Genomic DNA, 57671 nt, shown 5'->3' on the forward strand with positions numbered 1-57671 from the left:
CGGGGTCTCCGCCGGTGTCTCCGTCTGCGACACGGCCTCCGGCTGCGCCACCGGGGCGGCGGCCGGGGCCTCCTCGGCGCCCTTCGGGGCACCGGCGGGCGCGGACGCGCGGCGGGTGGCCCGTCGGCGCGGACGGGCGGGAGCGGCCTCCTCGGCGGGGGCGGGGGCCTCGGCAGCGGGCTGCTGCGGGGTCTCGGCCTCTGCGGCGGACGCGGCGGCGGCCGGGACCACGGTCTCGGCTGCCTCGGCGGACGACGGCGCACCGGTGGGCGCGGACGTCCGGCGCGCCACCCGGCGGCGCGGACGCGCGGGAGCGGCCTCCTCGGCCGGCGCGGTCTCGGCGGCAGCGGCCTGCGTCACCGGGGCCTCGGCGGTCACGGCGGGCTCGGTGGCACCGGCGGTCGGCGCCGACACGCTGCGCGTGGCCCGGCGCCGGGTGCGGCGCGGCGCGGCCTCCTCACCGACGACGACCTCGCCGGCCTCGGGGACGGCGGCGGTCTTCTCCGGCTCGGCCGGTAGGACCGTCTCGGCGGCCTCGGCGGACGCCGGCGAGCCGGTGGGCGCGGACGCGCGGCGGGTGGCCCGGCGACGCGGACGCGCGGGAGCGGCCTCCTCGGCAGGGGCGGCGGCCTCGGCGGCGACCGCTTCGGTCTCCTCCGCCTCGGCGGCCTCACCGGTCACGGTGGCCCCGCTGACGTCCTCGGTCACCTCGGTGACCTCGTCGGCCTCCGCGGGCGGTGTGGCCGGCACGGTGACCTCCACGGGCGCCTCCGCGACCGCGGCGGGCGGACCCGCCGGCCGGGAGGCGGCACGGCGACGCCTGCGCGGCGGCAGGGTGTCGCTCGGAGTGTTCAGTTCGGAACCCTCGGTGGGTTCGGTCGGTTCGAGCATGCGGGCGTTTCTCCCGTCAGGCTCCCGGGCGCCGCACCTGGTCCGGCACCGGTCCCTGGGGACCGTCCGCCGTTGACGTCCGCGGCCCGCGCGATGCGCGATGGCCGCCGTCCGGGGCGCGGGCGCCGCACGGGAGCACTCTGTGTCCTGTCTCGCCGGTTCCGTACGCCTTGTCGGTACGGCCTGGCGAAAGTCTTCTGGTCGGTGCGCTGCCCGACCCAGGTGGCTCCCGAGTACGAGGGCGGCGCTACGACGTCCGTCCCTACGCGGGACCTTCCGGCGCCGTCGCGGCGGCGGCCGGCTGGGCCGTCAGGGCCCCGGCAGCCTCGCGGTCGGGCGCGAGCGGGTCGGTCACCGTGCCGGTCTCTTCATCGAACAGCCCCTGCGCCAGCCTGGTCACCGCTGCGGGGACCGGCGGCGCCAGGTCGGCCACGGCGCGGAGACCGGACAGGACGTCGTCGGGTCGTACGGCAGGCGTCACGTGCCGAACAACCAGCCGCAGTATCGCACAGGGCTGGTCGGTCGGCCTATCACCCGTCGCACCGTGCGCCTCCAGGCTCTCCACGGCCGGGCGGGCGTCGAAGGTGCGGACGCCGTTCTTGGTCAGCCGCTGCACCTCGACGGCCTCCGCCTTGGTGAAGGCCTCGACCGCTCGCCCGGCGTCGGCCGGGTCGACGCCGTCCAGCCGCAGCTCCCACACGGAGGCCGTCAGCCGGTCGGCGAGGCCCGAGGTCCGCGCCTCGACCGCGTCGACGACGTCGAGCCCGGCGGGCAGCGACTCGTCGAGGAGAACGCGCAGGGTCTCGGGATCGCGCGCTTCGGTGAGCGCGATCTCCAGGTACTCCGCCTCGCTGCCCGTGCCGGTGGGTGCGGCATTGGCGTACGACACCTTCGGGTGCGGCGTGAACCCGGCCGAGTACGCCATGGGCACCTCGGCGCGGCGCAGCGCACGCTCGAAGGCGCGCTGGAAGTCTCGGTGGCTGGTGAACCTCAGGCGGCCGCGCTTGGTGTAGCGCAGTCGGATGCGCTGCACCGCGGGTGCGGGCGGCGGGCCTTCGGGCTGTCGCTTGCCCAGTGTCCTAGTCCTTCGTGAGAGCGGTCGTACTCCTACCAAGAGTACGTGTGTCGCGGGCGGTGGGTTCCCGCCGGTCCACCGCTGCCGGCCGCCGCGGCTCGCCGAACAGCATCCGGCGGACGTCCGCACGGGCCTGCCGCACGGTCTCCCGGGCCGTGGCCAGCGCCTCCCGCGACACCCGGCCCACCGCGCGCAGGCCCTCGGCGAGGGGCCGCAGGACGGCGTCCCGCACGACGTGCCCGACCGGGGTGAGGACGGTCCGGTACACCCAGCGCACCGGCTCCACGAAGATCCACCGGAAGAGGGTCCCCAGCGCGCGCCCGACGGCCAGGGAGATCCGCCCGGCGACCCGCCACGCGTGTCCGAGCGCCTCCCCCACCTCGCGCGCGACGACCGCGAGGAACCGGCCGGCCGGGGCGAGCACCCACCGCCACAGCGCGAGCGCCGGCAGCACGAACAGGACGCGGCCGGTCCAGTACAGGGCCAGCCCCGCACCGGTGACGACCAGTCCCAGCAGCCACCCGGCTCCCCGCGCGCACCAGGCGACGGCCCGGCCGACAGGGGCCAGGACCCAGGTGTACAGCCACCGCGCGGGTACGACGAGCAGGTACCGCAGCAGCCAGGCGACGGCCGTGTACACCCCGGCGCCGAGGGCGGCCAGTAGCGCGCCGGTCCCCTTCAGCAGCCAGGCCAGCGCGTGCCCGGCCGGGGTGAGCACGCGCGCGTACACCCACGCGAGCCCGGCTCCGGCCCCGCGCGCGAGCCAGGCGAGGGCGTGTCCGAGTGGCGTGAGGAGGCACCGGTGGCACCACAGGGCCGGCACCACCAGCAGAACGGTGCCGAGCCAGGCGAGGGCCCTGCCGACGGGCGTCAGGACGTACCGCCACAGGCCCACGAAGGGCCACACGAACACGGCCCGGCCGGCCCACGCCAGGGCCCGCCCGAGCGGCCTGAGCACGCTGTCCCGCAGCAGCCGCCCGACGGCGACGAGCGCGTCCCACACCATCCGCACCGGCACGACCAGCACCAGGACGACGATCCGCACCGGAAGGCGGACGGCGACGACGAGGCACCCTTCGGGCCGGCGGGACGGGGGCGGTGGCTTCTGCGGGTCCATACAGGGGTAGACGCGCGGGCCGCGCGTTCGGATGCGGTCACGTCACGCGGACCCGGCCCCGCTCACCAGGTCCGGGCGCCTCCTGGCCCCGGCCCCCGGACCGCAGCTCGAACCAGACGGTCTTGCCGGTGGCGGTCCGCGTGCTGCCCCACGCGTCCGCGAGCATGTCGATCAATTCCGTGCCGCGGCCTCCCTCGGCGTCCGGTGCGGCGGCGACGCGTACCGGGCCGGCCGACGTGGTGTCCTCGACCTCGCACAGCAGCCGGCCCTCGCGCAGCCGGAGGTTGAGCCTGAGCGAACCCCGGCTGTACCGCAGGGCGTTGGTGACCAGCTCGCTGACCAGCAGTTCCGCGACGTCGGCGAGGGCACCCACGGACCAGTCGGCCAGTTGCGCCGTCACCAGCCGCCGGGCCCGGCGCGCCGAGGTCGCATGCGCGATGTCGTCACCGAATGGACAGACCTGCTCGCCTCCCTCTTCCGCGGCCTCGGCATGGACGAGGACCAGGCCCGGACACACGCCACCCTCCTCACCGACGCCTCCCTCGGACTCCTGATCGGCCCCCTCGCGGACGGACACTGGGACCGGGCGGACACGGCCTTCCACGCCCTCCTCGACACGCTGGAACCCCGGTGGTCGGCAGGGGAAGGCCGATGAAGCCCGCGGCCGGCAGTGACCCAGCGCCCCGCCGGCCACGCGGTGCGCAGCGGCACCCGGGCCGCGTCCGCCGTCGTCGCGGGGCTGCCGCCGGCGTGAGCGAGCCGGATGGCGGATGACCGGCCGCCAGGAGCCGTGGCGCGCCCGGGAGTCCCACCTGGTGACGGCCGCGCCGGTCGTCGGCGCGTTCACCGCCGCGAACAGCCGGGCCCTCTGGACGGTGCCGAACCGGTGCCGGGCGGCGTGGCCCCGTACGGCCCCCTGGCCCTGCGTGCGGCGCTGCCACCCCAGGAGAGCAACCCGCCCCGCTCAACGGCCGGTTGGGACGTCGCACTCCATTCCCGACCGCACCGGCTCACTGGGCGGGTGCGCTGTGGATCGCGCTCGGCCCACGCCGCCGCGGCCCCCGGAAGCGCCTTCCGATCCGGGGCCCGGCGGGTGGCTCACCCGCTCGGATGCGCTCGGCGAGCACCGGGTCGCGGGGGTGTGCATGGTGAGTTCATGAACACAACACCTCACTTCAAGAAGGCCGTTTCCCGGATGCCGCGAGTCTTCGCGGTGAGCGCCGCCGTGGGCATCGTCTGTGCGGCGGGGGTGGCGACTGCCACGTCCGCCGTGGCCGCGACGCCCGCCGCGCACGTCGTCACGAAGGCCGCTCCGGCCCTCGGCCACGGCGGCGGCGGTGGCGGCGGCGACGAGTTCCAGTGCGGCAACGGCCTCCTGCCCATCCTCAACTTCTGCAACTGACGGACGGGCGCCGGTAGTTACTGCTCGTCGACCGCACAACTTCACAACCGCACATGTCAACTCCACCCGGCGCAGGGCGGACAGGAACAGGGACAGGACCCTCTTCCCGACCGCCCTGCCGTCGTTTCAGTGCGAGTGACCGCTCGACGCCGGCGTCGGACCCGCGTTCTTGACGGTCAGCGGCAGCAGCTTCTTGCCGGTCGGGCCGATTCGGATAATAGGTGCCCATCTACAACCACACACTCCAATGCACACAAAATCGCTACCGTGCTGGTCATGGGCAAGCGAGCGAGGACACACGCGGCAGCTGACCGCGCCCAGTACGCAGTTGAGACCAAGTGGACGGAGGCGGACTTAGCGATCTTGACGGAGCTGAAGAAGGCGGAGGCCCGCTTACCCGATGACGCCCCGCAGGCCCTGTTGTCCGTGCGACTCTCCGTTCTCACCGACGACACGACGTCACCTGTTCGTCAGGAACTCGATCTCCGCAGGCTGGCCCTGGAGCGCGGTTGCCGAGTGGTAGGGGTGGCGAGCGATCTCAACGTGTCAGCCACGAAGGTCCCGCCGTGGAAGCGCAAGGAGCTCGGGGACTGGCTCAACAACCGGGCACCTGAGTTCGACGAAATCCTTTTCTGGAAGCTGGACCGCTTCGTCCGACGGCTCACCGACCTCAGCACCATGATCGACTGGTGTCTGAGATGCGGGAAGAACCTCGTCTCCAAAAACGACTCGATCGACCTGACCACGACGGCAGGGAAAATCATGGTGACGATCATCGGTGGTGTCGCAGAGATCGAGGCCGCCAACTCGAGCACGCGCGTTGCCAGCCTCTGGGATTACACGAAGACTCAGAGTGAGTGGCTTGTGGGCAAGCCTGCGTATGGATACGAGACGGCGGAAGACGAAGACGGCCGGGTCGTACTCGCCATCACTCCGGCTGCATACCTAGCGCTGCACTGGTGCCGGAGAGCCGCCATACGGGTCAAGCCGGCGTCAGCGCGTCGCATGGTCAAAGTTCTCGTACGAGCCGGTCTCTGCGGGCCAGGGCTTACGGCCTCAACACTGCTCCGACGCCTCAGGAACCCAGCCCTCATGGGCTACCGGGTAGAAGAGGACAGAAACGGAGGCGTACGCCGCTCAAAGATCGTTCTCGGCAGCGATGGTCAGCCCATCCGTGTGGCCGAACCGATCTTCACCGAGGAGGAGTACAGCAGCCTTCAGACGGTCCTGGACCACAGAGCGAAGGACCAGCCCACACGGCATCCCGGCGGTGCGACGAAGTTCCTCGGCGTACTGATCTGCCATGACTGCCGCTCGAACATGACCGTGCAGAAGAACCAGGTCAATGGACGGTCGTACGCGTACTTGCGGTGCGGTAAGTGCAAAGCCGGAGGACACGGCGCCCCCAACCCTGACGAGATCTACGGCGAGCTCGTGGACGACGTCCTGAGGGTCCTGGGTGACGAGCCTGTCATGACACGCGAATACCGACAGGGCGCCAAGGTCCGCCAGGAGCTACAGCGGCTGGAGCAGTCGATCAGCTACTACATGACTGGCTTGGAGCCCGGAGGTCGGTTCACGAAGACCCGCTTTACCAAAGAGCAGGCTGAGGCAACGCTGGATGGCCTCATCAAGCAACTGGAGGCCATCGACCCGGAGTCCGCGAAGGACCGATGGGTAGCCGTGCACAACGGCAAGACCTTCCGTAAGCACTGGGAAGAAGGCGGTATGGAGGCCATGGCCGCCGATCTGCTCAGGGTAGGCATCAAGTGCGTGATCAAGCGGACCAGAGTGAAGGGGATTCGTGCCCCTCACATCCACATGAAGATCATGATTCCCAAAGACGTACGAGACCGGCTGATCATGCAAGAGGATGAATTTGCCGTGGCCTTCTGACGGCCACACGGGCTGAGCCGCCCCCATGCAACCGGGTGGGCGGCTCAGCGTCACGAAGCCCATGACGGGGGGTCGAACGCCCGTGCCCTGACATCACCGTCGACGGACACGATTTCGCTTTGGATCAACGGTACGGGTCTGTCGTCGAAGTTCTGGGAAAGCGGCGCACGCTGACGCTGTTGCGAGTCACGTCCACGCGGAGCAGTTATCAGCACCACTCCCACTCTCTTGCACCGTCGCCGGAGCCAACCGCCGCGCCTCCGCAAGGTCCTCTGCGATGCCGGCAGCAGTACGAGTACTCAGCTTCATGTAGGAGCCCCGTGGCGTCAGTCAACCTCGACGCCGTACTCCTGGACAAGCTGCTCCAGCCCCCCGGTGTACCCCTTCCCCCCAAGCACGAAGTCCCAGTCGCCACTGGGCCTGCGCCGGAAGGAACCGAGCACCAGTGCAGTCTCGCCGGAACGGCCATCGGAGACTTCGAGCCGACCAAGCTCAGTCATTGCCGGGTCCAGCAACCGGATACACGCATCGGTGAATCCAGACAGGTCGGCCCCCGGGTTCGCCTCCGGATCCACGGCCGCCACGAGCACGAACCGATCAGCTGCTTCCGGGAGCGCGTCGAAGGAAACGTGGAGTGCTGCCTTGTCCGGCGCCGCAGCCGGCACTGCGCGTACCGAGCCGTCTGGGGTCTGCGGGTTGTTGAAGAAGACGAAATGGTCTTCGCTCAGGACTCGGTTGCCACGGCAGACGAGAGCGCATACGTCCAGTGCCACACTGCCTGACCACGTCATGCCCAACACGTTGTGGTTGTCGGACGCTGTTGCAGGACTGGACGGCGACGGCTGCGCTGGAGTCGGTCGCCCACCCTCCCCCAGGCGCCCACGAAGCCCGTGCCGGTGCAGTAGGTCAACGAGTTCACCGCCCGAGATGAGCTCCAGAGGCTTACCCCGAGCGAATGCGTGTGAGCCGGGGCCGAAGCCCGCCGTGGTCACCAGCACTCCCTTGTTGGCGCCGACGTCCTGGACCGTTCCGTACAGGTCACGCACCGCGGTGGGCGGCACTGTGCTGCGGTAGCGCTTCACCTGTACGACGATCTTGCCGCCTCGGATGGGCGTCGGGTCCAGCGCGTCGACGTCCACACCGCCGTCGTTCGAGCGCTGGGTCGTCACGGCCTGCATCCCCATAGCGCGGAACAGGTCGGCAACGAGTGACTCGAATGCGATCGGATCCATGTCATACAGATCCGGCTCATCATCACCGCCGTGGGTGACGACATGATTCCCGACGTCCTGAGGCCTTCGTCCCGGACGTACGGAGGCGAGCTGATCAGGGCGGGACGCGAGCTGGCCCCTCAACGCGCCGGTCAGACAGCTGACCGCGTCCACCTGTTCCAGGTGCAGACCGGTGAACGCAGCCCGCTGGGCCATGACGGTCGCAAGGAAGATGTGCGTTCGCCTGCCCGTCGCCGGATTGTGGGCGTCCACGAAGCCGTTCAAGGCCACCGAGTCGAGGATGCCGTACTCGTCCGCGGCGAAAAGCTGATGCAGGACCAGCAGCAGGCTCTGCGCCAGTACCTCTCGGTACAGTCCACGGCGCTGGGTCACAGGACGCGCGGATTCCTTGTCCTCGTCCTGGGCGGGCACGTACCTCACGGATTTCGCCTCGGGGACCACCTCGTACCCGGGCAGCTCCCAGTCCAGGACCAGCTGCCGCGCTGCTGAGTCGAAGGCTGCCGCAGCCTGCCGAGGAAACCTTTCGGGCCAGGCAGTCGACGAGTAGAGAGCGGCGGAGAAGTACTCAACGACGGAGTCAGGGTCTCCTCGCCTGACACCCTCGGTCACCTCGGCGATACCGGCATTGTGCCGACGCACCTCCGCCCGCTGGGCCTCGGTCCTCTGCTCGTAATCTCGCTGGAGGGCCGCCAACTGTTGCTGTCGCTGTGCTTCGGCAGCTTGCGCGGCGTGCCAGTCCCGTTCAAAGCGAGCCTGCGCCTCCGCCTGAGCTTGGGCTCGCCGGCTTGCGGTCCAACCTCCCTGCGCTTGGTACCGGCTTGGGTCCGGCATGCGCACAGGCCAGGCGAGCTGTCCGGGGTCGAACGGCGGTATCTCTTCCGCGCGTATCAGGGACGACGCCCTGAACGCAGGCGCCTGACAACCCGCGGCCAGCAGCCCCTGCAAGGAACCGACCTGGGCATCCAGCTCCTCCGTGCGCCGTCTCGCCTCTGCCTGTCGGTACTGCCGGTATTCCTGCGTAGCACGCCGTTGATAGGCCCGCTCCTGCCGTGCCTCTTCCCGGCGCCGTCTGGCCTCGGCTTCCACTTGACGCTGGTGTTGACGCTGCATTTCCGCCCAGGCACCGACAAAACCAGCAGAGCGACGAGTCATGCGCTACAAGCCCTCCCCAGGATGTCGGCAGAGCCGACCAAGCTCTGGTTGCCCCCGCAACCAGTAGTAACCAAACGACTTTAGCCAGCAATCGCCAGTACGGACATCAACTTGCCAAAGGCAACTTGCACCGGCTGTTTCGGCAGGTCATGACGCGACTGCGCCCCCTCCGAAGCGGAGGGGGCGCTCATGCTCAGCAGACAGCCTGTGCACGACCGCAGAGGCTTAGACCCACTCCACTTCAGAGTGAATGCCCGACGACCTCCCAGGACCCGGCAGAGGCGTGCGCGAGCGCTCCGTCGGCGCCTGCCGACGACTCGAAGCCTGGTTTCCGAGAGCAGCCAACGCCACAGCCACCTTCTCCTCGCTCACACCCGCCAACGCCTCAATCACCCGATCGAGTGCCTCGCTCACCTCAGTGCGAGTGGCCGCTCGAAGCCGGCGTCGGACCCGCGTTCTTGACGGTCAGCGGCAGCAGCTTCTTGCCGGTCGGGCCGATTTGTATGGCCGTGTCCATCTGCGGGCAGACCCCGCAGTCGAAGCAGGGCGTCCAGCGGCAGTCCTCGACCTCCGTCTCGTCGAGGGCGTCCTGCCAGTCCTCCCAGAGCCAGTCCTTGTCCAGGCCGGAGTCGAGGTGGTCCCAGGGCAGGACCTCCTCGTAGGCGCGCTCGCGGGTGGTGTACCAGTCGACGTCCACGCCGTAGGGGGCGAGGGCCTTCTCGGCGCAGCGCATCCAGCGGTCGTAGGAGAAGTGCTCGCGCCAGCCGTCGAAGCGGCCGCCGTCGTCGTACACCGCGCGGATGACCGCGCCGATGCGGCGGTCGCCGCGGGAGAGCAGGCCCTCCACGATGCCGGGCTTGCCGTCGTGGTAGCGGAAGCCGATGGAGCGGCCGTACTTCTTGTCGCCGCGGATCTTGTCGCGGAGCTTCGCGAGGCGCTCGTCCGTCTCCTCGGCGGAGAGCTGCGGGGCCCACTGGAAGGGGGTGTGGGGCTTCGGGACGAAGCCGCCGATCGACACCGTGCACCGGATGTCGTTCGAGCCGGAGACCTCGCGGCCCTTCTGGATGACGCGGGTCGCCATGTCGGCGATCTGGAGGACGTCGTCGTCGGTCTCCGTCGGCAGGCCGCACATGAAGTACAGCTTCACCTGGCGCCAGCCGTTGCCGTAGGCCGTGGCGACCGTGCGGATCAGGTCCTCCTCCGAGACCATCTTGTTGATGACCTTGCGGATGCGCTCGGAGCCGCCCTCCGGGGCGAAGGTCAGACCCGAGCGGCGGCCGTTGCGGGTCAGCTCGTTCGCCAGGTCGATGTTGAAGGCGTCGACGCGGGTGGAGGGCAGGGACAGGCCGATCTTGTCGTCCTCGTAGCGGTCGGCGAGGCCCTTGGCGATGTCGCCGATCTCCGAGTGGTCCGCGCTCGACAGCGACAGCAGGCCGACCTCCTCGAAGCCGGTCGCCTTCAGGCCCTTGTCGACCATCTCGCCGATGCCCGTGATGGAGCGCTCGCGCACCGGGCGGGTGATCATGCCCGCCTGGCAGAAGCGGCAGCCACGGGTGCAGCCGCGGAAGATCTCCACCGACATGCGCTCGTGGACCGTCTCGGCGAGGGGGACGAGGGGCTGCTTGGGGTAAGGCCACTCGTCCAGGTCCATGACCGTGTGCTTGGACACGCGCCACGGGACGCCCGACCTGTTCGGCACCACGCGGGCGATACGGCCGTCGGGCAGGTACTCGACGTCGTAGAACGCCGGTACGTAGACCCCGCCGGTCTTCGCGAGGCGGAAGAGGACCTCCTCGCGGCCACCGGGGCGGCCCTCGGCCTTCCATTCGCGGACGATCCGGGTCATGTCCAGCACGGCCTGCTCGCCGTCGCCGATGACCGCCGCGTCGATGAAGTCGGCGATCGGCTCCGGGTTGAAGGCCGCGTGGCCGCCGGCCAGGACGATCGGGTCGTCGACCGTGCGGTGCCTGGACTCCAGCGGGATGCCGGCCAGGTCCAGCGCGGTGAGCATGTTGGTGTAGCCCAGCTCCGTGGAGAAGCTGATGCCGAACACGTCGAAGGCCTTCACCGGGCGGTGGCTGTCCACCGTGAACTGCGGGACGCCGTGCTCCCGCATCAGCTCCTCCAGGTCCGGCCACACGCTGTAGGTGCGCTCGGCGAGGACGCCCTGCTGCTCGTTGAGGACCTCGTAGAGGATCATGACGCCCTGGTTGGGCAGACCGACCTCGTACGCGTCCGGGTACATGAGCGCCCAGCGGACATCGCACTCGTCCCACGGCTTGACCGTGGAGTTGAGCTCGCCGCCGACGTACTGGATCGGCTTCTGCACGTGCGGGAGCAGAGCTTCGAGCTGCGGGAAAACCGACTCGACAGGCATCTCGCGAACCTTCATGAGCTGACAGGGGGGACCATCAAGCCTAACCCGCCCGGCGGCCTCCCCCGAACGCCTTCCGAGCCGCCTTCGACCCGCTCTCCTTCCAGCGCCGGGGCAGCTCCGCCTCCGTCGCCACCGCCCGCGCCTCCTCCCCGGCGTACAGCACCCCGTAGGTGAACGTGTTCTCCCCCGCCGCGTGCGCCACCGCCGCGAGCTCGCGGAGGGTGCGGCGGGCCATGACGCTGTCCTGGTGGTCGCCCAGGAGGGTGGTCAGAGACTTCGTGGCCCTGGTCAGGGCGCTGGCGGGGGTGCCGAGCGCCTCGGTGGCGGCCTCGGCGGCGTAGCGGGTGCGCTTGGCCTTCTTGCGGGCCTCGTGCAGGGCGAGGTCGCGGTCCTGTCCCGGTGGCAGCGCCAGCGCGTGCTCCATGGCGTCCGTCAGCTTCTTCACGTCCTTGCGTACGGCCTTGGCGAGGGCCTTGTCCGGCTTCTTGCCGGCCGCCCCGCGCAGCGGCGGGTCGGCGAGGAGGGTGTCCAGCGCGTCCAGCAGGGCCAGGTGGCGGCGGGAGTCCAGCACGCCGGTGAGGTGGGCGTGGGCGTGGGCGTGCCGGGTCTGGGACCAGGCGGCCAGCCGCTCGGGTACGGGGCCGGTGACCAGGTCGGGCGGGAGCGCGTCGAGGGCGGTGGTCAGACGGTCGGCCAGCACCTCCTGGTCGCGGTCGACGCCCAGTTCGCCGGCGAGCCACTTCAGCTCGGCGCCGAGGGGGTCGGTGACCGTGCGGTCCAGGAGGGCGCCGAAGGTGCGCAGGGTGCTGCGGGCGCGGCGGGTGGCGACCCGCATGCGGTGCACGGCGTCGGGGAGGTCACGGCGGACGGCGGGGTCCAGCTCGACCAGGGCGTCCCGCTGGGCGCGAAGGTAGGCGAGGACGTGATCGCCGGCGGTCACCGGCGGCGGGGGTCCGGTCTTCTTCCGGCGTTTGCCGGGGGCGGTCTGTTCCAGGGCGCGGGCCAGTTTCGAGGGCGACCGGGACGGCCGTACGCCCGCCTTGCGCAGTCGCTTCTCCAGTTGGTCGAGGAGGGCCGGGTCGCCGCCGTCGGCCAGTTCCACCTCGATCTCGGTCCACTGGGCGGCCCCGCCTCCGCCGCTGAGCCGCTCGGCTGTCACGGCGTCGACGCTGGCCTCGGCGAGCAGCACGCCCTCGGCGTCGAGCAGGTGCCGGACGTCGCGGGCGGAGCGCAGCCGGACCAGCGGGACGAGCTCGGTGTCCCGGACGCGGGAGCGGACGAGGGCGGCGATCTCCTCGGGGACGGTGTCGGAGAGCGGGGCCTGGATCTCGTCGCGGACTCCGGGGGCGACCGGGAACTTCAGGTGCCAGCCCGCGTCCGCGCCGCCGGTGCGGCGGCGCAGGGTGAGGGCGGCGGCGGCCAGACGTTCGTCGACGGTGTCGTAGTAGGTGGCGTCGAGTTCCATCAGGCCCTTGTCCAGGACGGCCGCCACCGGGCCGGCGCCGGTCAGGTCGGGCAGCCCGCTGTCGTCGGACTCGTACTTGCGCTCGATCTCGCGTTTCTCATCCGCCATGCACCGAATCTAGTGTCCGGGGCGCCGGTAGGGCGAGGGGTGCCGGGGCTACGCCGACATGGGCCGTTGCACCTTGATCGACTGCAGCAGTCCCACGGCGACCCACACCGCGAACATGGACGAGCCTCCGTACGACACGAACGGCAGGGGCAGACCGGTGACGGGCATGATGCCGAGGGTCATGCCGATGTTCTCGAAGGACTGGAAGGCGAACCAGGCCACGATTCCGGCGGCGACGATCGTCCCGTACAGCTCGGTCGAGTCACGCGCTATCCGGCAGGCGCGCCACAGGAGGACCCCGAGCAGGAAGATGATGAAGCCGGCGCCGACGAAGCCCAGTTCCTCCCCGGCGACCGTGAAGACGAAGTCGGTCTGCTGCTCGGGCACGAACTGGCCGGTGGTCTGGGAGCCGTGGAACAGCCCGGCGCCGGTGAGTCCGCCGGAGCCGATGGCGATGCGGGCCTGGTTGGTGTTGTAGCCGACACCGGCCGGGTCCAGGTCCGGGTTGGCGAAGGCCGCGAACCGGTTGATCTGGTACTCGTCCAGGATGTGCAGCTGCCAGATCGCGACGCAGCCGATGACACCGGCGGTGAGCAGACCGAAGACCCAGCGGTTGGAGGCGCCGGAGGCGAGCAGCACGCCGAGGATGATCGCCACCATGGCCAGCACCGAGCCGAGGTCGGGCATGAGCAGCAGGATCAGGATCGGGACGGTGGCCAGGCACAGGGACTGGAACACGGTCCGGTGGTCGGGGTACGGCTTGTCGCCCGCGTCCACCCGGGCGGCCAGCAGCATGGACATGCCGAGGATGATCGAGACCTTGAGGAACTCGGCGGGCTGGAGGGAGAAGCCGCCGATCACCAGCCAGTTGCGCTGGCCGTTGATCGTGGCGCCGAGCGGGGTGAGGACCACCAGGGCGAGGAGCACCGACAGGCCGTAGAGGATCGGCACGGCGTTGCGCAGGGCGCGGTGGCCGAGCCAGACGGTGCCGATCATCAGGGCGATGCCGATGCCGAGGTTCATCAGGTGCCGGAGCAGGAAGAAGTACGGGTCGCCCTGGTTCAGCTCGGTGCGGTTGCGGGTCGCCGAGTACACCAGCAGGGAGCCCAGCAGGGACAGGGCGGTGGCCGCGAGCAGTATCGGCCAGTCCAGCCGGCGGGTGAGCGAGTCGCGGGCGAAGAGCCTGGTCCAGCCGGCTCGCTCGGGGCCGTACCCGGAGACGGAGAAGCTGTTCGCGCCGGTCATGAGGGCATCCTCCGGCTTCCCCTCCTGCGAGGCCGTCTGCGGGTGTCGCGGTTGCCCGTGCCGGGCGACGGCGTGGTGCCGGCGGGCTGCTGGCCGTCGCCGTTGGTCGGGTTGTTCTTCTGGGCGGCCTCGGCGTCCTTGGCCGGGTCGCCGGTGATCTTCGGAGCGGCGATGGTGCCGTCCGTACGGACCTTGGGCAGGCCCTTCTGCGGCTCGGGCAGCAGCGCCTTCCCGCTGTCGATGGAGCCGTCGCCCTGGACGCCGTAGAGGGCGCTGTAGATGTTGCGCACGGCCTCACCGGAGGCGCCGGAACCCGTACCGGCCTGGGCGATCGTCATGATCACCGTGTAGTCCTTGGAGTAGGTGGCCAGCCAGGACGTGGTCTGTTTGCCGTAGACCTCGGCCGTGCCGGTCTTGGCGTGCAGCGGGATCTTGTCCTGCGGCCAGCCGCCGAACTTCCAGGCCGCGGTACCGCGGGTGATGACGCCGGCGAAGGCGTCGTCCATGCCCTTGAGGGTGGCCTGGCTGACGGGCAGCCTGCCGCGCTTGGTCGGCTTGATCTCCCGCACGGTCTTGCCGTCCGCGCTGATGATCGCCTTGCCGATGGTCGGCTGGTACATCGTGCCGCCGTTGGCGACGGCGCCGTAGATCACGGCCTCCTGGATCGGGGTGACGAGGGTGTCACCCTGGCCGATGGAGTAGTTGATCGAGTCGCCCTCGCGCATCTTGTTGCCTTCGAGGCAGTTCTCGTAGGCGATCTTCTCGACGTACGAGCCGTCCTTCTTGCCGCTCTTGCACCAGGCGTCCTTGTTGGCCTTCCAGTACGCGAGCTTCCACTGGCGGTCCGGGACGCGGCCGGTGACCTCGTTGGGCAGGTCGATGCCGGTCTCCTTGCCGAGGCCGAACTGGTGGGCGGCCTTGTAGAAGTAGTCCTTCGGCTGGCCCTTCTTGGGGTTGATGCCGCCGTCCTTCTTCCACTCGCGGTCGGCGAGGCCGTAGAAGACGGTGTCGCAGGAGACCTCCAGGGCGCGGCCCAGGGAGATGGGGCCGAAGTTCTCGCCCTCGAAGTTCTTGAAGACCTGGCCGCCGACCGAGTAGGAGCTGGTGCACGGGTAGCGGCCGTCGAAGGGGTAGCCGGCCTCGACCGCGGCGGCCGTGGAGACCACCTTGAACGTCGAGCCGGGGGCGGCCTGACCCTGTATGGCCCGGTTGAGCAGGGGGTAGTCCGAGTCCTTGCCGGTGAGGGCCTTGTAGTCCTTGGCGGAGATGCCACCGACCCAGACGTTCGGGTCGTACGTCGGCGCCGAGGCCATGGCGACGATGCGGCCGGTCTTGGCCTCCATCACCACGACGGCGCCGGAGTCCGCCTTGTAGTTGGTGCCGGTGATCTTGTCGAACTGCTGGCGGGCGGCCTTCATCGCCCTGTCCAGCTCGTACTCGGCGACCCGCTGGACGCGGGAGTCGATGCTGGTGACCAGGTTCGAACCGGCCTCGGCCGCGTCCGACTTGGCCTTGCCGATGACCCGGCCGAGGTTGTCGACCTCGTAGCGGGTGACGCCGGCTTTGCCGCGCAGCGCCTTGTCGTACGTCCGCTCCAGGCCGGAGCGGCCGACCATGTCGGAGCGCAGGTAGGGCGAGTCGGTGTCCTTGGCCTGCTGGATCTCGGCGTCGGTGACCGGCGAGAGATAGCCGAGCACCTGCGCGGTGTTGGACTTGCCGGGGCCCGGGTAGCGGCGGACGGCCTCGGGTTCGGCGGTGATGCCGGGGAAGTCCTCGGAGCGCTCGCGGATCTGCAGGGCCTGCTTGGCGGTGGCCTCGTCGGTGATCGGGATCGGCTGGTACGGCGAGCCGTTCCAGCAGGGCTGGGGGGTCTTGGCGTCGCACAGCCGGACCTTCTGCATGACCTCCTCGGGGCTCATGCCGAGGACGCCGGCCAGCTTGGTGAGGACGGCCTTGCCGTCGTCCTTCTGCTTCAGCAGGTCGGTCCGGGAGGCGGAGACCACCAGGCGGGTCTCGTTGTCCGCGAGGGGGACGCCCCGCGCGTCCAGGATGTCGCCTCGCACGGCCGGGTCGACGACCTGCTGGACGTGGTTGCCCGACGCCTCCTTCTGGTACTCGGCGCCCTCCCGGATCTGCAGGTACCAGAGCCGGCCGCCGAGCGTGCCGAGGAGGGAGAGAACGAGGATCTGGATCACGACGAGCCGGATCTGGACCCGTGGGGTCCGACCGGTCTCGGGGATGTTGGTCACTGCGGCTGTCTCCCCCTCTCAGTGCGACTGTGCGAGAACGCGTACGAATGATGAACGACCAGCCTGTGACCCCGCGTTCCAGGCGGGCTTACCCGTTCGGGTGAACTCTCCCGGGTGGAACTCCCCGCCCCTCACAGTCGCTTGACCCCCTTGATGCGGCCGACCCGGGCGGAGCGCGTGCGCGCCTTGGCCTTCAGGGCGCCCAGGCCGCCGCGCTGGCCGCCGACGCGCAGACCCGTGCCGGAGGAGAGCCAGCCCGAGGAGATGTCCCCGGCCTTGGCGGCGGGCCCGGTGTCGGTGAGCGGGTCGTTGTCGGCGCGGCGGGCCAGCCACATCACGCCGGGCACCACGAACGGGGCGAGCAGCAGGTCGTACAGGGCGGCGGAGAACAGCAGCCCGGGCAGGCCGACATGGCGGGCGGCGGTGTCGCCGACCAGGGCGCCCACCCCGGCGTAGAGCAGAGTGGAGCCGACGGCGGCGGCGACCACGGCGGCCATCGGGCCGGCCGCCGACTTCAGCCGGCCGTTCTCCGGCCTGACGAGTCCGGCGAAGTAGCCGATGACGCACAGCACGAGCGCGTACCGGCCGGCCGCGTGGTCGGCCGGCGGGGCCAGGTCGGCGAGGAGACCGGCGCCGAAGCCGACGAGGGCGCCGCCGACGTGGCCGTAGACCATCGCCAGGCCGAGGACGGTGAGCAGCAGCAGGTCGGGGACGGCGCCCGGCAGGTGCAGCCGGGCGAGGACGCTCACCTGGATCACCAGGGCCACGACGACCAGCGGTACGGAGAGCAGGATCCGGTTGACACGCATGGGGGTACAGCTCCTACTGCTGCTCGTCGGTGGCGGGGGCGTCGGCCGACGGGGTGACCGTCACGGTCACCGTCGGCGTCGGGACCGGCTTCGGCTTGGCCGGGAGCACGGTGTCCCGCGGGTCCTGCTTCGGTGGCGCCACGACCACGCCGACGATGTCGAGCTTGGTGAAGCTGACGTACGGGGTGACGTACAGCGTGCGGGTCAGGCCGCCGCCGGAGGGGTCGACGCGGGAGACCACGCCGACCGGGACTCCGGGCACGAACGGCTTGTCGGCCTGCGAGCCGAAGGTGACGAGCCGGTCGCCCTTCTTCACCTCCGCCTTGCCGTTGAGCAGTTCCACGCGCAGCGGGCGGTCGCCCTGGCCGGAGGCGAAGCCGAGCTCGTCGCCCGCCTCCATGCGGGTGCCGACGGTGAAGTCCGGGTCGTTGGCGAGCAGCACGGTGGAGGTGCTGGGGCCGACGGTGGTGACCCGGCCGACCAGGCCGTCGCCGTTCAGGACGGTCATGTCCCGCTTGATGCCGTCGTCGGCACCGGCGTCGATGGTGATGGTCCAGGAGAAGCCCTGGGCCGAGCCTATGGCGATGACCTGGGCGCCCTTGATGCCGTACTGCCCCTCGCCGGCCACCTTCAGCAGCTTGTCGAGCTGCCGCAGGCGGCTGCGGTTGCGGTCGTCGCTGCCGAGCTTGGCCTTGAGGGCCGCGTTCTCCTTCTCCAGCGCGGCGAGCCGGTCGTGCCGGCTGCCGGAGTCGCGGATCGCGGAGACGGCGTTTCCGACCGGGTCCACCGCGGAGGACAGTCCGTTCTCGACCGGGCCGAACGCCGCCGCGGCGGCGTGCCGGGCACCGTCGACCGGGGAGTTCCGGCCCCCGCGGATGTCCACCGTGATCAGCGCGAACGCGATGGCGACCAACAGGACCAGGAGCAGCCGGCTCTCTTTCGTGTCCCTCACGTGCGGCGGCCGTGCCCTTCCTCAAGTAGGAATTCGTCGGACCCCTGGACGACGCGCACGCTGTGGCGCGGCCCAACAGGCCCGTTCGGGGGAGCTTATGCCTCTATATCAACGATCCGCCGCACGAGAGGAGAACGTCTCGTACGGCGGAATCGAAAGTCGCGTCATCTGCGCGGCTGGGCGTCCAGGACCTGCTGCAGCGCCTCGAACTCCTCGACGCACTTGCCGGAGCCGAGCGCGACGCTGTCCAGTGGGTCCTCGGCGATGTGGATCGGCATGCCGGTCTCCCGCCGCAGCCGCTCGTCGAGCCCGCGCAGCAGGGCTCCGCCGCCGGTCAGAACGATTCCTCGGTCCATGATGTCGCCGGACAGCTCCGGCGGGCACTTGTCGAGGGTGGTCTTCACGGCGTCCACGATCGCGTTGACGGGTTCCTCGATCGCCTTGCGGACCTCGGCCGCGGAGATGACGACGGTCTTCGGCAGTCCGGACACCAGGTCCCGGCCGCGGACTTCGGTGTGCTCGTCGGTGTCGAGGTCGTACGCCGAACCGATCGTGATCTTGATCTGCTCCGCCGTGCGCTCACCCAGGAGGAGGCTGTACTCCTTCTTGATGTACTGGATGATCGCGTTGTCCAGTTCGTCGCCCGCGACGCGGATGGACTGGGCGGTGACGATGCCGCCGAGCGAGATGACCGCGACCTCCGTGGTGCCGCCGCCGATGTCCACCACCATGTTGCCCGTGGCCTCGTGGACCGGCAGGCCGGAGCCGATGGCGGCGGCCATGGGCTCCTCGATGATGTGCACCTGGCGGGCGCCCGCCTGGGAGGACGCCTCGATGACCGCGCGGCGCTCGACCCCCGTGATGCCCGAGGGCACGCAGACGACGACGCGCGGCCGGGCCAGATACCGCCGCTTGTGGATCTTCAGGATGAAGTAGCGGAGCATCCGCTCGGTGATCTCGAAGTCGGCGATCACGCCGTCCTTGAGCGGACGGACCGCCACGATGTTGCCCGGAGTCCGGCCGATCATCTTCTTCGCTTCGGCACCGACCGCGAGGATCCCACCCGTGTTGGTGTTGATCGCCACGACGGACGGCTCGTTCAGTACGATCCCGCGACCCCTGACGTACACCAGCGTGTTGGCGGTCCCGAGGTCGACAGCCATGTCACGGCCGATGAACGACATTGAGTTCCCCATCCGGATTCATCTGGCCTTCCTGAGCCTTTGAGGGCATGTCAGGTCGGCGAGGCGGGTGCTGTGACGTGAAGGCTTCCATCGTAAACGCGCCTGCACGAACACTGCGCGAGGGTCTCCGCCATTGTCACCAGATGGCGTGCCGCCCCGCTTGTGGAGACGGGCGTTCGGGGACGCCCGTTCCCTCAAATGCCAGGACTGTGCCGGAAAGGTCCGGGCGTGGCCCGGACCTTTCCCGCGGCGGGCGGGCGTTACGCGCGGCCCGGGAAGAAGATCTTCACCTCGCGCTCGGCGGACTCCTCGGAGTCGGAGGCGTGGATGAGGTTCTCGCGCACGATCACGCCGTAGTCACCGCGGATCGAGCCGGGCGCGGCGGCGATCGGGTCGGTGGGGCCGGCGAGCCGGCGCACGCCCTCGACGACCCGCTCGCCCTCGACGATCATGGCCACGACCGGGCCGGAGGACATGAACTCGACCAGCGGCTCGTAGAAGGGCTTGCCCTTGTGCTCGCCGTAGTGCTGCTCCAGGGTGTCCTGGTCCAGGGTGCGCAGCTCCAGCGCGGTGATCTGCCAGCCGGCCTTGCGCTCGATGCGGCTGATGATCTCGCCGGTCAGGCCACGACGGACGGCGTCGGGCTTGAGGAGGACGAGGGTGCGCTGGCTCACGAGGGGCTCCTTACACGACGTGCGGGTGCGGTGGGACGAGGTTACAGGGCGTGTCGGGCCCTTCGTCACGCAGCGTCAGCCGTGGAGGAGGGGGACTGGGCCTGGGCCGCGAAACGGGCCTTCGCCTCGTCCACTTTCCTCCCGTAATGCACCGAAGCCCACCACAGGGCCGCGAACACCGCGCCCAGGAAGTACATGGTCGGCACGAAGACACCGGAGGCGATCAGGGCGAGCTGCAGGGCCCAGCCGAGGGCCACACCGCCGGGCCGGGTCACCATGCCGCACAGCAGCACGCACAGCAGCATGGCGATGCCGCTCACGAGCCACACCGTCGACGTGGACAGGCCGGGGTCCTTCATGGCGACGAGCCCGGCGAAGCCGATGACGAAGAACTCGCCGATCAGGGTCGATGCACAGAGGGTACGCATCTTCGACTCTCAGCCCTTCCCGAGCAGCAGCCGGGCCTCGCCGACCGTGATGACGGAACCGGTCACCAGCACACCGCCGCCCGCGAACTCGCCCTCCTCCTCGGCCAGCGTGATCGCGGCCTCCAGGGCGTCCGGCAGCCGCGGCTCGACCTGCACGCGTTCGTCGCCGAACACCTCGACGGCGATCGCGGCCAGCTCGTCCGCGTCCATGGCGCGGTGGCTGGAGTTCTGCGTGACGACGACCTCCGCGAAGATCGGCTCGAAGGCCTCCAGCAGCCCGCGCACGTTCTTGTCGCCGCTCGCGCCGACGACCCCGATCAGCCGGGTGAAGTCGAACGCCTCCCGCACGGCCTCGGCGGTGGCCTCGGCACCCGCCGGGTTGTGCGCGGCGTCCAGCACCACGGTGGGAGAGCGCCGTACGACCTCCAGCCGGCCCGGGGACGACACGGCCGCGAACGCCTTGCGCACGGTGTCGATGTCCAGCGGCTCGGCGCGCTGCGCGCCCACGCCGAAGAACGCCTCCACGGCGGCGAGCGCGACGGCCGCGTTGTGCGCCTGGTGGGCGCCGTGCAGCGGCAGGTAGACCTCGGCATACTCGCCGCCGAGGCCGCGCAGCGTGAGCAGCTGCCCGCCGACGGCGACCTGGCGGGCGACGACCCCGAACTCCAGCCCCTCGCGGGCCACGGTGGCGTCGACGTCCACGGCCTTCTTCAGCAGCACCTGCGCCGCGTCCACCGGCTGCTGGGCCAGGATGACGGTGGCGTCCTGCTTGATGATGCCGCTCTTCTCGCCGGCGATCTGCGCGTGCGTCTCGCCGAGCCGGTCGGTGTGGTCGAGGTCGATGGGGGTGACGACGGCGACGTCACCGTCGATCACGTTGGTGGCGTCCCAGGAGCCGCCCATGCCGACCTCGACGACGGCGACGTCCACGGGGGCGTCCGCGAAGGCCGCGTACGCCATGCCGGTGAGCACCTCGAAGAAGGACAGCCGGTACTCCTGCTGCCCGTCCACCATCTCGACGTACGGCTTGATGTCCTGGTACGTCTCGACGAACCGCTCGGCGCTGATCGGGGCGCCGTCCAGGCTGATCCGCTCGGTGATGGACTGCACGTGCGGGCTGGTGTAGCGGCCGGTGCGCAGTTCGAAGGCGCCGAGCAGGGCCTCGATCATGCGGGCGGTGGAGGTCTTGCCGTTCGTGCCCGTGATGTGGATCGAGGGGTACGAGCGCTGGGGCTCGCCCAGCACGTCCATCAGCGCGGCGATGCGGCTGACCGAGGGCTCCAGCTTGGTCTCGCCCCAGCGGGTGGCCAGCTCCGCCTCGACCTCGCGCAGGGCCCTGTCGGCCTCGGGGTCCTCGGGGCGGGCGGGTACGTCCGCCTGCGGAGGGCCGCCCTGGGTGCGCAGGGTGCGGCTGCCGGCCTCGATGACCGCGAGGTCGGGGTCGCGGGTGGTCTCGGCTTCGATGATCTCGTCGAAGGAGTCGAGGGGGTCGGGGGTGTCGCTGGTGCCGGGCGCTTCGCTCACGGGGCCCAGTCTACGGAGCGGACGCCCGCGGCGGGGCGGCGGTATGGGTGGCTTGTCTCGTCGGCCGGCTGAGGACGCCCCGGGCCGGTGGGACCCGCGCGGCGGAGCCGCGCACCGGTACGGCCCCGCGCCCCTGACGGGGCACGGTGAAGGCCCCGGTGCCGTGCAGCACCGGGGCCTTCAGCCGCGTACACCCCGCTACGCCTGCGGCAGCTTCTCCAGCTGGGCGGTGATGCGGGTGATGTCCTCGTCCGCCTTGGCCAGGCGCGTGCGGATCTTGTCCACCACGTTCTCCGGGGCCTTCGCCAGGAACGCCTCGTTGCCGAGCTTGGCCGTGGCCTGGGCCTTCTCCTTCTCCGCCGCGGCGAGGTCCTTCGCGAGGCGCTTGCGCTCCGCGGCGACGTCGATCGTGCCGGACAGGTCGAGGGCGACCTCGGCGCCCGCCACCGGCAGGGTCGCCGTGGCCGTGAAGCCCTCGCCCTCCGGCTGGAGGCGGAGCAGCTGGCGGATGGCGGCCTCGTGCGGGGCGAGGGCCGTGCCGTCGAGCGTCAGCCGGGCCGGGACCCGCTGTCCGGGCTGGAGGCCCTGGTCGGCGCGGAAGCGGCGGACCTCGGTGATGACCGACTGGAGGGTGGCGATCTCCTGCTCGGCCGCCGCGTCCCGGAAGCCGCTGTCGGTCGGCCAATCCGCGATGACGATCGACTCGCCGCCGGTCAGCGTCGTCCAGAGGGTCTCGGTGACGAACGGGACCACCGGGTGCAGCAGCCTGAGGGTGACGTCCAGGACCTCGCCGAGGACGCGCTGGGAGACCTCGGCCGGCTCGCCGCCCGCCTGGAAGACCGTCTTGGACAGCTCGACGTACCAGTCGAAGACCTCGTCCCACGCGAAGTGGTACAGGGCGTCGCTGAGCTTCGCGAACTGGTAGTCCTCGTAGAACGCGTCGACGTCGGCGACGGTCTTGTTGAGGCGCGACAGGATCCACCGGTCGGTGGCGGACAGCCGCTCCGGAGAGGGCAGCGGGCCCTCGACCGTCGCGCCGTTCATCAACGCGAAGCGGGTCGCGTTCCAGATCTTGTTGGCGAAGTTGCGGGAGGCCTGGACCCAGTCCTCGCCGATCGGGACGTCGGTGCCGGGGTTGGCGCCGCGGGCCAGGGTGAAACGGACGGCGTCGGAGCCGTACGTGTCCATCCAGTCCAGCGGGTCGACGACGTTGCCGAAGGACTTCGACATCTTCTTGCCGCGCTCGTCGCGGACCAGGCCGGTGAGCGCGATCGTCCTGAAGGGGACCTCGCCGTCCATCGCGTAGAGGCCGAACATCATCATCCTCGCGACCCAGAAGAAGATGATGTCGTGGCCGGTGAGCAGGACGTCGGTCGAGTAGAACTTCCGCAGGTCGTCGGTCTGTTCGGGCCAGCCGAGCGTGGAGAACGGCCACAGGCCGGAGGAGAACCAGGTGTCGAGGACGTCGGTGTCCTGGTGCCAGCCCTCGCCGGCGGGCGGCTCCTCGTCGGGGCCGACGCAGACGACCTCGCCCTGCGGGCCGTACCAGACCGGGATGCGGTGGCCCCACCACAGCTGGCGCGAGATGCACCAGTCGTGCATGTTGTCGACCCAGTCGAAGTACCGCTTCGACATGTCCTCGGGGTGGATCCTCACCCTGCCGTCGCGGACGGCGTCACCGGCGGCCTTGGCCAGCGGGCCGACCTTGACCCACCACTGCATGGACAGGCGCGGCTCGATCGTGGTGCTGCACCGTGAGCAGTGGCCGACGCTGTGGACGTACGGCCGCTTCTCGGCGACGATCCGGCCCTGCGAGCGCAGCGCGGCGACGATCGCGGAGCGGGCTTCGAAACGGTCCAGACCCTGGAAGGGGCCGTGCACGGTGATGACCGCCCGCTCGTCCATGACCGTGATCGACTCCAGGTCGTGGCGCTGGCCGATCGCGAAGTCGTTGGGGTCGTGGGCCGGGGTCACCTTGACGGCGCCGGTACCGAACTCGGGGTCGACGTGGGTGTCCGCGACGACGGGGATGCTGCGGTCCGTCAGCGGCAGCTTGATGTGCTTGCCGACCAGGTGCTTGTACCGCTCGTCGTCGGGGTGGACCGCGACGGCGGTGTCGCCCAGCATGGTCTCGGCGCGGGTGGTGGCGACGACCAGCGTCTCGTCACCCTCGCCGTACCTGATGGAGACCAGCTCGCCGTCGTCCTCCTGGTACTCCACCTCGATGTCCGAGATGGCCGTCAGGCAGCGCGGGCACCAGTTGATGATGCGCTCGGCGCGGTAGATCAGTTCGTCGTCGTAGAGCTTCTTGAAGATGGTCTGGACGGCCTTGGACAGGCCCTCGTCCATGGTGAAGCGCTCGCGCGACCAGTCGACGCCGTCGCCGAGGCGGCGCATCTGGCCGAGGATCTTGCCGCCGTACTCCTCCTTCCACTGCCAGACGCGCTCGACGAACTCCGCCCGGCCCAGGTCCTGGCGGGACTTGCCCTCCTCGGCGAGCTGCTGTTCGACCTTGTTCTGGGTGGCGATGCCCGCGTGGTCCATGCCGGGCAGCCACAGCGCCTCGTAGCCCTGCATCCGCTTGCGGCGGGTGAGGGCGTCCATGAGCGTGTGCTGGAAGGCGTGGCCCAGGTGGAGCGAACCGGTGACGTTCGGCGGCGGGATGACGATCGTGTACGGCGGCTTGTCGCTCTTCGCGTCCGCCTCGAAGTAACCGCGCTCTACCCAGCGCTCGTACAGCGGCCCCTCTACATCGGCCGGCGCGTACTGGGTCGGCAGTTCGGTGTCGGGCGCGGGTGGCTGCTGCTGAGCGTTCTCGGTCACGGGGGTCAGTTTAGAGGTGTCACGGGGTGGTCCCGAAACGCCTTTGTTCTGTAACGGTGCGGCCCCCGGTGCCGTGCTGTTCGCGCGCCTGGGTCAGGATGTCAGGAACACATAAGCTTCTGGAGGGGAACCCAGGAATGAGCAACAACCAGCCGGGCCCGTACGGCCAGCCGCCCCAGCAGCCGGGCCCGTACGGCCAGCAGGGGCAGCCGGGTCCGTACGGCCAGCCGGGCCCCTACGGCCAGCCGCCGCAGGCTCCCCAGCCCGGCTACGGCTACCCCCAGCAGACCCCTCCGGCGCCGCCGCAGCCGGGTTACGGATACCCGCAGCAGGGCGCGCCGCAGCAGCCCGGCCCGTACGGCCAGCAGCCCGGCCCCTACGGGCAGCCGCAGCCGTACGGCGCGCCGCAGGCGCCGCAGCCGGGCGGGGGCAAGAAGAAGACGGGCCTGGTCATCGGCGCGGTGGCCGTGGTGGCGGCCGTGGCGGTGGGCGCGTACTTCCTGCTGAGCGGCAGCGGCAGCGGCGGCGTCGCGGACGACGGCCCCCACAAGCTGACGACTCCGGCGACGGTGCTGTCCGAGTACAAGAAGTCCAAGGGCGACAGCGACACCATGACGGCCAGCGACCTCAAGGACGCCGAGAAGTGGGGTGTGCACGACCCCAAGGACGTCAGCGCCGCGTACGAGGCGGGGGACCCGGACAATCCGCTGAGCAAGAAGGGGATCAACTTCGGCGGTGTCTACGGCACCATCGACGACCCCGAGAAGACCGTCGACGCGATGTTCGCGTGGTTCAAGTCCGAGTCCCAGAAGGACAGCGACAGCAAGGACGTCGCCCTGAAGGGCGAGCCGAAGGCGTACGACCCGGCCGGGCTCGACGGCGCGGTCCTCAAGTGCCAGCAGGCCACGGCCCCCACCGGCGCGGGCAGCGGCGGACCGAAGGACGTGACGCTCACGATCTGCGTCTGGGGCGACCACAGCACCATAGGCATGGTCATGCCGATGGACTTCGCCAACCTCGCGGCGGGCCGGGGCAGCGACCCGGCGACGGACGCCGAGCTGACCGCGAAGTTCCGCGCCGCGGTGCGCGTCAAGAGCTGACGCTTTCCGCGGCGGCGCGAGGAGGGGCCCCGGTCGGTCGACCGGGGCCCCTCTTCGTGTGCCTCGTGTGCGTGACGGCCGCGGTTACGCCGTCTTCTGCTCCCCCGAGCCCCGCCCGCGGGCGTCCCTCGGGATCAGGGTCGGGTTGACGTTGGAGAGGACCACGTCGGCCGTGATGACGACTCGGGCGACGTCCTTGCGGGACGGGACCTCGTACATCACGCCCTGGAGGACCTCCTCCATGATGGCGCGCAGGCCGCGGGCGCCGGTCTGGCGCAGGATGGCCTGGTCGGCGATGGCCTCCAGCGCCTCGCGCTCGAAGTCCAGCTCCACGCCGTCGAGTTCGAACAGGCGCTGGTACTGCTTGACGAGCGCGTTGCGGGGCTCGACCAGGATCTTCAGCAGCGCCTCGCGGTCCAGGTTGTGGACCGAGGTGATCACCGGCAGGCGGCCGATGAACTCGGGGATCATGCCGAACTTGACCAGGTCCTCCGGCATGACGTCCTCGAAGACGTCCTTGGACTCCAGCTCGCGCTTGGAGAGGATCGTGGCGCCGAAGCCGATGCCCTTCGCGCCGGCGCGCGCCTCGATGATCTTCTCCAGACCCGCGAAGGCGCCGCCCACGATGAACAGCACGTTCGTCGTGTCGATCTGGATGAACTCCTGGTGCGGGTGCTTGCGGCCGCCCTGCGGCGGGACCGAGGCCGTGGTGCCCTCCAGGATCTTCAGCAGGGCCTGCTGGACACCCTCGCCGGACACGTCGCGGGTGATCGACGGGTTCTCGCTCTTGCGCGCGACCTTGTCGATCTCGTCGATGTAGATGATCCCGGTCTCGGCCTTCTTGACGTCGTAGTCGGCCGCCTGGATGAGCTTGAGGAGGATGTTCTCGACGTCCTCGCCAACGTAGCCCGCCTCGGTCAGCGCCGTGGCGTCGGCGATCGCGAACGGGACGTTCAGCATGCGCGCCAGCGTCTGCGCGAGGAGCGTCTTGCCGGAGCCCGTGGGGCCCAGCAGCAGGATGTTGGACTTCGCCAGCTCGATGGCGTCGTCACGGCCGCTCGCGCCGCCGTTCTCGCCCGCCTGGACCCGCTTGTAGTGGTTGTACACCGCGACGGAGAGCGCCTTCTTGGCGGCCTCCTGGCCGACCACGTAGCCCTCGAGGAACTCGTAGATCTCGCGGGGCTTGGGCAGTTCCTCCCAGCGCACCTCGCTGGTCTCCGCGAGCTCTTCCTCGATGATCTCGTTGCAGAGATCGATGCACTCGTCGCAGATGTACACACCGGGCCCTGCGATGAGCTTCTTGACCTGCTTCTGGCTCTTGCCGCAGAACGAGCACTTGAGCAGATCGCCGCCGTCACCGATGCGTGCCACGGTGTGCTTCCCCTTCGCCTGGGAGACGCCTGGACGCTATGAGTCCAGCGGCTCCTGGTGCTGCCTTATGTCCGACGGTACCTTGCCGGGCCCGGTGTTCGGGCCCCCCTTGGCAGGGTTCACTTTGACGTGCACCGTGCCAAGAGGGGCCGGACGTGCGTGGTTGCGCTGTCAGCGGACCGCGCTGTTGTTCAGCTTGCGGGTGGAGATGATCTGGTCGACGAGGCCGTACTCCAGCGCCTCCTCGGCCGTGAGGATCTTGTCCCGCTCGATGTCCTCGCGGACCTGCTCGATGGGCCGGTTCGAGTGCTTGGCCAGCATGTTCTCCAGCTGCTCACGCATCCGGGTGAACTCGTTGGCGATGATCTCCAGGTCGGAGAGCTGGCCGCGGCCGGTAGAACCGGCCGGCTGGTGGATCAGCACCCGGGAGTTCGGCAGCGCCATGCGCTTGCCGGGGGTGCCGGCGGCGAGCAGGATGGCCGCGGCGGAGGCCGCCTGGCCCATGCAGACCGTCTGGATGTCGGGCTTCACGAACTGCATCGTGTCGTAGATCGCCGTGAGGGCGGTCATGTCGCCACCGGGGCTGTTGATGTAGATCGAGATGTCCCGGTCCGGGTCCATCGACTCCAGGCACAGCAGCTGCGCCATGACGTCGTTGGCGGAGGCGTCGTCGATCTGGACGCCCAGGAAGATCACGCGCTCCTCGAAGAGCTTCGCGTACGGGTCGTACTCGCGGATGCCCTGGGAGGTGCGCTCGACGAAGCGCGGGATGACGTAGCGGCTGTCGGGGCGGGGCCCTTCGTACATGCCGCTGGCGGCGCCGGGGAAGTTGCTCATGGGGTTCACCGTCCTGGTGGCGTTCGGGGGGCTGGTGTCTCGGCGGTGCGTGGCGTGGCCGGACCGGTCAGGCACCGGTGCCGCCGCCTCCCGGAACACCCGAGGCGTGCGTGATGATCTCGTCAATGAGACCGTACTCCTTGGCCTCCTCCGGGGTGAACCAGCGGTCGCGGTCACCGTCGCGGATGATCGCCTCGACCGTCTGGCCCGAGTGGAGGGCGGTGAGCTCCGACATGCGCTTCTTGGTGCGCATCAGGTACTCGGCCTGGATCTTGATGTCCGAGACCGTACCGCCGAGGCCCGCGGAGCCCTGGTGCATCATGATGTCCGCGTGCGGCAGGGCGAAGCGCTTGCCGGCCGCGCCGCCGGTCAGCAGGAACTGGCCCATCGAGGCGGCCATGCCCATGGCGATCGTCACCACGTCGTTCGGGATGTACTGCATAGTGTCGTAGATCGCCATGCCGGCCGTGACCGAGCCGCCCGGGCTGTTGATGTAGAGGTAGATGTCCTTGTCCGGGTCGGCGGCAAGGAGCAGCAGCTGCGCGGTGATCTTGTTCGCGATGTCGTCGTCAACCTGCTGGCCGAGGAAGATGATCCGCTCGTTGAGCAGCCGGTTGTAGACCTGGTCGCCGAGGCCACCACCGATGGAAGGCTCGCCGGCGGCGGAGGGCATCAGATTCGTCACGTATCCACCTGCTCGTCTTACGACGGCGCCGGGCCGTCTCATTGTTCTGCCTTTCATGGACCCTAACGCGACGTTCCCTCCGGGGAATCCCGGTAAGTGAGCTGTTCGCTGTGAGCGCAGGTCGCTCGGCGGGGGCGCCGGGAAACGCCCGCCACGGCCGCGCCGGGGCGGGCGGCGGGGTAGGGGTCAGGGAGATGGCGACGGGCCCCGGGGGAAGCCCCCAGGGCCCGTCGTAGGTGCCTCACAGGCGCCGCGGGGCCGCTCAGCCCTCGGTCTTCTCCTCGGCGGAGTCGGACGCCTCGGTGGCCTCGGCCGCGGCCGGCGCCTCCTCGGTCTCCTCCTCGTCGTCCAGGTCGACGACCTCGCCGTTGGTGTCCTTCACCGTGGCGGACTCCACCACGACGGCCAGGGCCTTGCCGCGGGCGACCTCGCCGACCAGGAGCGGCACCTGGCCGCCCTCGACGACGGCCTGGGCGAACTGGTCGGGGGACATGCCGGAGGAGGCCGCACGCCGCATGAGGTGCTCGGTGAGCTCCTCCTGGTTGACGTTGAGGTTCTCCTTCTTGACCAGCTCGTCGAGGACGAACTGGGTCTTGATGCCCTTGACCGCGGCCTCGCGGGTCTCGGTCTCGAACTCCTCGGCGGTCTTGCCCTGGATCTCCAGGTACTTGTCGAGGGTGAGGCCCATCTGGGCGAGCTGGTGGTGCTCCAGGTTGTGCTTGCGGGTGTTGATCTCGTCCTCGAGGAGCTTCTCGGGGACGGGGACCTCCACCAGCTCCAGCAGCTTCTCCAGGACGCGCTCCTGGGCCTGCGTGGCCTGGTCGAACTGCTTCATGTTGGCGAGGCGCTTGCGGCTGTCGGCCTTCAGCTCCTCCAGGGTGTCGAACTCGGAGGCCAGCTGCGCGAACTCGTCGTCCAGCTCGGGCAGTTCGCGGGCGGCGACCTGGGTGACCTTGACGGTGACCTCGGCCTCCTTGCCCGCGGCCGAGCCGCCCTTCAGCTCGGAGGTGAAGGTGGCCTCCTCGCCGGCGGACAGGCCCTTGACGGCGTCGTCGATGCCGTCCAGCAGCTCGCCGGAGCCGATGGTGTAGGAGACGCCGTTGGCGATGCCGTCCTCCAGCACCTCGCCGTCGACCTTGGCCTCCAGGTCGATGGTGACGACGTCGCCGTCCTCGGCCGCGCGCTCGACGGGGGAGGTCGACGCGAAGCGCTCACGGAGCTGCTCCACGGACTTCTCGATGTCCTCGTCCGTCACCTCGACGGCGTCGACCTCGACCTCGATGCCGGAGTAGTCCGGGATCTCCAGGGCGGGGCGGACGTCGACCTCGGCGGTGAAGTTCAGCGTCTCGCCGTCCTTCAGCTCGGTGATGTCGACCTCGGGCTGGCCCAGCGGGCTCAGCTCGGCCTCGTTGACCGCCTCGGTGTAGAACTTGGGCAGCGCGTCGTTGACGGCCTCCTCCAGCACCGCACCGCGGCCGAACCGCTGGTCGATCACGCGGGCCGGGATCTTGCCCTTGCGGAAGCCCTTCACCGTGACCTGCTGGTTGATCTTCTTGTACGCCGCGTCGAGGCTGTCCTTGAGCTCCTCGAAGGGCACCTCGACAGTGAGCCGAACCCGGGTCGGGTTCAGGGTCTCCACGGCGCTCTTCACGGTTCGGTCTCCTTGTGGCTGACTTCTCGGGTTCTGCCGGAGCCCGATGGGTCCGGCGGATTTAGCCGCCCGGAGGAGTACGTAGGCCGTGAGGGCCGGGACACACGGGCGCGCAGCTTGCATAGTAACCGCAGCCGGTCAGCGCCCCAAAAGGCGATCATCGGGACGTCGCCGAGCCGGACGTCACGAGCCGGTGGTCGGGGTGGCGGGATTTGAACCCACGGCCTTCCGCTCCCAAAGCGGACGCGCTACCAAGCTGCGCCACACCCCGTCTGGTGCGACACGTAGGGTACATGGCCGGACCCGGTCCGTCGGCCGCATTCTCCGGGCCGGACGCGCGGTGCGGCGCGGCCGGCTCGTTGGCCTCGGCGGCGGGCGACCCGCTACGATGCCTTCAGTGCCGCGGTCGCCGACCTGCGGCGCACTGCTGCGGGCGTAGCTCAATGGTAGAGCCCTAGTCTTCCAAACTAGCTACGCGGGTTCGATTCCCGTCGCCCGCTCTGGAGCCGAAGGCCCAGGTCAGAGGATGTTCCCCTCTGATCTGGGCCTTCGGTCGTACCTGGGGGCTGTCCGGTTCCGTGCCCCCGCCCCACAGGACTCGGCAGGGGCGGGGCAGGGTGGGGCGGGGGACGGGGTGCCGGGGTCTTGACCGGGTCTGCGCCCGCACCTCGATCCGAGGCGGCGCCGGTGCGCGCGGGACCCGTGGCCGGGTGCGGGTCGCGGGCGGCGGGGCGCGGCGCGGCCTGCCCGGGTGAAGGGGCGCCGTCCGTCCGGGGGCGGCGGTGGGGCCGGGAGCGGGGCCCCCGGCCGTTGTCCGGGCCCCGGCTCCCCCGCCGGGTCAGAACCTGATCGAGTTGATGGACTCCGCTATCGAGTTCAGGAACCGGTTGATCGACGGCGCCATGCCGGTCGAGGCGAGGAAGAAACCGAAGAGGATGGCGACGATGGCCGGGCCGGCCTTGATGTTCCCCCCTCGGATCAACACCACCAGGATGATCGCCAACAGCAGCACCACAGACAGTGAAATGGCCACAACTGATCACACCCTCGGTCGGTCCGCTCTCCCGGCCCGGAGGTACGGCCCGCGCACCCCCGCCAGAACCATCGTGCCACCAACACGCCCCCCTTATGCGGGTCCTGACGCAACGCCGGACGGGCACACATGCGCGGGACGCCTCGCACAGGAATGCGACAGGCGACGCGGTCACGAAATCCACACGAATTCACGGGACTTCGTTTCAATAACCACGCAACGCACCGGACGAGGAATCCACGTACGGGACACACAGGGCCGTATGCCCGAATTAGTCTGTATTAATCGGCACATCCGGGGCGAACGGACGACACCTGTGTGCCCATCATCACGCCCACCGAGATGGCAAGTTCGGCGAATTACGGGGTACCCGGGCGGGATAACCAGGAATGACAGTGCGGGTTTTACGGAATCCCACAGCCGACGCTAGGGTGCCTGAGATGTTCGACGCCGCAACGTCCCCCGGCCACAGCCGCAGGCCGCTCCCCCCGGCACAGCCGCCGGTGCGCGGGGTGCCCGACCGGCACACCCCGACGAGCGCGCGGGAGCAGTCGCGGACCGACAGACCGGGCAGACAGCGCGACGCGTTCTTCGACAACGCCAAGTACCTGGCGATCGTGCTGGTGGCACTGGGGCACTCCTGGTCGGCGATCAAGACCGACAACCGGGTCCTCGAGGGCCTGTACAACGTCGTGTACACCTTCCACATGCCGGCGTTCATCGTCATCTCCGGCTACTTCTCCCGCAGTTTCGACATGCGCCCGGACCGGCTGAAGCGGCTGGTCACCGGCATAGCCGTCCCGTACCTGCTGTTCCAGATCGCCTATTCGCTGTTCCGGCGCTACGCGGGCCACGCCGACGACCCGATCAGTCTCGTCTCCCCCTACTACCTGACCTGGTTCCTGTGCGCGCTGTTCATCTGGCGCCTGACCACACCCCTGTGGAAGCTGGTCCGCAGGCCGCTGCCCCTCGCGCTGGGCATCGCCATGGTCGGCTCGGTCACCCCGGGCCTCGACGACAACCTGGACCTCGGCCGGGTCCTGCAGTTCCTGCCCTGCTTCGTCCTCGGGCTGCTGCTGAAGCCCGAGCACTTCGCGCTGATACGCCGGCCCGCGGTGCGGGTGCTGTCCGTGCCGGTGTTCGCCGTGGCCCTGGCCGTCGGCTGGTGGTCCGTGCCGCGCGTGGACGGCGGATGGTTCTACCGGCAGAGCTCGGCGCAGGACATCGGTGCGCCCTGGTGGAGCGGGCCGCTGATGACGCTGGTCATGTTCGGCTGCGCGCTGCTGCTGACCGCCTGCTTCCTCGCCTGGGTGCCGGGCCGCCGCACGTGGTTCACCGCGCTCGGCGCGGGCACGCTGTACGGCTACCTGCTCCACGGCTTCGTGGTCAAGGGCACGCTCTACGCGGGCGGGTTCGACCTCGCCGAGCGGTACGGCGCCCTGGGCACGGTCGTCGTCACCCTCCTCGCGGCCGCCGCCGTCACGGTGCTGTGCACCAAGCCGGTGCAGCGCGTGTTCCGCTTCGCGATGGAGCCGAAGATGGAGTGGGCGTTCCGGGAGGACCCGGCCGAGGCGGCCCGCGAACGGCACAAGCAGCGGGAGACGGCCGGCGTCTAGCCGGTCCCGGTCCCCCTCCCCCTCTCCCTCGAGGACCTCGCTCAGGCTTCCAGGCCGAGAAGCGCGCGCGTCCTCGCGTACTTCTCGGCCAGCCGTTCGCGGGTCGGCTCGTCGAGCGCGGCGAGCCGCCGCGGGTCGGCGTTGTGCGCGAGGTCGGCCTCCTTCACCAGCAGCGCGCCCGGCGTGTCGAGGATGCGGCGCGTGTACGCCTCCAGCTCCTCGCCGGGACGCCTGGTGAGGGCGTCCACGATGGCCTTGGTGTGCGGGGTGAGGGGGGCGCGGGACAGCCACTCCCGGCTGAGCGCGTCGTCCTCGACGGAGTCGTGCAGCCAGGCCGCCGCGATCTGCTCCGGGTCACCGCCGCGGTCCCGCACTCCCCGGGCGACGGCCGCGAGGTGTTCGGTGTACGGCTGCCCCGCCTTGTCGGTCTGCCCCTCGTGGGCGGCCCGCGCGACGGCCTCGACCTCCGCGAGCGTGAGCTGGGTCATGGCTCCAGTGTCCCCCCGCCCCGCCTGCGGCGCCCGGTACGGAGAGCCGCGGCCCGGCGAGCGGGGGTCAGCGGCCGTTCGCCGTCGGCTGGCGGCAGATGAGGAGCAGGGCGCGGTCGTCGTTGACGTCCTTGGCGACCGCCTCGATGAGGTGCCAGGCCGCGCCGTGGAAACCGCCGGCCACGTAGCGGTCGGCCTCACCGGTCAGCCGGTCGATGCCCTCCACGATGTCCCGGTCGGAGGTCTCCACCAGTCCGTCGGTGAACAGCATCAGGACGTCCCCGGGGCGCAGCGAGCCCTTCACGGGGTCGAACTGCGCCCCGTCGTACACGCCGAGCAGCGGGCCCTCGGCGGCCTTCTCCTCCCAGCGTCCGCTGCCCGCGCTGAGCTGGAGCCCCGGGGGGTGCCCGGCGGAGTACAGCTCGTAGTCGCCGGAGTCCAGGTCCAGGACCAGGTGGATGGAGGTGGCGAAGCCCTCCTCCCACTCCTGGCGCAGGAGGTAGCCGTTGGCGGCCGGGAGAAAGGCGTGCGGCGGGAGGGAGCCCAGCAGGCCACCGAAGGCCCCGGACAGCAGCAGGGCGCGCGAGCCCGCGTCCATGCCCTTGCCGGAGACGTCGGTGAGCACGACCTCCAGCGTCCGGCCGCCGTTCGTGCGGGCGGCGACGACGAAGTCACCGGAGAAGGACTGGCCGCCCGCCGGGCGCAGGGCCATCTCGTGGTGCCAGCCCTGCGGCAGCTTCGGCAGCTTGCTCTGCACCCGGATGCGCTCGCGCAGGTCGAACAGCATGGTGCCGCCGCGCCGCCAGGGCACGCCGACCCGGCTGCGGAACTGCGCGGTCAGCAGCCCGAAGAAGCCGCAGGCGGCCACCACCAGGACCACGCCCGGGGTGACCCGGGAGGGGCCCTCGGTGTACGGGCCGAGGCGGACCGACTCCACGATCAGCGCGGTGGCCGCCGCCGCGTACAGACCGAGCAGGCTCGCCGGGCGCAGCAGCAGGCCGCCGGCGACGATCGGCAGCACCAGGGTGGCCGGGGAGCACCACACGGAGTCGAGGAGGGTCATGGTCGCGAGGACCGGGACCATCAGCAGCAGTCCGGCGAAGGCGATCCAGTCGGAGCCGTCCCCGCGGAAGTAGTCCACGGCACTTCTGCGCAGGCCGACGCGGGCCCGGTGCCACTGCATCTTCCACCGGGCCGTCAACGTCTCGGCCTTAGCGCGCCGCTGTCGTCCTGCTGCCATCAGTTCGCGACCCTATCCAGCGGACCGGCTGCTTGGCACGGGAGGTCCCACTTGTCCCCCTGTGGGATTCCGCTTGGCTGCCCGTCGGCCGGGTTCCGGCGGGCCGCTGCGGGGTCGAAAATCACTGGCTCGCCCCCCTTCGCCCTGATAGGCATGGCGCATGGGGACTGAGAGCGGGACCGAGTTGAAGACGCTGCGCCCGGAGGAGTTCGACCGGTGGTGGGACCACCTGGTCCGCGCCTTCGGCGGCGGGCCGATGTCCGCCGAGGAACGGGAACTGGACAAGTCGCTCACCGAGTTCGACCGTTCCCTGGCCGCCTGGGACGGTGACGCGCTCGTCGGCACGTCCGGGGCGTTCAGCTTCCGGATGGCCGTGCCGGGCGGGGCGGTGGTGCCCACCGCGGGCGTGACCATGGTCAGTGTGGCCGCGACGCACCGACGGCGCGGGGTGCTGACGTCGATGATGCGCCGGCTGCTGGACGACGCGCGCGCCAAGGGCGAGCCGCTGGCGGCGCTGTTCGCCTCCGAGCCCGCGATCTACGGCCGTTTCGGCTTCGGCGCGGCGACCTGCCAGCTCATCGCCGAGATCGACACCGGCCGGGTGACCCTGGAGGTGCCCGAGGGCACCGACGCGGTGCGCGTGCGCTACGCGGCGCCCGCCGACGTCCTGGCGGAGTGCGAGGCGGTGTACGCGGCCCTGGTGCCCCGGCGCCCGGGCATGCTGGCGCGGCAGCCCGGCTGGGAGCGGGTGGCGCTGCTCGACCCGGAGAGCGAGCGGGAGGGCGCTTCGGTGCTGCAGTGCGTGGTCGCCGAACGGGACGGCGAGGTCACCGGGTACGCGCGCTTCCGCACGAAGATGGGCTGGGGGCGGAGCGGTCACGACGGCACGGTGACGCTGGAGGACCTGGCCGCGCTCGATCCGGCGAGCGAGGCGGCGCTGTGGCGTTTCCTGTTCGGCATCGATCTGATGACGACGCTGAAGATGCGGGGACGGCCGGTCGACGACGCCTGGCAGTACCTGGTCTCCGACCTGCGCCGCTGCCTGCCGTCGACACGGGACGCCGGGTACGTCCGGCTGGTGGACGTGGGGGCGGCCCTGTCGGCCCGTACGTATCTGACGCCCGTCGACGTCGTCTTCGAGGTCGAGGACGCCTTCTGCCCCTGGAACGCGGGGCGTTGGCGGCTGACCGGCGACCCGAAGGGCGCGTCCTGCGAGCGGACGGCGGACGCGGCCGATCTCGCCTTGTCCGCGCGGGCGCTGGGCGCGGCGTACCTGGGCGGGGCGAGCCTGCTGTCGCTGGCGGCGGCCGGGCGGGTGCGGGAGCTGCGGCCGGGGGCGCTGACGGAGGCTTCGGTGGCGTTCGGCGCACCGGTGGCCCCGTGGCTCCCCCACGGGTTCTAGCGTCTTTCGTCCGGATCCGGCGTGATCCGGACGAGAGGTCCCGGGCCGGCGCTCCCGGTGGGCCGGTCAGCGTGTCTGGCAGGTCGGGCACCAGAAGAGGTTGCGGGCGGCGAGGCCGGCGGTGCGGACCTCGTCACCGCAGACGTGGCAGGGCAGGTTCGCCCGGCGGTAGACGTACACCTCGCCGCCGTGGTCGTCGACGCGGGGCGCTCGGCCCATGGCCTTGGGGGTGTGCTCCGGGCGGACGGTGTCGATGCGGTTGTCGCGGACGCCCTCCCGCATCAGCGCGACCAGGTCGGCCCAGATCGCGTCCCACTCGGCCGGGGTGATGTCCCGGCCCGCGCGGTAGGGGTCGATGCCGTGCCGGAACAGCACCTCGGCGCGGTAGACGTTGCCGACGCCGGCCACGATCTTCTGGTCCATGAGCAGCGCGGCGATCGTCGTACGGCTGCGGGAGATCCGGCGGTGGGCCTCGGCCGGGTCGGCGTCCGCGCGCAGCGGGTCGGGGCCGAGCCGGTCGTGGACCGCCCGCTTCTCGGCGTCCGTGATCAGGGCGCAGGTGGTGGGGCCGCGCAGATCGACGTACGAGGTGTCGTCGGCGAGCCGGAGCCGGACGGTGTCGGCCGGCGGGGGCGCCGGGGCGTCCCCGAAGCCGACCTTGCCGAAGAGACCGAGGTGGATGTGGACCCAGTCGCCGTCCCGGAAGCCCAGGAAGAGGTGCTTGCCGTGGGCTTCCGTGGCGGTCAGCTCGCTGCCGTCCAGGAGGGCGGCGGCGTCGGAGAACTTGCCCTGGGGGCTGGTGACGCGGACGGCCCGTCCCGAGAAGCGCTCGGCGTAGTCCCGGGCCAGCCGGTGGATCGTGTGCCCCTCTGGCACGGGTCCCTGTTCCTTCCGCCCCCTGGGGGGCTCAGTCCTGCTGCGGGTGGTGGGCCGGGATCGGCGGGAGGTCGCCCGTGGTCTCGTACGCCGACAGCATGTCGATGCGACGGACGTGACGCTCGTCACCGGAGAACGGGGTGTTGAGGAAGACCTCGACGAACTTGGTCGCCTCCTCCGTGCTGTGCATGCGCGCACCCACGGCCACCACGTTGGCGTTGTTGTGCTGCCGGCCGAGCGTCGCCGTCTCCTCGCTCCAGGCCAGCGCCGCGCGCACGCCCTTCACCTTGTTCGCGGCGATCTGCTCGCCGTTGCCGGAGCCGCCGATGACGATGCCGAGGGCGTCCGGGTCCGCGGCCGTCCGCGCCGCGGCACGGAGGCAGAAGGGCGGGTAGTCGTCCTGGGCGTCGTAGATGTGCGGCCCGCAGTCGACGGGCTCGTGGCCGGCGGCCTTCAGCCACTCGACGAGGTGGTTCTTGAGTTCGTAGCCCGCATGGTCGGAGCCGAGATACACGCGCATGCCACGAGTGTGACACGCCCGTATCGGGGCAGCAGCCCCAGGGTGTCGCCGGGCATCCGGGGCGGCGAATGTGAGGCAGACCATAGATCCTCAAGGGAACCTCAAGTAACGATACGGATTCAGAGGTTCCCGAATTCGTTCACCTCGGATTCACTGGACCGACTCGTACACCGCTCGTACGGGCAGCTCTACCTGGCGCAAAGGAAATCCGTCCATGACCCCTGGTTCGGGCCTCCAAGCAGGACTCAAAAACCGCCACCTTTCGATGATCGCGATCGGCGGCGTCATCGGAGCCGGCCTTTTCGTCGGTTCCAAAGCCGGTATCGCCACCGCGGGACCCGGCATCCTCCTGTCGTACGCCCTCGTGGGCACGCTCGTCGTACTCGTGATGCGCATGCTCGGCGAGATGTCCGCCGCCAATCCCACCTCCGGTTCGTTCTCCGCGCACGCCGACCGCGCGCTGGGCCGCTGGGCCGGGTTCTCCATCGGCTGGCTCTACTGGTTCTTCTGGGTCGTCGTGCTCGCCGTCGAGGCGACCGCCGGCGCCCAGATCCTCGAAGGCTGGGTTCCGGCCGTCCCGCAGTGGGGCTGGGCGCTCATCGTCATGACCGTGCTGACCGCGACCAACCTGGTCTCCGTCGGCTCCTACGGCGAGTTCGAGTTCTGGTTCGCCGGCATCAAGGTCGTGGCGATCGGCGCGTTCATCGTCGTCGGCCTGCTGGCCATCCTCGGCGTCCTTCCGGGCGTGCACGCCGACCAGGCGAGCTTCGGCAACCTGACCTCGCACGGCGGGTTCCTGCCGCACGGTCCGGGCTCGATCCTCACCGGTGTGCTGCTGGTCGTCTTCTCCTTCATGGGCAGCGAGATCGCCACGCTGGCGGCCGGCGAGTCCGAGGACCCGCAGCGCGCGGTCACCAAGTCCACCAACAGCATCATCTGGCGGATCGGCGTCTTCTACCTGGGCTCGATCCTGATCGTGGTCTCGCTGCTGCCGTGGAACGACGCGTCCATCGCGAAGGACGGCTCCTACGTCGCCGCGCTGAACTCGCTGGGCATCGCGCACGCCGGTCAGATCATGAACTTCATCGTGCTGACCTCGGTGCTGTCCTGTCTGAACTCCGGCCTGTACACGGCCTCCCGCATGGCCTTCTCGCTCGGCCAGCGGGGCGACGCGCCGAAGGCGTTCGCGCGGGTCAACAGCCGCGGCGTGCCGATGGCGGCGATCCTCGCGTCCGTGGTGTTCGGCTTCGTCGCCGTCTTCTTCAACTACCTGTCCCCGGACAAGATCTTCCTCTTCCTCGTCAACTCCTCCGGAGCGGTGGCCCTGTTCGTGTGGCTGGTCATCTGCTTCTCCCAGCTGCGGATGCGGAAGATCATCCAGCGCGAGGCGCCGGAGAAGCTGGTCGTGCGGATGTGGCTGTACCCGTACCTGACCTGGGCGACGGCCGCGCTGATCGTGTTCGTCCTCGGCTACATGCTGACCGACACGAAGCACGACGGCCGCGAGACGGTGCTGCTGTCGCTGCTGGTCGCGGCGGTCGTGCTGGTGATCGCCGTGGTGAAGGAGCGCATCCGGGCCGGCCGCCCGGCCCCCGCCGCCGAGGCCCCGGCCGACAAGGTGTCCGTCGGCTGATCCGGCCCGCACGGCCGCACCACATGGCCGCACGACCTGACGGAGGCTGTCAGGCCGTGCGGCCATGCCGCGTTCCGTGACGCACACGGACGCCTGGGCGGCGGGCTCGGCTTCCTGGCCCGGGGGTCCGGGTACGCGGCCGGCCACGCGCGGTCGCCGGAGCTCGTCACCGCCGACGGCACGCTCCGCCGGGCCAGCCCGCGGACCGACCCTGACCTGCACCGGACGCTGCTCGGACGCGCCCGAGCCGGACGCCGAGCGGGCCGGGGCGGCCGCGGACCTGGTGGGTGTGGGTCGGCGCCGGACGCGGTGCCCACCGGGAGGGGCGGTTCCTGGTGCGGGTGCCGGCCGTCGGGGGACCGTCAGCGGGCGCGGGCCGTGCCGGACCGGGTGAGCGCGCCGCCGGCCGACGGCACGCCCGGCCGGTCGCTCGACTTGGCCTTCGGCGCGGGCGACCGGATCGCGGGGGTGTACGGCGCCGGGACGCGGAAGAGGCCCGCCCGGTGAAGGAGACCTTCGACCCGGGCGGGCCTCTTCCGCAGGAATCGCGGCGTCAGCGCTTGCCGGCCAGCTTCCAGGCGGTGGGCAGCACGCCCATCGCCAGGGCGGCCTTGAGGGCGTCACCGATCAGGAACGGGGTGAGGCCGGCCGCGACGGCCTGGGACGCGGACAGGTGGGCGGCCAGGGCCAGGTAGGGGACGCCGACCGCGTAGACGACGGCCTCGCCGAGGATCATCGTGCCGGCCATGCGCAGCGCGGAGCGGTCGGCGCCGCGGCGGGCCAGGGCGCCGACTAGCGCGGAGGCGAGCAGCATGCCGAGCACGTAGCCGAAGGAGACCATGCCCGCGCCGGAGGTGCCCTGCGCGAACCACGGCACGCCCGCCACACCGGCGACCGCGTACAGCGCGAGGGAGAGGAAGCCGCGGCGGGCCCCGAGCGTGGTGCCGACGAGCAGCGCGGCGAAGGTCTGGCCGGTCACCGGCACCGGGGAGCCGGGCACCGGCACGGACAGCTGGGCCGCGAGACCGGTGAGCACCGCGCCGCCGACGACGAGGGCGACGTCACGGACGCGGGACGCGGGCAGCAGGTCGGCGAGGACGGCGCCGGGGCGGGCGGTGGCGGTGGCGGTGCTCATGGGGACTCCGCGGGTGACGGGGACATGCTGGGACAGGGTGACGCTATCCGAGCGGGCCGCGGCCGATCACCGTCAGCGCCCGACAAAGGGCGGAACGAGAGCTTCGTGGGCTCCGGACAAAGAGTGCCGGCTACACCGGCCGGGGCGTGACCCTGATCACGGAGGCAGGGACGTTTCGCTCACGTGAAGCCCGTGATGACGAAACTGTGCGGTCTCACCAAACGGATGCCGGTCGTCTGGCCGGAGTCCTTCTCCCTGCCCTACCCTGCAGCCATGGTTGCCCAGGCCCGCTACCTCACCTCGCGTCGCTATGTCGACCTGCGACGCCAGGGCACGGCCACCTGTCGCCGTCCGGGATAGGGGCGGGCCGTCCGGCACGCCTCACCCCCTCCGAGCCTCCGAGACGTGTCGGCCCCGCTCCCGAGGACGGTCCTCCATGCCCCGTACCGCCGTTCCCGCCCTGCCCTCGCCCGTGCCGCGTGCCGCCGACAGCGACCGGCGGCGCACCAGCGCCAGCGTCGTGCTGCGTTCCGTGCTGGAGCACGGCCCGGTGGCGCGCAGCACCATCGCCCGGCTGACCGGGCTGTCCCCGGCGTCGGTGACCGAGCACTGCGCCCGGCTCGCCGAGCGGGGCCTGATCCGGGAGTCGGCCGCGCCCCGCCGCTCGAACGGGGTCGGCCGGCCGCACGTGCCCGTCGACCTCGACGACACCCGCTTCCTGGTCGCCGGCGTGCACGTGGCCGTGCCGTACACCACGGTGGCGCTGCTGGACCTGCGGGGCCGCGTGGTGGCCCGGCGGGAGCTGCGGCACGAACGGACCGACCCGGCCTGGGTGGTGGCGCGGGCCGCCGAGGGGCTCGCGGGGCTGCTGGCCAGGATGCCGGGCCGGCGCCCGCTCGGGGTCGGGCTGGCGGTCGGCGGCTGGGTGGACCGGGAGACGGGCACCGTGGTCGAGCACGAGCTGCTGGGCTGGCGGGACGTGCCGGTGCGGGAGCTGCTGCGCGCCCGCACCGGGCTGCCGGTCCGGGTGGACGGGCACGCGCGGGCGCTGGTGCACGGGGAGCGGCTGTTCGGACGGGCCCGGGGCAGCCGGAGCGTGCTGCACCTGTTCGTGGGCAACGTGGTCGACGCCGCCTTCGCCACCCATGACGAGGTGCACTACGGCCCCCGGTCCGCGGCCGGCGCGATCGCCCACCTGCCGGTGCCGGGCGGCACCGAGCCGTGCGCGTGCGGCCGTACCGGCTGCCTCCAGGTGGAGCTGGGCGAGCGGACGTTGTGCCGGCGGGCGCGGGCGGCCGGGGTGGCCGATCCGGCCAACCCGATGCGTGTGGTGGCCGCGGCGGCGGCCGGGGACCCGGTGGCCCGGCGGCTGCTGGTGGAGCGGGCGCGGGCGACGGGGCGGGCGGCCGGGCTGCTGCTGGACGTGCTGAACCCGGAGACGGTCGTCGTCACCGAGGTGGGTGTCATCCATGTCGAGGGATGCCTCGAGGCGCTCCGGGACGCGGTCGGCACGGAGCGATCCGCCGCCGTCCTCCCGACGAGTTTCCCGGATTCCGTGCTGGCGGTGGCGGGCGGGTCCGTCGTACTGGACGCGCTGTTCCGGGATCCGCTGGGTGCGTCACCTGAGGGTATTTAATTCAGAAACTCGGAATGTTGACACGGGTCGAGCATGGCCGGGAACATCCTGGTCATGAGCCCTCTCACGAGCTGTCGCACCCTCTGTTGCTGACATGTTGCCGCGCATGAAGCGCGTGTTTCCCGCTGCGTGAGTCCTCTTCCTCCGGCCTGCTTCTCCCGGAATTCCTCCTGCTTTTCTCTTCTTTTTCTCCTGGGAGTCCTCCCATGCACCGTCGTGCCTTTCTCACCTCCGTGTTCGGCGCGTCCGCCGCCGTCGCCGGGCTGTCCGGCTGCGCGCACGGCAACGCCGCCGCCGACACCCGTGGTGCCGCCACCGAGCCGCTCGCCGACAAGGTCCCGGCCGGCACGAGTCTGAAGATCGCCTCCTACCTGGGCCAGCAGCAACTCCAGTTCAGGCTGGCGAAGCTGCCCGGACTGCCGTTCAAGGTGGCCGACTGGCTGAACATCGGCGCGGGCCCGGACGTGATCAACGCGTTCCGCGCCCGTTCCCTGGACCTGGCCAACAACGCGGGCATCCCGCCGATCCAGGCCCACTACCAGGGCTTCGACGCGAAGATCGTGGCGATCGACATCACCCGCAAGCCCAACTACCTCTTCGCCACCAGGCCCGGCAGCGACATCCACGCGGTCGGGGACTTCAAGGGCAAAAAGCTCGCCTTCTCGCAGGGGCAGGCCCAGGGTGTCGTGCTGCTGCGGGCGCTGAAGCAGGCGGGCCTCGGCTACGACGAGGTGAAGCTGGTCCCGCTGACGAGCAACCAGTTCCTCACCGCCCTGCAGTCCGGGCAGGTGGACGTGGCCCCGCTCGCCATCAACCAGGCGCCCGCCTACCTGAAGCAGTACGCGTCCAAGGGCGCCCGCTCCATCCCCACCGACGTCGTCGACCTGCTCAACCTGCTGTGGGCGCCGCGGTCCGTGCTGGACGACCCGGCGAAGGCCGCCGCGATCGCCGCCTACATCCCGCAGTGGGCCAAGGGCCAGGTGTGGCAGTACGAGCACCCGGACGTCTGGAACGAGGAGTTCTACGTCAAGACGCAGAACCTGACCCTCGCGCAGGCGCGGGGCATCACCGCCCTGGCCAACAAGCCGCTGTTCCCGCCCAGCTGGGACGAGGCGGTCAAGTGGGAGCAGGAGACCGCCGACCTGCTCGCCGAGGGCGGCTTCGTGAAGAAGTTCGACGTGTCCTCGCTGTTCGACCACCGCTTCGAGTCCCTCGCCGCCAAGGCCGTGCCCGAGGAGTACCGGAGGTGACCGCCGTGACCACGACGACCGCCGTTCCCCGGACCGACGCCGGGGACCTCCCCCAGGTCCGCCGGCGCCGCCGGCTCTCCCCCGGACGCCGGCTGCCCGCCGCCCGGCTCATCGGCCCGCTGGTGCTGCTCGCCGCGTGGGCCGCCGCCTCGGCCGCCGGAACGCTGGACACGGGGGCGATCCCGGCGCCCTGGACCGTTCTGCGCACCGCCGGCCACCTGTGGACCGACGGCACCCTGCCCACCGACGTGCTGACCTCCCTGGAGCGGGCCGGCTACGGCTTCGCGATCGGCCTGAGCGCCGGGGTGCTGCTCGCCCTCGCCTCCGGTCTGAGCCGGGCCGGGGAGGCGCTGATCGACGGGACCGTGCAGCTCAACCGGGCGATCCCCACCCTCGGTCTGATCCCGCTGTTCATCCTCTGGCTGGGCATCGGCGAGACGTTCAAGATCGCCATCATCGCGATCGTCGTCTACGTCCCGGTCTACCTGAACACGCACGCCGCGCTGTCCGGCATCGACAGCCGCTTCGTCGAACTCGCCGAGGTGCAGGGCCTGTCACGGCTCGCCTTCGTCCGCCAGGTGGTGATCCCCGGCGCGCTGCCCGGATTCTTCGTGGGACTCCGGCTCGGTGTCACCGGCTCCTGGCTGGGACTGGTGGTCCTGGAGCAGATCAACGCCACCAGCGGGCTCGGCTACCTGATGTTCCAGGCGCAGAACTACGGCCAGTCCGACGTCATCCTGGTCGGCCTGCTGATCTACGGCGTCTTCGGCCTGGTCTCCGACAGCGTGGTCCGTCTGATCGAACGGAGGGTGCTGTCATGGCGCCGCACACTGAGCAACTGACCCGGCCCGCCGTGCGGCTGCGCGGCCTGACCCGGTCGTTCGCGGGCCGTACCGTCCTCGAGGGCATCGACCTCGACCTGCCCGCCGGACAGTTCACGGCCCTGCTCGGGCACAGCGGTTCCGGCAAGTCGACCCTGCTGCGGGCCATCGCCGGCCTGGACCACGGAGTGGCCGGCGGTGGGCAGCTGACCGCGCCCGAGCGGGTGTCGGTCGTCTTCCAGGACTCGCGGCTGCTGCCCTGGCGGCGGGTGCTGGACAACGTCCTGCTCGGCCTGGACGGCAAGGACTCCGGGGAGCGCGGCCGGGCCGCGCTGGCGGAGGTCGGCCTCGCGGGACGGGAGCGGGCCTGGCCGGGCGAGCTGTCGGGCGGCGAGGCGCAGCGGGCCGCGCTGGCCCGCTCCCTGGTCCGCGAGCCGGAACTGCTGCTGGCGGACGAGCCGTTCGGGGCGCTGGACGCGCTCACCCGGATCAGGATGCACCACCTGCTGCGCGAGCTGTGGACGCGCCACCGGCCGTCCGTCCTGCTCGTCACCCACGACGTGGACGAGGCGATCGTGCTCGCCGACCGGGTCCTCGTCCTGGACCGGGGCCGCATCGGCCTCGACCTGACCATCGACCGTCCCCACCCGCGCTCGTACCGCGAGCCGCTGCTGGGCGAGTACCGCGAGCGGCTGCTGGCCGCCCTCGGCGTCACGGAGGACCACCGGTGACCGGAAGACAGCTCCACCTGAACGCGTTCCTGATGAACACCGGGCACCACGAGGCGTCCTGGCGGCTGCCCGAGAGCGACCCGTACGCCCACGTGGAGCTGAGCCACTACGTGCGGCTCGCCCGGATCGCCGAACGCGGCACCTTCGACTCGCTCTTCCTCGCCGACGGCCCCCAGCTGTGGAGCAACCTCGCCCAGCGGCCGGCCGGCGCGCTGGAACCGCTCACCCTGCTGACCGCGCTGGCGACGGCCACCGAGCACATCGGCCTGATCGCCACCGCGTCCACCTCCTACAACTCCCCCTACAACCTGGCCCGCAGGTTCGCCTCGCTGGACATCGTCAGCGGCGGCCGGGCCGGCTGGAACATCGTCACCACCGCCGGCAAGGAGGCCGCCCGCAACTTCGGGCTCGCCGACGAGCCCCCGCACGCGGAGCGGTACGCGCGCGCCGCCGAGTTCCTGGACGTGGCCCTCAAGCTGTGGGACAGCTGGGAGGACGACGCGATCGTGGCCGACAAGGCGGCCGGCGTCTGGGGCGACGACAGCAAGATCCATCCGCCCCGGCACCGGGGGACGTACTTCGGCGTCGCCGGCCCGCTCAACGTGCCGCGCACCCCGCAGGGCTACCCGCTGCTGGTCCAGGCCGGCTCCTCGGAGGACGGCAGGGCCTTCGCCGCCCGGTACGCCGAGGCCGTGTTCACCGCCCAGCAGACCCTCGCCGGTGCCCAGGACTTCTACGCCGACCTGAAGTCCCGGGCCGCCCGGGCCGGCCGGGACCCCGCGCACTTGAAGGTGCTGCCCGGGATCGTCCCGGTGCTCGGGTCCACGGAGGCCGAGGCGCGGGCCGCCGAACGGCTGCTGGAGGACCACATCGTGTACGAGCACGGCGTGGACCGCCTGGAGAACCTGCTGCGTCTGCCGGCGGGCACGCTGGAGCTGGACGGTCCGCTGCCCGGCGACCTGCCGCCCGAGTCCGCCATCGAGGGCGCCAAGAGCCGCTACACGCTCGTCGTGGAGTTGGCCCGGCGCGACCGGCTCACCGTCCGGCAGTTGATCGGCCGGCTCGGCGGCGGGCGCGGGCACCTCACGTTCGCCGGGACGCCGGAGCAGGTCGCGGACCGGATCGAGACGTGGTTCACGCGGGGCGCCGCCGACGGTTTCAACATCATGCCGGCCGTGCTGCCCTCCGGCCTGGACGCCTTCGTCGAGCACGTCGTACCGCGCCTGCGCGCCCGCGGTCTGTTCCGCACCGAGTACGGGCCCCGGCAGACCCTCCGGGAGCGCTACGGCCTCCCCCGCCCCGCCAACCAGTACCTGACCCCCGCCGTCAGCTGAGGAGAACCCCGATGTCCATCGAGATCACCAAGGTCACCGCCCGGATCGGCGCGCGCGTCTCCGGCGTCGACATCACCCGGCCGCTCGCCCCGCAGGAGGTCACCGCGATCCGTGAGGCCCTGGGCGTCCACAAGGCGCTCGTCTTCGACGCCGGCGACCTGGACGACGCCGGCCAGCAGGCCTTCGCCCGCCACTTCGGCGAGCTGACCACGGCGCACCCGACGGTCGGCGCGGTCGACGGCGCCCCGAACGTGCTGCCGGTCGACAGCGAGCGGGGCCGCGCCAACCACTGGCACACGGACGTCACGTTCGTCCTGAACCCGCCGCAGGCCAGCACGCTGCGTTCGCTCACCGTGCCGCCGTACGGCGGCGAGACGCTGATCGCGAACGCGGCGGCGGCCTACCGCGACCTGCCCGAGCCGCTGCGCCGCCTGGCCGACACCCTGTGGGCGGAGCACACCAACGACTACGACTACGCGGTGCCGGACGAGGAGATCGACGAGGAGCGGGCGGCCCAGCGCGCCCGGTTCACCTCCATCAAGTACCGCACCGCGCACCCGGTGGTCCGGGTGCACCCGCTGACCGGGGAGCGCGGGCTGTTCATCGGCGGGTTCGCGCAGCGGATCGTCGGCCTGTCGGCGGGCGAGTCCCGCAAGGTCCTGGACCTGCTCCAGGGGTACGTCACCCGTCCGGAGAACGTGCTGCGCCACCGCTGGTCGGAGCGCCAGCTGGTCCTCTTCGACAACCGCATCACCCAGCACTACGCCATCGACAACTACGACGGTCTGCCGCGCCGCCTGCACCGGGTGACCGTCGCCGGTGACGTCCCGGTCGGCATCGAGGGCAAGGAGAGCTACTCGATCGAGGGCGACGCGTCGCACTACACCCCGGTGGCCGCGTAACCGTAGATTCACCCTGTGTACCCCGGGTGTCCGGATACTGGGCGGCCCTGTCGTGTGAGCGGACGGGCCGCCCAGACTGGCGGGGTTTTTGCCCGCCTACCGCACGGGGAGAGCCGCCCTCCATGCCCAGCAGCACGACCACCGGGACACCGCCGCAACAGCGGACGGACGCCTCCCTCTCCCACGGCCTCAAGCAGCGCCACCTGTCGATGATCGCCCTGGGCGGGGTGATCGGCGCGGGCCTCTTCGTCGGCTCCGGCGCGGGCATCGCCGCCGCCGGCCCGTCCATCGTGGTCGCCTACGCCCTCTCCGGCGTCCTGGTGATGCTGGTGATGCGGATGCTCGGCGAGATGTCGGCCGCCCACCCGTCCTCGGGCTCCTTCTCGGCGCACGCCGAGCGGGCGATCGGCCCGTGGGCGGGCTTCGCCGCGGGCTGGTCCTTCTGGGTCCTGCTCTGCACGGCGGTGGGCCTGGAGGGCATCGGCGCCGCGAAGATCGTCCAGGGCTGGCTGCCGGGCACCCCGCAGTGGATGTGGGTCGCGCTGTTCATGGTCGTCTTCTGCGGGGCGAACCTGGCCGCCGTGAAGAACTTCGGCGAGTTCGAGTTCTGGTTCGCCGCGCTGAAGGTGGGCGCGATCAGCCTGTTCCTGGTGCTGGGCGTGCTGGCCGTCGCGGGCGTGCTGCCCGGCACCGACTCCCCCGGCGCGTCGCACCTGACCGACTTCCTGCCGCACGGCAGCGAGGGCCTGCTGGTCGGCCTGCTCGCCTCGGTCTTCGCGTACGGCGGCCTGGAGACGGTCACCATCGCGGCGGCCGAGTCGGAGGACCCGGTGCGCGGTGTCGCCTCCGCCGTCCGCACGGCGATGTGGCGGATCGCCCTCTTCTACATCGGTTCGATGGCGGTCGTCGTCACCCTGGTCCCCTGGGACTCCGAGGAGGTCGTGGCGAAGGGCCCGTACGTCGCCACCCTGGACCACCTGGGCATCCCCGGGGCGGGCCAGCTGATGAACGTGGTCGTCCTGGTCGCCCTGCTGTCCGCGATGAACGCCAACATCTACGGCTCCTCGCGCATCGCCTACTCGCTGGTCGAGCGCGGCCAGGGTCCGAAGGCGCTGGCCCGGCTGTCCGGCGGGGTCCCGCGCGCCGCGGTCCTGACCTCCTGCTTCTTCGGCTTCGTGTGCGTGCTGCTCAGCTACTGGCGCCCGGACGACGTCTTCCCCTGGCTGCTGAACATGATCGGCGCGGTCATCCTGGTCGTCTGGATCTTCATAGCGGTCTCCCAGCTGCTGCTCCGCCGCCGCATCGAACGCGAGGCCCCCGGGAGGCTGGTCGTGCGCATGTGGGGCTTCCCGTGGCTGACCTGGGTCGCGCTGGCCGGGATGGTCGCGATCTTCGCCTTGATGGCCCGCGAGCCGGACACCCGGGTCCAGCTGTACTCGACGGGCGGCATGACGCTGGTCCTGGCGGCGGTGGGGTACGCCCGGCAGCGGGCGCGGGCCGGGCGCTGACCGCCGCATCCCGCGGGAGGCCCCCACGTGCGACACGTGGGGGCCTTTCTGTTGCCCCGGAGTTGTTGTTGCTAGCGTGTAGTTGCAAGATACTTGCAATAAGGTTCCGGAGGGGATCACCCATGCCCGTCTACACGCTGCCCGACCTGCCCTACGACTACGCGGCGCTCGCTCCCGTGATCAGTCCCGAGATCATCGAGCTGCACCACGACAAGCACCACGCGGCCTACGTGAAGGGCGCGAACGACACGCTGGAGCAGCTCGCCGAGGCGCGGGACAAGGAGTCGTGGGGCTCGGTCAACGGCCTGGAGAAGAACCTGGCGTTCCACCTGTCCGGGCACATCCTGCACTCGATCTACTGGCAGAACATGACGGGCCCGAAGGACGGCGGCGGCGAGCCGCTGGCCGCCGACGGCGTGGGCGAGCTGGCCGAGGCGATCAGGGAGTCCTTCGGCTCCTTCGCCGCGTTCAAGACCCAGCTGTCCAAGGCCGCCGCGACCACCCAGGGCTCCGGCTGGGGCGTCCTCGCCCACGAGCCGCTGAGCGGGCGGCTGGTCGTGGAGCAGGTCTACGACCACCAGGGCAACGTCGGCCAGGGCTCCACCCCGATCCTGGTCTTCGACGCCTGGGAGCACGCCTTCTACCTCCAGTACAGGAACCAGAAGGTCGACTTCATCGAGGCCATGTGGCAGGTGGTCGACTGGCAGGACGTCGCGAAGCGCTACGCGGCGGCGAAGTCCCGCGCGAACGTGCTGCTCCTGGCGCCCTGAGAACGTCCCGCCTCGTGATCGTCTTCTCACCCTTCACGGCGGCGGGCGGATGGGAGAAGACCCCCGTGAGGACGTGACTCACGGGGGTCTTCGCCTGCGCGGCGCAGAGGGTCACAGGTTGCTGAAGTCCGGGCCCTTGGTGCGGGTCCGCTTGATCTCGTAGAAGCCCGGGACCGAGGCCACGGCGATCGTGCCGTCCCACAGGCGGGCCGCCTCCTCGCCCTTGGGGGCGGGGGTGACGACCGGGCCGAAGAAGGCGATCTGCTCGCCGTCGGGGCCGGGCACCGCGATGACCGGGGTGCCGACGTCCTGGCCGACCTTCTCGATGCCCTCCTTGTGGGAGGCGCGCAGCTCGGGCTCGTACGGGGTGGAGTCCCAGTGGTCCATGAGGGACTCGGGCAGCCCGACGTCCTTCAGCGCGGCGGCCACGGCCGGCTTCTCCGGACCCTCGCCCTGGTTGTGGATGCGGGTGCCGAGCGCGGTGTAGAGGTCGCCGAGCACCTCCGCGCCGTGCTCCTGCTGGGCCGCGATGACGACGCGGACCGGTCCCCACGCCTTGGTCGCGAGCATCTCGCGGTACTCCTCGGGCAGCTCGTCGAGCCGGTTCTCGTTGAGCACGGCGAGGCTCATCACATGCCAGCGGACCTCGATGTCCCGTACCTTCTCCACCTCCAGCACCCAGCGGGAGGTCATCCAGGCCCAGGGGCACAGCGGGTCGAACCAGAAGTCGACGGGGGTCTTGTCCGACATGTCTCTCCTCGTGGGGAACGCCTTTTCCGTGGAAACGCGGCCGCCGGCTGTGCCATTCCCCGTCACCGCTGTCAGGAGCACATGGCAGGATCGGTGCTGTTCGGCCGCCATACACGCGATCACGAGGGAGTGCCGTCCGTGCCCGGTGAGAATCTGTCCCGCGACGAGGCCCGGGAGCGGGCCGCCCTGCTGTCCGTCGACGGCTACGAGGTGTCCCTGGACCTGCGGTCCGCCGTCGGCGAGGCGGGCGGCGAGCCGCGCACGTTCCGCTCGGTGACCACCATCCGCTTCCGCTGCAACGAGCCGGGGGCGTCCAGCTTCGCCGACCTGGTCGCGCCGGGCGTGACGTCCGTGTCGCTCAACGGGCGGGACCTGGACCCGGGCGAGGTGTTCGACGGCTCCCGGATCCTGCTGGAGGACCTGGCCGCGGAGAACGAGCTGGTGGTGGACGCCCAGTGCGCCTACTCCCGCACCGGCGAGGGCCTGCACCGCTTCGTCGACCCCGAGGACGGCGAGGTGTACCTGTACACGCAGTACGAGCCGGCCGACGCCCGCCGGGTGTTCGCGAACTTCGAGCAGCCGGACCTGAAGGCGCCGTACCGCTTCGAGGTGCGGGCGCCGGAGGGCTGGACGGTGTGGAGCAACGGCGCAGGTGAACTCGCCGACGGGGTCTGGCGGTTCGCGGAGACGAAGCCGATCTCGACGTACATCACGTGCGTGGTGGCGGGCCCGTACCACTACGTGACGGACTCCTACACCCGGACCTTCGAGGACGGCACGAAGCTGGAGATCCCGCTCGGCGCGATGTGCCGCAAGGGCCTGGCGCCGCACTTCGACGCGGACGACGTGTTCCTGGTGACCAAGCAGGGCCTGGACTTCTTCCACGACCACTTCGACTACCCGTACCCGTTCGGGAAGTACGACCAGGCGTTCGTGCCGGAGTACAACCTGGGCGCGATGGAGAACCCGGGCCTGGTGACCTTCCGCGAGGAGTACATCTTCCGCGGCAAGGTGACGCAGGCGTCGTACGAGGCGCGGGCCAACGTCATCCTGCACGAGATGGCGCACATGTGGTTCGGCGACCTGGTCACCATGGAGTGGTGGGACGACCTGTGGCTGAAGGAGTCCTTCGCGGACTTCATGGGCACGTTCGCCAACGTGGGCGCGACCCGCTTCAAGGACGCGTGGACCACCTTCGCCAACCGCCGCAAGGCCTGGGCGTACCGCGCCGACCAGCTGCCGTCCACGCACCCGATCACGGCGGACATCCGCGACCTGGAGGACGCCAAGCTGAACTTCGACGGCATCACCTACGCCAAGGGCGCCTCGGTGCTCAAGCAGCTGGTGGCGTACGTCGGCCAGGACGCGTTCCTGGAGGGCTCCCGGCGCTACTTCAAGCGGAACGCCTACGGCAACACGCGCCTCGGCGACCTGCTGTCGGTGCTCGCGGAGACCAGCGGCCGGGACATGACGGCGTGGGCGGCCTCGTGGCTCCAGACGGCCGGGGTCAACACGCTGACCCCGCAGGTGCTGCTGGACACCGAGGGCGGCCGGATCGCCGAGCTGGCGATCCTCCAGGAGGCCCCGGAGTCGCACCCGGAGCTGCGCCCGCACCGGATCGCGGTGGGCCTGTACCGGCGTACGCCCGGGGGCACGCTGGAGCGGTACGCGCGCGTGGAGACGGACGTGCACGAGCCGCGCACCGTCGTGGCGGAGCTGGCGGGCACCGAGGCGCCGGAGCTGGTGCTCGTCAACGACGACGACCTGACCTACTGCAAGGTCCGGTTCGACGAGACCTCGCTGACGACGCTGCGGACGCACCTGGGCGCGCTCACCGATCCGCTGGCCCGCGCGCTGTGCTGGTCGGCGCTGTGGAACCTGACCCGGGACGCCCTGCTGCCGGCGCGGGACTTCATCGAACTGGTGCTGCGCTTCGCGGGCCGCGAGTCCGACATCGGGGTGCTCCAGATGCTGCACGCCTGGGCGAACGCCGCGCTGACCCACTACGCGGCGCCGGAGTGGCGGGAGACCGGCGGGGAGCTGCTGGCCGAGGGGGCGCTGCGGGAGCTGCGGGAGGCGGAGCCGGGCAGCGAGCACCAGCTCGCGTGGGCGCGGTTCTTCGCGTCGGTGGCGTCCGCCGAGCCGGACCTGAGGCTGCTGACGGACCTGCTGGACGGCACGGTCGAGATCGAGGGGCTGGAGGTGGACCAGGAGCTGCGCTGGGCGTTCCTGGAGCCGCTGGCCGCGCACGGGGCGGCGGACGAGTCGGTGCTGGCGGCGGAGCTGGCCCGGGACGACACGGCGTCCGGCAAGCGGCACCAGGTGCGCTGTCTGGCCGCGCGGCCCTCGGCGTCGGTCAAGGCGCAGGCGTGGGCGCAGGTGGTGGAGTCCGACGCGCTGTCGAACGCGCTGGTGGAGGCGACCATCTCGGGCTTCCAGCAGCCCTCGCAGCGGGAGCTGACGGCACCGTACGCGCAGCTGTACTTCGCGGCGGTCGAGCGGGTGTGGCGGGAGCGGTCGATCCAGATCGGCATGGACGTGGTGCGGGGTCTGTTCCCGGCGTACCAGGACCGGCCGGAGACGCTGGACGCGACGGACGCGTGGCTGGAGGCGCACCGGGACGCGGCGCCGGCGCTGCGCCGGCTGGTGCTGGAGGCGCGCGACGACCTGGCGCGGGCGCTGCGCGCGCAGGAGTGCGACGCCGCGGCCGGCCGGTGAGCATTGGCCTGAGCCTGCCCGGCCGGTGACCGTTACGAAATTCGGGCAAACACAGCCGTAACCCCTGGTCCACACCCGATCGGACCAGGGGTTTTGCTTCCCTACTCGGCATCCGAACACCTGACCTTTAGTCCCGTCTTGTCCGCATTTCTCGACGGGCGTGTAACAGCGGTTACAGCCCGCACCGGGCGCGGGAATGCCGAGGCCATGACCCACAACACCCCGCTCTCCCCCCGCCCCCTGCGTCACCTCTCCGACGTCCACCGCCGCGTCCTGACGGCCGCCCAGCTGCGCGCCCACGGCGTGCCGACGGCCGAGCAGACCGAGCAGTGCCGGCCCGGCGGCCCCTGGCGGGAGCTCCTCCCGCACGTGATCCTGCTGCACCCCGGCCCGCCCACCGGCGAGGAGCGGCTGCACGGGGCCCTGCTGTACGCGGCCCGCGCGACGGAGCCGGGCGTCCCGGTCCAGCCGACGGCCGGGAGCCCGCACCGGCCGCAGTACCAGGAGGCGGTGCTCACCGGACTGGCGGCGCTGACCCTGCACGGCTTCTCGTCCACCCCGGCGCTGACCGCCCTGGACCACGTGGACGTCCTGGTCCCGCGCCAGCGCCGGCTGCGCTCCGCGCGCTACGTCCGCGTCCTGCGCACCTCCGACCTGCCCGTCCCGCAGACGGTGACCGGTCTGCCGGTGGCGCCGGTGCCCCGGGCGCTGGCGGACGCGGTGGCGGAGCTGACGGACGCGGAGGCGGTACGGCGGCTGCTGACCGAGGCGGTGCGCGGCGGTCACTGCGAACCCGCGGCGGTCGTCCGGGAGCTGACCCTCGCCAAGCTGCTGAACCGCCCGCACGTGGTGGACGCCGTGGACGCGCTGCTCGCGGAGGGCCGCTCGATCGCCGAGGACCGCCTGTACCGGATGGTCCGCGAGTACGGCCTGCCCGACCCGGTCTGGAACGTGGACCTGCGCCTGCCCGGCGGCCCGCACCTGGGCGGCCTGGACGCCTACTGGCCGGGCCAGGCCGTCGCCGTCGAACTCGACACCCGCGCGCCCCGGCAGGGCCGTCGCCAGGGCCAGGGGCAGGAGGACGACGCGCTGTGGTCCGAGTACGCCCGCAAGCGCGAGCACCTCGAACGCCTCGGCATCACGGTCGTGTACATCACGCCGAGGAAGCTGCGGGACTCCCTGGAGCAGCAGGCCGCAGTGGTGCGGACGGCGCTGATGGCGTCCGGGGACCGGGACCCGGCGGCGTACGTCGTGGTGCTGCCCCGCTAGCGGGGGCCGCCCGCTCCTCCAGTTTTCCTGCGCCGTACGGGTGAGGCGTCACCGCAACGGACGAGCAGGGCGGGCGGGGCGGGGGCGGGCCACGGTAGAGGAGAGTCATGAGACACCCCCGAATAGCGGCAGGCGCGTGCTCCCTCCTCCTCGCGGCCGCGTGCGCGTTCGCCGACCCCGCGACGGCACAGGTGGCGCCGCGCACCGTGACCGGTGGCTACGTGGCCCTCGGCGACTCCTACTCCTCCGGTGCCGGAGCCGGCGACTACCTGGACTCCGGCAAGGAGTGCAAGCGCAGCAGCCGGGCCTTTCCCGTGCTGTGGGCCGAGGCCCACGCGCCGGCCTCCTTCACCTTCGCCGCGTGCAACGGCGCCGGCGCCGACGACGTCCTGGCCGACCAGCTCGGCCACCTCAGCCCCCGCACCGGGCTGGTCACGCTCACCGTCGGCGGCAGCGACACCGGCTTCGTCTCCGTCATCGCGAAGTGCGCGCTGGGCGGTACGGACGGGTGCCTGTCCGCCGTCTCCCGGGCCCGCACCACGATGGACGGGTCCCTCGCGAGCAGCCTCGACCGGCTCTACTCGGCCATCCGGGACCGGGCCCCCGCCGCCCGGGTCGTGGTGCTCGGCTACCCGCACCTGTACCACCTCCAGGGCGCCTGCGCGCTGGGCCTGCCGGACGGCGAACGCGCCACGCTGAACGACGCCGTGGACCACCTCAACGCCGTGATCGCCCGGCGCGCCACCGCCCACGGGTTCGTCTTCGCCGACGTCACCGCCGCCTTCGCCGGGCACGAGATCTGCTCGTCGCGGCCGTGGCTGCACGGGGTCGACGTGCTGGCGATCACCGAGTCCTACCACCCGACGGCACCGGGACAGTCCCTCGGCTACCTCCCGGTGCTCAGCCGGGTGTCGTGACCCGCTACAGCGGCTCGGGCAGCCGCGAGGCCGCCGTGTGCACGCCGTCGAGCAGGGCCGCGTACGCCGCGATCATGCGCGTGCGGCTGAAGCGTTCGCGGCTCGCCAACAGCGCCGGGGCCAGTGCGGCGCGGTCGGCGACCGCCGCCGACCAGGCCGACGCGATGGCCTCGGGGTCCTGCGGGGTCACGAACCCGTGGCCCCGGACGATCCGCGCGCTGTCGCCCACGTCCGTGGTGACCGGGACCGCGCCGCACATCATGCCCTCGATCAGGCACAGCGGCGCCGCCTCCCCGGAGGCGGAGGTGAGGGCGACGACGTCGGAGGCGGCGTACACGGTCTCCATGTCCCGGCGCACGCCGAGCAGCCGCACCCGCTGCGCGAGGTGCCGGTCCGTGCCGAACGCGACCTCGAGGTCGGCCCACAGCGCCGGGTTGGTGTCCGTCATGCCCGCACCGCACATCAGGACGTGCCCCTCGGGCTCGCGGGCGAGCCAGGCGCGGGCGGCGCGCAGGAACAGCGGGACGTTCTTCATCGCGGCGTAGCGGGCCGCGAAGACGGTCACCGGTGCCGGGGCCGGGATGTCCAGGGCGGCGCGGAACGCCGTCCGGGCGGCCGGGTCCGGGCGGAAGCGGAGCAGGTCCACCCCGTTGGGGATGACGTGCAGCAGCTCGCGCGGGATGCCGGCCGCCGCGTAGGCGTCCCGCGTGGACTCGGCGCAGCACACGCAGGCCACCACGGTGCCGTCGGCGATCGCGGCCCTCAGCTCGGCCAGCGCCGGACCCTGGTTCTCCGGGTCGGAGCGGTGCAGGCAGACCACGACCGGGCGGCGGGGCAGCCCGGCCTGGTTCAGCAGCGCCAGCGGCTGCTCCTTCAGCGACAGGATCACGTCCGCCGCGGCCATGGACCGCGCGGTTTCGGCCAGCTCGGGCCCGCTGAAAACGTTCGCCGCGACCGTGCCGTCCACCAGCCCCGCGGAACGCCCGAGCGAGGTGACGCCGACCCCGCCCGCGGTCAGGGCCCGGTAGCAGGCGTCGTCCTCCATGCGCTGCCGGGTGGCCTCGCGGTGGACCTCGCCGTGGATGCTGAGTACCTGGTGGGACTGGCCGCCCTCGGCCAGTCCCAGAACGACGTCGGAGTGCACGATCCGGGCCCCTCCGGAGAAGAAGCCCTCGTAGACCGACAGCACACGCAGTCCGTGCCTCGCGCGCACACGACCACCCGCCTTGCACATGAATCGAGCCATCCCCGTGAACAGCGGGTTAGCCGATATGAGGCGGTACGGACATGGCGGGCGCGTTAACGCGGAGCTACGCGGACGAAACGTTGGCTAACAGAACTCCTTCTCCAGCACGTCCACCGTGTCCCCGGCCCAGTCCCCGTTGAAGTTGACCGCCAGGGAGTGCCGGCCGTCCGCCGTCGACGCCGCCTCGGACACCGAGCCGTGGATGCCGCCGTCGTGGCCCCAGACACGGACGCCGCAGCTCAGCCGGGTGTTCATGAGGCCGAGTCCGTACCGGACGTGCGGGGCGTCGGCCTGCGTGGCCACGGTGGTCTCCATCTCCGTCAGCTGCCGGGCCGGGAGCAGCTCGCCGCCGAGCAGGGCGCCGTAGAAGCGGGACAGGTCGGCGGAGTCCGAGATCATCTCTCCGGCGGAGGAGGCCATGGACGGGTTGAGGTCCGTGACGTCGTACGCCGGGCCGCCGGGAACCTGGAAGGTCGAGTACGCCCTGCTGCTCGGCCGCGGCAGGGTGACCCGGGTGCCGGGCACGGAGGTCGCCCGCAGGCGCAGCGGGCCGATGATCCGGCGGTCGATCTCGGTGGCGTACGACCGGCCCGTCACCTTCTCGATCACCATCCCGGCGAGGACGTAGTTGGTGTTGGAGTACCGCCAGGAGGTGCCCGGCTCGAAGTCCGGCGCGTGCCGCACGGCGAGGTCCACCAGGTACCGGGGGGTGAGGGTGTCGTAGCGGTGCCGGAAGAAGCCGTCCTTGGTGAAGTAGGCGGCGGCGAAGCCGGGGTCGGCGAGGTAGTCGTGGATGCCGCTGGTGTGGTTCAGCAGCTGCCGGACGGTGATCCGGCGGCCGTCGTTGCCGTGGCCGCTGACCACGCCGGGCAGCCACCGGTCCACCGGGTCGTCGAGCGAGAGACGGTCCTCCGCCTCCAGCTGGAGCAGGACGGTGGCGACGAAGGTCTTGGTGATTGTGGCGACGCGGAAGCGGTCGGCGGGCGAGCGCGGCTCGTCCGTGCGGGTGTCGCCCACGCCCGCGGTGGCGGACCAGACGCCGTGGCCGTCCCGCGCGGTGACGGTCGCGCCGGGGGCGCCGGCCTCGACCGCCGCCTCGACGGCCTCGCGGGTGCGTTCGTGCGGTGCGGGGCCGGCCGCGGCGGCCGGTCCCGCGAGGGCCGCCGCGAGGAGCAGGGCGGTGCCGCCCACCAGAGCTGTGCGTGCGCGCATGTCTTCCCCAACCTGTGGTGTGCCGGTGCGGTCGGGGGGAGGGACCCGCGGACGTTGTGCGAAGGTTGCCCCGGTGTACACCGGTTGAGTGAATATCAGCCCTTCTTCAGCACCAGCTCGGTGTTCCGGTCGGCCGCCTTGCCCCCGAACGTCTTGCTGGCGCCGGGGGCGTTGAAGGACAGCTCGCGGTAGAGGGCGGCGAGGCCGGTCTGCGAGAGGTCCGCGAAGTCGGTGCGGTGCGGGGCCGCGGACTCGATGAGGGTGGTGAAGACGGAGAGCGTGCCGTCCTTGTTGTCGGCCAGCTCGATGACGCGGGCGAGCTGGGGGTGGTCGATGTGCGAGGCGGTGGAGATCTCCCAGAAGGAGCGGCCGCCGGAGGCCGCGTGCGGGGTGATGATGTTCTTGTGGACGTGGCCG

General features: G+C 71.1%; 46 protein-coding genes, 2 tRNA genes and 2 pseudogenes (1 of these 50 running past the window's edge). 19 read left to right on the plus strand and 31 right to left on the minus strand.

Features of this window, described 5'->3' with window-relative positions:
* The 4 genes and pseudogenes from LG395_RS35800 to LG395_RS35815 all read right to left on the minus strand — a co-directional run.
* Positions 1 to 891, minus strand: a pseudogene (locus LG395_RS35800) (Rne/Rng family ribonuclease); the annotation flags it as partial.
* Positions 892 to 1153: 262 nt separating this feature from the next.
* Positions 1154 to 1924: a TIGR03936 family radical SAM-associated protein gene (locus tag LG395_RS35805; RefSeq protein WP_225813077.1), complete on the minus strand. Its 771-nt coding sequence runs from the start codon at positions 1922 to 1924 to the stop codon at positions 1154 to 1156.
* Between the two features lie 46 nt (positions 1925 to 1970).
* The gene (locus LG395_RS35810) at positions 1971 to 3083 is read right to left on the minus strand and encodes a hypothetical protein (protein WP_225813079.1); all 1113 of its coding nucleotides are present in this window, start codon (positions 3081 to 3083) and stop codon (positions 1971 to 1973) included.
* A 37-nt stretch (positions 3084 to 3120) separates the two neighbouring features.
* Positions 3121 to 3510: pseudogene (locus tag LG395_RS35815) on the minus strand (ATP-binding protein); the annotation flags it as partial.
* Between the two features lie 3 nt (positions 3511 to 3513).
* Here LG395_RS35815 and LG395_RS35820 point away from each other — a divergent pair.
* The 3 genes from LG395_RS35820 (at position 3514) to LG395_RS35830 (ending at position 6381) form a co-directional block, all read left to right on the plus strand.
* Positions 3514 to 3738 (plus strand): hypothetical protein, encoded by a 225-nt coding sequence (locus LG395_RS35820; protein WP_225813207.1) that lies wholly within the window; start codon positions 3514 to 3516, stop codon positions 3736 to 3738.
* A gap of 501 nt (positions 3739 to 4239) precedes the next feature.
* Entirely contained in the window at positions 4240 to 4485 is a 246-nt protein-coding gene (locus LG395_RS35825; RefSeq protein ID WP_171156373.1) for a hypothetical protein, read from the plus strand.
* A 276-nt stretch (positions 4486 to 4761) separates the two neighbouring features.
* The gene (locus LG395_RS35830; RefSeq protein WP_225813082.1) at positions 4762 to 6381 is read left to right on the plus strand and encodes a recombinase family protein; all 1620 of its coding nucleotides are present in this window, start codon (positions 4762 to 4764) and stop codon (positions 6379 to 6381) included.
* A 326-nt stretch (positions 6382 to 6707) separates the two neighbouring features.
* Here the strand turns inward: LG395_RS35830 and LG395_RS35835 are convergent, their stop codons facing one another.
* From LG395_RS35835 to LG395_RS35890, 12 genes are all read right to left on the minus strand, one after another.
* Positions 6708 to 8765 carry a restriction endonuclease gene (locus LG395_RS35835; RefSeq protein WP_225813084.1) on the minus strand — a complete coding sequence of 686 codons (2058 nt, stop codon included), beginning with the start codon at positions 8763 to 8765 and terminating at the stop codon, positions 6708 to 6710.
* A 415-nt stretch (positions 8766 to 9180) separates the two neighbouring features.
* Positions 9181 to 11142: a TIGR03960 family B12-binding radical SAM protein gene (locus LG395_RS35840; protein ID WP_225813085.1), complete on the minus strand. Its 1962-nt coding sequence runs from the start codon at positions 11140 to 11142 to the stop codon at positions 9181 to 9183.
* 40 nt (positions 11143 to 11182) lie between these two features.
* Positions 11183 to 12715 carry a CYTH and CHAD domain-containing protein gene (locus LG395_RS35845; RefSeq protein ID WP_225813087.1) on the minus strand — a complete coding sequence of 511 codons (1533 nt, stop codon included), beginning with the start codon at positions 12713 to 12715 and terminating at the stop codon, positions 11183 to 11185.
* 48 nt (positions 12716 to 12763) lie between these two features.
* Complete coding sequence (gene rodA, locus LG395_RS35850) at positions 12764 to 13960, minus strand: rod shape-determining protein RodA (protein WP_171156367.1); 1197 nt, start codon at positions 13958 to 13960, stop codon at positions 12764 to 12766.
* Positions 13957 to 16209, minus strand: coding sequence for a penicillin-binding protein 2 (gene mrdA, locus LG395_RS35855; RefSeq protein WP_225813089.1), 2253 nt, complete (start codon positions 16207 to 16209; stop codon positions 13957 to 13959). Before mrdA ends, rodA begins: the two co-directional genes overlap by 4 nt.
* A gap of 131 nt (positions 16210 to 16340) precedes the next feature.
* On the minus strand, positions 16341 to 17018 hold the full coding sequence (gene mreD / locus LG395_RS35860; RefSeq protein ID WP_171156363.1) for a rod shape-determining protein MreD: 678 nt from the start codon (positions 17016 to 17018) through the stop codon (positions 16341 to 16343).
* Positions 17019 to 17031: 13 nt separating this feature from the next.
* The gene (mreC, locus tag LG395_RS35865) at positions 17032 to 17970 is read right to left on the minus strand and encodes a rod shape-determining protein MreC (protein WP_171156361.1); all 939 of its coding nucleotides are present in this window, start codon (positions 17968 to 17970) and stop codon (positions 17032 to 17034) included.
* A gap of 164 nt (positions 17971 to 18134) precedes the next feature.
* A complete protein-coding gene (locus tag LG395_RS35870; RefSeq protein WP_014672705.1) occupies positions 18135 to 19154 on the minus strand; it encodes a rod shape-determining protein in 1020 nt (339 codons plus the stop codon).
* A gap of 260 nt (positions 19155 to 19414) precedes the next feature.
* Positions 19415 to 19828: a nucleoside-diphosphate kinase gene (ndk, locus tag LG395_RS35875; RefSeq protein WP_171156359.1), complete on the minus strand. Its 414-nt coding sequence runs from the start codon at positions 19826 to 19828 to the stop codon at positions 19415 to 19417.
* A 65-nt stretch (positions 19829 to 19893) separates the two neighbouring features.
* On the minus strand, positions 19894 to 20256 hold the full coding sequence (locus tag LG395_RS35880; protein ID WP_171156357.1) for a DUF4233 domain-containing protein: 363 nt from the start codon (positions 20254 to 20256) through the stop codon (positions 19894 to 19896).
* A 9-nt stretch (positions 20257 to 20265) separates the two neighbouring features.
* Positions 20266 to 21780 carry a bifunctional tetrahydrofolate synthase/dihydrofolate synthase gene (folC, locus tag LG395_RS35885; RefSeq protein ID WP_171156355.1) on the minus strand — a complete coding sequence of 505 codons (1515 nt, stop codon included), beginning with the start codon at positions 21778 to 21780 and terminating at the stop codon, positions 20266 to 20268.
* 198 nt (positions 21781 to 21978) lie between these two features.
* On the minus strand, positions 21979 to 24603 hold the full coding sequence (locus LG395_RS35890) for a valine--tRNA ligase (RefSeq protein ID WP_171156353.1): 2625 nt from the start codon (positions 24601 to 24603) through the stop codon (positions 21979 to 21981).
* Positions 24604 to 24740: 137 nt separating this feature from the next.
* Here LG395_RS35890 and LG395_RS35895 point away from each other — a divergent pair, with 137 nt between their 5' ends.
* Positions 24741 to 25703: a hypothetical protein gene (locus LG395_RS35895; RefSeq protein ID WP_225813091.1), complete on the plus strand. Its 963-nt coding sequence runs from the start codon at positions 24741 to 24743 to the stop codon at positions 25701 to 25703.
* An 84-nt stretch (positions 25704 to 25787) separates the two neighbouring features.
* Here LG395_RS35895 and clpX read toward each other — a convergent pair whose 3' ends face one another.
* From clpX to LG395_RS35920, 5 genes are all read right to left on the minus strand, one after another.
* Entirely contained in the window at positions 25788 to 27074 is a 1287-nt protein-coding gene (gene clpX / locus LG395_RS35900) for an ATP-dependent Clp protease ATP-binding subunit ClpX (protein ID WP_030648610.1), read from the minus strand.
* 171 nt (positions 27075 to 27245) lie between these two features.
* Positions 27246 to 27911 carry an ATP-dependent Clp protease proteolytic subunit gene (locus LG395_RS35905; protein WP_030648613.1) on the minus strand — a complete coding sequence of 222 codons (666 nt, stop codon included), beginning with the start codon at positions 27909 to 27911 and terminating at the stop codon, positions 27246 to 27248.
* A gap of 67 nt (positions 27912 to 27978) precedes the next feature.
* Complete coding sequence (locus LG395_RS35910; protein ID WP_051009690.1) at positions 27979 to 28584, minus strand: ATP-dependent Clp protease proteolytic subunit; 606 nt, start codon at positions 28582 to 28584, stop codon at positions 27979 to 27981.
* A 274-nt stretch (positions 28585 to 28858) separates the two neighbouring features.
* Complete coding sequence (tig, locus tag LG395_RS35915) at positions 28859 to 30247, minus strand: trigger factor (protein ID WP_171156344.1); 1389 nt, start codon at positions 30245 to 30247, stop codon at positions 28859 to 28861.
* A 194-nt stretch (positions 30248 to 30441) separates the two neighbouring features.
* Positions 30442 to 30518 (minus strand) — tRNA-Pro (locus LG395_RS35920).
* A gap of 158 nt (positions 30519 to 30676) precedes the next feature.
* Between LG395_RS35920 and LG395_RS35925 the strand changes: the two genes are divergently transcribed.
* A tRNA-Gly gene (locus LG395_RS35925) sits at positions 30677 to 30747 on the plus strand.
* Positions 30748 to 31085: 338 nt separating this feature from the next.
* Here the strand turns inward: LG395_RS35925 and LG395_RS35930 are convergent.
* Complete coding sequence (locus LG395_RS35930) at positions 31086 to 31280, minus strand: hypothetical protein (RefSeq protein ID WP_030648672.1); 195 nt, start codon at positions 31278 to 31280, stop codon at positions 31086 to 31088.
* 440 nt (positions 31281 to 31720) lie between these two features.
* On the opposite strand from LG395_RS35930, the gene LG395_RS35935 reads away from it, so the two are divergent.
* Entirely contained in the window at positions 31721 to 32896 is a 1176-nt protein-coding gene (locus tag LG395_RS35935) for an acyltransferase family protein (RefSeq protein WP_225813093.1), read from the plus strand.
* Positions 32897 to 32937: 41 nt separating this feature from the next.
* Here LG395_RS35935 and LG395_RS35940 read toward each other — a convergent pair whose 3' ends face one another.
* The gene (locus tag LG395_RS35940) at positions 32938 to 33384 is read right to left on the minus strand and encodes an HD domain-containing protein (protein WP_225813096.1); all 447 of its coding nucleotides are present in this window, start codon (positions 33382 to 33384) and stop codon (positions 32938 to 32940) included.
* 67 nt (positions 33385 to 33451) lie between these two features.
* Positions 33452 to 34624, minus strand: coding sequence for a PP2C family protein-serine/threonine phosphatase (locus LG395_RS35945; protein WP_171156339.1), 1173 nt, complete (start codon positions 34622 to 34624; stop codon positions 33452 to 33454).
* Between the two features lie 160 nt (positions 34625 to 34784).
* Here LG395_RS35945 and LG395_RS35950 point away from each other — a divergent pair, with 160 nt between their 5' ends.
* Positions 34785 to 36026, plus strand: coding sequence for a GNAT family N-acetyltransferase (locus LG395_RS35950; RefSeq protein WP_225813098.1), 1242 nt, complete (start codon positions 34785 to 34787; stop codon positions 36024 to 36026).
* Between the two features lie 66 nt (positions 36027 to 36092).
* Here LG395_RS35950 and LG395_RS35955 read toward each other — a convergent pair whose 3' ends face one another.
* The gene (locus LG395_RS35955; protein ID WP_171156335.1) at positions 36093 to 36902 is read right to left on the minus strand and encodes an Fpg/Nei family DNA glycosylase; all 810 of its coding nucleotides are present in this window, start codon (positions 36900 to 36902) and stop codon (positions 36093 to 36095) included.
* Positions 36903 to 36933: 31 nt separating this feature from the next.
* Positions 36934 to 37422: a ribose-5-phosphate isomerase gene (locus LG395_RS35960; protein WP_225813101.1), complete on the minus strand. Its 489-nt coding sequence runs from the start codon at positions 37420 to 37422 to the stop codon at positions 36934 to 36936.
* A gap of 214 nt (positions 37423 to 37636) precedes the next feature.
* On the opposite strand from LG395_RS35960, the gene LG395_RS35965 reads away from it, so the two are divergent.
* Complete coding sequence (locus tag LG395_RS35965) at positions 37637 to 39055, plus strand: amino acid permease (RefSeq protein WP_171156331.1); 1419 nt, start codon at positions 37637 to 37639, stop codon at positions 39053 to 39055.
* A gap of 553 nt (positions 39056 to 39608) precedes the next feature.
* Here LG395_RS35965 and LG395_RS35970 read toward each other — a convergent pair.
* Complete coding sequence (locus LG395_RS35970; protein WP_171156329.1) at positions 39609 to 40190, minus strand: biotin transporter BioY; 582 nt, start codon at positions 40188 to 40190, stop codon at positions 39609 to 39611.
* Positions 40191 to 40626: 436 nt separating this feature from the next.
* On the opposite strand from LG395_RS35970, the gene LG395_RS35975 reads away from it, so the two are divergent.
* From LG395_RS35975 to LG395_RS36010, 8 genes are all read left to right on the plus strand, one after another.
* Positions 40627 to 41826 carry an ROK family transcriptional regulator gene (locus LG395_RS35975; RefSeq protein WP_225813104.1) on the plus strand — a complete coding sequence of 400 codons (1200 nt, stop codon included), beginning with the start codon at positions 40627 to 40629 and terminating at the stop codon, positions 41824 to 41826.
* A gap of 206 nt (positions 41827 to 42032) precedes the next feature.
* Positions 42033 to 43076 (plus strand): ABC transporter substrate-binding protein, encoded by a 1044-nt coding sequence (locus tag LG395_RS35980; protein WP_225813107.1) that lies wholly within the window; start codon positions 42033 to 42035, stop codon positions 43074 to 43076.
* Complete coding sequence (locus LG395_RS35985) at positions 43073 to 43918, plus strand: ABC transporter permease (RefSeq protein WP_225813109.1); 846 nt, start codon at positions 43073 to 43075, stop codon at positions 43916 to 43918. The genes LG395_RS35980 and LG395_RS35985 overlap by 4 nt, the downstream gene beginning before the upstream one ends.
* Positions 43894 to 44628: an ABC transporter ATP-binding protein gene (locus LG395_RS35990; RefSeq protein ID WP_225813111.1), complete on the plus strand. Its 735-nt coding sequence runs from the start codon at positions 43894 to 43896 to the stop codon at positions 44626 to 44628. Before LG395_RS35985 ends, LG395_RS35990 begins: the two co-directional genes overlap by 25 nt.
* Positions 44625 to 45962: an LLM class flavin-dependent oxidoreductase gene (locus LG395_RS35995; RefSeq protein ID WP_225813114.1), complete on the plus strand. Its 1338-nt coding sequence runs from the start codon at positions 44625 to 44627 to the stop codon at positions 45960 to 45962. The genes LG395_RS35990 and LG395_RS35995 overlap by 4 nt, the downstream gene beginning before the upstream one ends.
* An 11-nt stretch (positions 45963 to 45973) precedes the next feature.
* The gene (locus tag LG395_RS36000; protein ID WP_171156320.1) at positions 45974 to 46864 is read left to right on the plus strand and encodes a TauD/TfdA dioxygenase family protein; all 891 of its coding nucleotides are present in this window, start codon (positions 45974 to 45976) and stop codon (positions 46862 to 46864) included.
* A gap of 122 nt (positions 46865 to 46986) precedes the next feature.
* Positions 46987 to 48372 (plus strand): amino acid permease, encoded by a 1386-nt coding sequence (locus LG395_RS36005; RefSeq protein ID WP_225813117.1) that lies wholly within the window; start codon positions 46987 to 46989, stop codon positions 48370 to 48372.
* Positions 48373 to 48494: 122 nt separating this feature from the next.
* On the plus strand, positions 48495 to 49142 hold the full coding sequence (locus LG395_RS36010; RefSeq protein ID WP_225813119.1) for a superoxide dismutase: 648 nt from the start codon (positions 48495 to 48497) through the stop codon (positions 49140 to 49142).
* Positions 49143 to 49253: 111 nt separating this feature from the next.
* Here the strand turns inward: LG395_RS36010 and LG395_RS36015 are convergent, their stop codons facing one another.
* Positions 49254 to 49892, minus strand: coding sequence for a mycothiol-dependent nitroreductase Rv2466c family protein (locus LG395_RS36015; protein WP_171156315.1), 639 nt, complete (start codon positions 49890 to 49892; stop codon positions 49254 to 49256).
* A 138-nt stretch (positions 49893 to 50030) separates the two neighbouring features.
* Here LG395_RS36015 and pepN point away from each other — a divergent pair, with 138 nt between their 5' ends.
* The 3 genes from pepN (at position 50031) to LG395_RS36030 (ending at position 54796) form a co-directional block, all read left to right on the plus strand.
* The gene (pepN, locus tag LG395_RS36020) at positions 50031 to 52610 is read left to right on the plus strand and encodes an aminopeptidase N (protein ID WP_225813121.1); all 2580 of its coding nucleotides are present in this window, start codon (positions 50031 to 50033) and stop codon (positions 52608 to 52610) included.
* Positions 52611 to 52817: 207 nt separating this feature from the next.
* The gene (locus LG395_RS36025) at positions 52818 to 53879 is read left to right on the plus strand and encodes a hypothetical protein (RefSeq protein ID WP_171156312.1); all 1062 of its coding nucleotides are present in this window, start codon (positions 52818 to 52820) and stop codon (positions 53877 to 53879) included.
* A 107-nt stretch (positions 53880 to 53986) separates the two neighbouring features.
* Entirely contained in the window at positions 53987 to 54796 is an 810-nt protein-coding gene (locus LG395_RS36030) for an SGNH/GDSL hydrolase family protein (RefSeq protein WP_225813123.1), read from the plus strand.
* A gap of 4 nt (positions 54797 to 54800) precedes the next feature.
* Here LG395_RS36030 and LG395_RS36035 read toward each other — a convergent pair whose 3' ends face one another.
* The 3 genes from LG395_RS36035 to LG395_RS36045 all read right to left on the minus strand — a co-directional run.
* Positions 54801 to 55985 carry a glycosyltransferase gene (locus LG395_RS36035; RefSeq protein ID WP_225813199.1) on the minus strand — a complete coding sequence of 395 codons (1185 nt, stop codon included), beginning with the start codon at positions 55983 to 55985 and terminating at the stop codon, positions 54801 to 54803.
* 141 nt (positions 55986 to 56126) lie between these two features.
* The gene (locus tag LG395_RS36040; RefSeq protein WP_225813124.1) at positions 56127 to 57254 is read right to left on the minus strand and encodes a serine hydrolase domain-containing protein; all 1128 of its coding nucleotides are present in this window, start codon (positions 57252 to 57254) and stop codon (positions 56127 to 56129) included.
* Positions 57255 to 57349: 95 nt separating this feature from the next.
* Positions 57350 to 57671, minus strand: the end of a protein-coding gene (locus LG395_RS36045; RefSeq protein ID WP_225813125.1) for a TIGR03767 family metallophosphoesterase. 1430 nt of this gene lie beyond the right edge of the window; only the last 322 of its 1752 coding nucleotides appear in the window; the start codon falls outside the window, past its right edge; it ends in the stop codon at positions 57350 to 57352.

The sequence above is a fragment of the Streptomyces spinosus genome, from assembly GCF_020400655.1.
GTDB classification, from domain to species: domain Bacteria; phylum Actinomycetota; class Actinomycetes; order Streptomycetales; family Streptomycetaceae; genus Streptomyces; species Streptomyces argyrophylli.

Coding starts and splice junctions, on each gene's coding strand:
- LG395_RS35835 (WP_225813084.1), bottom strand. CDS start 8,765: ATGACTCGTCGCTCTGCTGGTTTTGTCGGTGCCTGGGCGGAAATGCAG.
- LG395_RS35990 (WP_225813111.1), top strand. CDS start 43,894: ATGGCGCCGCACACTGAGCAACTGACCCGGCCCGCCGTGCGGCTGCGC.
- LG395_RS35840 (WP_225813085.1), bottom strand. CDS start 11,142: ATGCCTGTCGAGTCGGTTTTCCCGCAGCTCGAAGCTCTGCTCCCGCAC.
- LG395_RS35980 (WP_225813107.1), top strand. CDS start 42,033: ATGCACCGTCGTGCCTTTCTCACCTCCGTGTTCGGCGCGTCCGCCGCC.
- LG395_RS36025 (WP_171156312.1), top strand. CDS start 52,818: ATGACCCACAACACCCCGCTCTCCCCCCGCCCCCTGCGTCACCTCTCC.
- LG395_RS35945 (WP_171156339.1), bottom strand. CDS start 34,624: ATGGCAGCAGGACGACAGCGGCGCGCTAAGGCCGAGACGTTGACGGCC.
- rodA (WP_171156367.1), bottom strand. CDS start 13,960: ATGACCGGCGCGAACAGCTTCTCCGTCTCCGGGTACGGCCCCGAGCGA.
- LG395_RS35940 (WP_225813096.1), bottom strand. CDS start 33,384: ATGACCCAGCTCACGCTCGCGGAGGTCGAGGCCGTCGCGCGGGCCGCC.
- LG395_RS35935 (WP_225813093.1), top strand. CDS start 31,721: ATGTTCGACGCCGCAACGTCCCCCGGCCACAGCCGCAGGCCGCTCCCC.
- LG395_RS35820 (WP_225813207.1), top strand. CDS start 3,514: ATGCGCGATGTCGTCACCGAATGGACAGACCTGCTCGCCTCCCTCTTC.
- LG395_RS35845 (WP_225813087.1), bottom strand. CDS start 12,715: ATGGCGGATGAGAAACGCGAGATCGAGCGCAAGTACGAGTCCGACGAC.
- LG395_RS35970 (WP_171156329.1), bottom strand. CDS start 40,190: ATGAGCACCGCCACCGCCACCGCCCGCCCCGGCGCCGTCCTCGCCGAC.
- LG395_RS36005 (WP_225813117.1), top strand. CDS start 46,987: ATGCCCAGCAGCACGACCACCGGGACACCGCCGCAACAGCGGACGGAC.
- LG395_RS35830 (WP_225813082.1), top strand. CDS start 4,762: ATGGGCAAGCGAGCGAGGACACACGCGGCAGCTGACCGCGCCCAGTAC.
- LG395_RS36000 (WP_171156320.1), top strand. CDS start 45,974: ATGTCCATCGAGATCACCAAGGTCACCGCCCGGATCGGCGCGCGCGTC.
- LG395_RS35870 (WP_014672705.1), bottom strand. CDS start 19,154: ATGTCGTTCATCGGCCGTGACATGGCTGTCGACCTCGGGACCGCCAAC.
- LG395_RS35960 (WP_225813101.1), bottom strand. CDS start 37,422: ATGCGCGTGTATCTCGGCTCCGACCATGCGGGCTACGAACTCAAGAAC.
- LG395_RS35825 (WP_171156373.1), top strand. CDS start 4,240: ATGAACACAACACCTCACTTCAAGAAGGCCGTTTCCCGGATGCCGCGA.
- LG395_RS35895 (WP_225813091.1), top strand. CDS start 24,741: ATGAGCAACAACCAGCCGGGCCCGTACGGCCAGCCGCCCCAGCAGCCG.
- LG395_RS35975 (WP_225813104.1), top strand. CDS start 40,627: ATGCCCCGTACCGCCGTTCCCGCCCTGCCCTCGCCCGTGCCGCGTGCC.
- LG395_RS35905 (WP_030648613.1), bottom strand. CDS start 27,911: ATGAGCAACTTCCCCGGCGCCGCCAGCGGCATGTACGAAGGGCCCCGC.
- mreD (WP_171156363.1), bottom strand. CDS start 17,018: ATGCGTGTCAACCGGATCCTGCTCTCCGTACCGCTGGTCGTCGTGGCC.
- LG395_RS35965 (WP_171156331.1), top strand. CDS start 37,637: ATGACCCCTGGTTCGGGCCTCCAAGCAGGACTCAAAAACCGCCACCTT.
- LG395_RS36015 (WP_171156315.1), bottom strand. CDS start 49,892: ATGTCGGACAAGACCCCCGTCGACTTCTGGTTCGACCCGCTGTGCCCC.
- LG395_RS36030 (WP_225813123.1), top strand. CDS start 53,987: ATGAGACACCCCCGAATAGCGGCAGGCGCGTGCTCCCTCCTCCTCGCG.
- LG395_RS36040 (WP_225813124.1), bottom strand. CDS start 57,254: ATGCGCGCACGCACAGCTCTGGTGGGCGGCACCGCCCTGCTCCTCGCG.
- LG395_RS35810 (WP_225813079.1), bottom strand. CDS start 3,083: ATGGACCCGCAGAAGCCACCGCCCCCGTCCCGCCGGCCCGAAGGGTGC.
- LG395_RS36010 (WP_225813119.1), top strand. CDS start 48,495: ATGCCCGTCTACACGCTGCCCGACCTGCCCTACGACTACGCGGCGCTC.
- LG395_RS35950 (WP_225813098.1), top strand. CDS start 34,785: ATGGGGACTGAGAGCGGGACCGAGTTGAAGACGCTGCGCCCGGAGGAG.
- LG395_RS35910 (WP_051009690.1), bottom strand. CDS start 28,584: ATGCCCTCCGCCGCCGGCGAGCCTTCCATCGGTGGTGGCCTCGGCGAC.
- LG395_RS35880 (WP_171156357.1), bottom strand. CDS start 20,256: ATGCGTACCCTCTGTGCATCGACCCTGATCGGCGAGTTCTTCGTCATC.